Source organism: Selenomonas sp. GACV-9 (assembly GCA_900116485.1).
Taxonomy (GTDB): domain Bacteria; phylum Bacillota; class Negativicutes; order Selenomonadales; family Selenomonadaceae; genus Selenomonas_A; species Selenomonas_A ruminantium_G.
This window is the reverse complement of sequence record FPAX01000001.1, coordinates 1-57,671: the sequence shown is the minus strand read 5'-3', so window position 1 is coordinate 57,671 and position 57,671 is coordinate 1. Positions and strand designations below refer to the sequence as shown.

At 54.3% G+C, this 57,671-nt stretch carries 51 protein-coding genes, 3 tRNA genes and 1 riboswitch (1 of these 55 running past the window's edge); of the genes, 9 read left to right on the top strand and 45 right to left on the bottom strand.

What is annotated here, in order from left to right:
• The 12 genes from BM322_RS00265 to BM322_RS00210 form a co-directional block, all read right to left on the bottom strand.
• Positions 1–556, bottom strand: partial view of a DUF512 domain-containing protein gene (locus BM322_RS00265; RefSeq protein ID WP_075427917.1) — the 5' end (the start) only. It extends 839 nt beyond the left edge of the window; only the first 556 of its 1,395 coding nucleotides appear in the window; it begins with the start codon at positions 554–556; its stop codon lies beyond the left edge, outside the window.
• 132 nt (positions 557–688) lie between these two features.
• On the bottom strand, positions 689–1,738 hold the full coding sequence (rpsA, locus tag BM322_RS00260; RefSeq protein WP_318254508.1) for a 30S ribosomal protein S1: 1,050 nt from the start codon (positions 1,736–1,738) through the stop codon (positions 689–691).
• A 2-nt stretch (positions 1,739–1,740) separates the two neighbouring features.
• Positions 1,741–2,568 carry a 4-hydroxy-3-methylbut-2-enyl diphosphate reductase gene (gene ispH / locus BM322_RS00255; protein ID WP_075427915.1) on the bottom strand — a complete coding sequence of 276 codons (828 nt, stop codon included), beginning with the start codon at positions 2,566–2,568 and terminating at the stop codon, positions 1,741–1,743.
• A 115-nt stretch (positions 2,569–2,683) separates the two neighbouring features.
• Positions 2,684–3,280: a 1-acyl-sn-glycerol-3-phosphate acyltransferase gene (locus BM322_RS00250; RefSeq protein ID WP_075427914.1), complete on the bottom strand. Its 597-nt coding sequence runs from the start codon at positions 3,278–3,280 to the stop codon at positions 2,684–2,686.
• A gap of 9 nt (positions 3,281–3,289) precedes the next feature.
• Positions 3,290–3,946 (bottom strand): (d)CMP kinase, encoded by a 657-nt coding sequence (gene cmk / locus BM322_RS00245; protein WP_177220787.1) that lies wholly within the window; start codon positions 3,944–3,946, stop codon positions 3,290–3,292.
• Positions 3,947–3,987: 41 nt separating this feature from the next.
• Positions 3,988–5,286 carry a 3-phosphoshikimate 1-carboxyvinyltransferase gene (gene aroA, locus BM322_RS00240; RefSeq protein WP_075427912.1) on the bottom strand — a complete coding sequence of 433 codons (1,299 nt, stop codon included), beginning with the start codon at positions 5,284–5,286 and terminating at the stop codon, positions 3,988–3,990.
• A gap of 42 nt (positions 5,287–5,328) precedes the next feature.
• Positions 5,329–6,573, bottom strand: coding sequence for an NAD(P)/FAD-dependent oxidoreductase (locus BM322_RS00235; RefSeq protein ID WP_075427911.1), 1,245 nt, complete (start codon positions 6,571–6,573; stop codon positions 5,329–5,331).
• Positions 6,570–7,298, bottom strand: a complete 729-nt coding sequence (locus BM322_RS00230) for a pseudouridine synthase (protein ID WP_075427910.1) — start codon at positions 7,296–7,298, stop codon at positions 6,570–6,572. The genes BM322_RS00235 and BM322_RS00230 overlap by 4 nt, the downstream gene beginning before the upstream one ends.
• Entirely contained in the window at positions 7,298–8,527 is a 1,230-nt protein-coding gene (locus tag BM322_RS00225) for a D-alanyl-D-alanine carboxypeptidase family protein (protein ID WP_082334255.1), read from the bottom strand. Before BM322_RS00225 ends, BM322_RS00230 begins: the two co-directional genes overlap by 1 nt.
• Before the next feature lie 76 nt (positions 8,528–8,603).
• Positions 8,604–12,002: a DNA polymerase III subunit alpha gene (locus BM322_RS00220; protein WP_318254480.1), complete on the bottom strand. Its 3,399-nt coding sequence runs from the start codon at positions 12,000–12,002 to the stop codon at positions 8,604–8,606.
• Between the two features lie 147 nt (positions 12,003–12,149).
• Positions 12,150–13,658: a methyl-accepting chemotaxis protein gene (locus tag BM322_RS00215; protein ID WP_075427909.1), complete on the bottom strand. Its 1,509-nt coding sequence runs from the start codon at positions 13,656–13,658 to the stop codon at positions 12,150–12,152.
• A gap of 124 nt (positions 13,659–13,782) precedes the next feature.
• Positions 13,783–15,195 (bottom strand): PLP-dependent aminotransferase family protein, encoded by a 1,413-nt coding sequence (locus BM322_RS00210; RefSeq protein WP_318254479.1) that lies wholly within the window; start codon positions 15,193–15,195, stop codon positions 13,783–13,785.
• Between the two features lie 104 nt (positions 15,196–15,299).
• Between BM322_RS00210 and BM322_RS00205 the strand changes: the two genes are divergently transcribed.
• Positions 15,300–15,830, top strand: coding sequence for an ECF transporter S component (locus tag BM322_RS00205; protein ID WP_318254478.1), 531 nt, complete (start codon positions 15,300–15,302; stop codon positions 15,828–15,830).
• A gap of 85 nt (positions 15,831–15,915) precedes the next feature.
• Here the strand turns inward: BM322_RS00205 and BM322_RS00200 are convergent, their stop codons facing one another.
• Positions 15,916–17,514, bottom strand: a complete 1,599-nt coding sequence (locus BM322_RS00200; protein WP_318254477.1) for a ribonuclease J — start codon at positions 17,512–17,514, stop codon at positions 15,916–15,918.
• Positions 17,515–17,877: 363 nt separating this feature from the next.
• On the opposite strand from BM322_RS00200, the gene dcuC reads away from it, so the two are divergent.
• Positions 17,878–19,152 carry a C4-dicarboxylate transporter DcuC gene (gene dcuC / locus BM322_RS00195; protein ID WP_075427906.1) on the top strand — a complete coding sequence of 425 codons (1,275 nt, stop codon included), beginning with the start codon at positions 17,878–17,880 and terminating at the stop codon, positions 19,150–19,152.
• Positions 19,153–19,180: 28 nt separating this feature from the next.
• Positions 19,181–20,323, top strand: a complete 1,143-nt coding sequence (locus BM322_RS00190) for a M20/M25/M40 family metallo-hydrolase (protein ID WP_075427905.1) — start codon at positions 19,181–19,183, stop codon at positions 20,321–20,323.
• Positions 20,324–20,366: 43 nt separating this feature from the next.
• On the opposite strand, the gene BM322_RS00185 is transcribed toward BM322_RS00190, so the two are convergent.
• On the bottom strand, positions 20,367–21,737 hold the full coding sequence (locus BM322_RS00185) for a cache domain-containing protein (RefSeq protein WP_075427904.1): 1,371 nt from the start codon (positions 21,735–21,737) through the stop codon (positions 20,367–20,369).
• Positions 21,738–21,906: 169 nt separating this feature from the next.
• On the opposite strand from BM322_RS00185, the gene BM322_RS00180 reads away from it, so the two are divergent.
• Positions 21,907–22,656, top strand: a complete 750-nt coding sequence (locus BM322_RS00180; RefSeq protein ID WP_075427903.1) for a sulfite exporter TauE/SafE family protein — start codon at positions 21,907–21,909, stop codon at positions 22,654–22,656.
• 53 nt (positions 22,657–22,709) lie between these two features.
• On the opposite strand, the gene BM322_RS00175 is transcribed toward BM322_RS00180, so the two are convergent.
• The 13 genes from BM322_RS00175 to BM322_RS00115 all read right to left on the bottom strand — a co-directional run bounded on the left by BM322_RS00175 (position 22,710) and on the right by BM322_RS00115 (position 34,742).
• Positions 22,710–23,513, bottom strand: coding sequence for a class I SAM-dependent methyltransferase (locus BM322_RS00175; RefSeq protein WP_075427902.1), 804 nt, complete (start codon positions 23,511–23,513; stop codon positions 22,710–22,712).
• A 14-nt stretch (positions 23,514–23,527) separates the two neighbouring features.
• Positions 23,528–25,522, bottom strand: a complete 1,995-nt coding sequence (gene mutL / locus BM322_RS00170; protein ID WP_075427901.1) for a DNA mismatch repair endonuclease MutL — start codon at positions 25,520–25,522, stop codon at positions 23,528–23,530.
• The gene (gene mutS / locus BM322_RS00165) at positions 25,519–28,116 is read right to left on the bottom strand and encodes a DNA mismatch repair protein MutS (protein WP_075427900.1); all 2,598 of its coding nucleotides are present in this window, start codon (positions 28,114–28,116) and stop codon (positions 25,519–25,521) included. The genes mutL and mutS overlap by 4 nt, the downstream gene beginning before the upstream one ends.
• Positions 28,117–28,134: 18 nt before the next feature.
• Positions 28,135–29,442, bottom strand: a complete 1,308-nt coding sequence (miaB, locus tag BM322_RS00160; RefSeq protein WP_075427899.1) for a tRNA (N6-isopentenyl adenosine(37)-C2)-methylthiotransferase MiaB — start codon at positions 29,440–29,442, stop codon at positions 28,135–28,137.
• Between the two features lie 16 nt (positions 29,443–29,458).
• Positions 29,459–30,385, bottom strand: coding sequence for a hypothetical protein (locus BM322_RS00155; RefSeq protein ID WP_075427898.1), 927 nt, complete (start codon positions 30,383–30,385; stop codon positions 29,459–29,461).
• A 131-nt stretch (positions 30,386–30,516) separates the two neighbouring features.
• Entirely contained in the window at positions 30,517–31,374 is an 858-nt protein-coding gene (locus tag BM322_RS00150) for a DUF3298 and DUF4163 domain-containing protein (RefSeq protein WP_075427897.1), read from the bottom strand.
• A gap of 133 nt (positions 31,375–31,507) precedes the next feature.
• Positions 31,508–31,581 (bottom strand) — tRNA-Cys (locus tag BM322_RS00145).
• 7 nt (positions 31,582–31,588) lie between these two features.
• Positions 31,589–31,663: transfer RNA gene (locus tag BM322_RS00140), tRNA-Gly, on the bottom strand.
• A 4-nt stretch (positions 31,664–31,667) separates the two neighbouring features.
• A tRNA-Asp gene (locus BM322_RS00135) sits at positions 31,668–31,744 on the bottom strand.
• A gap of 101 nt (positions 31,745–31,845) precedes the next feature.
• Positions 31,846–32,310 (bottom strand): hypothetical protein, encoded by a 465-nt coding sequence (locus BM322_RS00130; protein WP_075427896.1) that lies wholly within the window; start codon positions 32,308–32,310, stop codon positions 31,846–31,848.
• 78 nt (positions 32,311–32,388) lie between these two features.
• The gene (locus BM322_RS00125) at positions 32,389–33,210 is read right to left on the bottom strand and encodes a deoxyribonuclease IV (protein WP_075427895.1); all 822 of its coding nucleotides are present in this window, start codon (positions 33,208–33,210) and stop codon (positions 32,389–32,391) included.
• Between the two features lie 33 nt (positions 33,211–33,243).
• Positions 33,244–34,242, bottom strand: a complete 999-nt coding sequence (locus BM322_RS00120) for a Gfo/Idh/MocA family protein (protein ID WP_075427894.1) — start codon at positions 34,240–34,242, stop codon at positions 33,244–33,246.
• 146 nt (positions 34,243–34,388) lie between these two features.
• Positions 34,389–34,742, bottom strand: a complete 354-nt coding sequence (locus tag BM322_RS00115; protein WP_075427893.1) for an ASCH domain-containing protein — start codon at positions 34,740–34,742, stop codon at positions 34,389–34,391.
• 235 nt (positions 34,743–34,977) lie between these two features.
• Here BM322_RS00115 and BM322_RS00110 point away from each other — a divergent pair, with 235 nt between their 5' ends.
• From BM322_RS00110 to BM322_RS00100, 3 genes are all read left to right on the top strand, one after another.
• Positions 34,978–35,694, top strand: a complete 717-nt coding sequence (locus BM322_RS00110) for an SIMPL domain-containing protein (protein WP_075427892.1) — start codon at positions 34,978–34,980, stop codon at positions 35,692–35,694.
• A 33-nt stretch (positions 35,695–35,727) separates the two neighbouring features.
• Positions 35,728–36,894, top strand: coding sequence for an acyltransferase (locus BM322_RS00105; protein ID WP_075427891.1), 1,167 nt, complete (start codon positions 35,728–35,730; stop codon positions 36,892–36,894).
• Positions 36,895–36,993: 99 nt separating this feature from the next.
• Complete coding sequence (locus tag BM322_RS00100; protein ID WP_082334254.1) at positions 36,994–37,875, top strand: DMT family transporter; 882 nt, start codon at positions 36,994–36,996, stop codon at positions 37,873–37,875.
• Positions 37,876–37,906: 31 nt separating this feature from the next.
• Here the strand turns inward: BM322_RS00100 and BM322_RS00095 are convergent, their stop codons facing one another.
• The 5 genes from BM322_RS00095 to metK form a co-directional block, all read right to left on the bottom strand.
• Positions 37,907–38,857, bottom strand: a complete 951-nt coding sequence (locus BM322_RS00095) for a metallophosphoesterase (RefSeq protein WP_075427889.1) — start codon at positions 38,855–38,857, stop codon at positions 37,907–37,909.
• Positions 38,858–39,038: 181 nt separating this feature from the next.
• A complete protein-coding gene (pepD, locus tag BM322_RS00090) occupies positions 39,039–40,487 on the bottom strand; it encodes a beta-Ala-His dipeptidase (RefSeq protein WP_075427888.1) in 1,449 nt (482 codons plus the stop codon).
• Positions 40,488–40,582: 95 nt separating this feature from the next.
• Positions 40,583–41,128 carry a cell division protein SepF gene (locus BM322_RS00085; RefSeq protein WP_075427887.1) on the bottom strand — a complete coding sequence of 182 codons (546 nt, stop codon included), beginning with the start codon at positions 41,126–41,128 and terminating at the stop codon, positions 40,583–40,585.
• A 200-nt stretch (positions 41,129–41,328) separates the two neighbouring features.
• Complete coding sequence (gene typA, locus BM322_RS00080) at positions 41,329–43,149, bottom strand: translational GTPase TypA (protein ID WP_075428425.1); 1,821 nt, start codon at positions 43,147–43,149, stop codon at positions 41,329–41,331.
• 229 nt (positions 43,150–43,378) lie between these two features.
• Positions 43,379–44,554 (bottom strand): methionine adenosyltransferase, encoded by a 1,176-nt coding sequence (gene metK, locus BM322_RS00075; protein WP_075427886.1) that lies wholly within the window; start codon positions 44,552–44,554, stop codon positions 43,379–43,381.
• 119 nt (positions 44,555–44,673) lie between these two features.
• Positions 44,674–44,778: riboswitch (SAM riboswitch) on the bottom strand.
• 237 nt (positions 44,779–45,015) lie between these two features.
• Here metK and BM322_RS00070 point away from each other — a divergent pair.
• The gene (locus BM322_RS00070) at positions 45,016–45,414 is read left to right on the top strand and encodes a hypothetical protein (RefSeq protein WP_075427885.1); all 399 of its coding nucleotides are present in this window, start codon (positions 45,016–45,018) and stop codon (positions 45,412–45,414) included.
• A 60-nt stretch (positions 45,415–45,474) separates the two neighbouring features.
• On the opposite strand, the gene BM322_RS00065 is transcribed toward BM322_RS00070, so the two are convergent.
• The 13 genes from BM322_RS00065 to dapF all read right to left on the bottom strand — a co-directional run bounded on the left by BM322_RS00065 (position 45,475) and on the right by dapF (position 55,560).
• Positions 45,475–46,269: an ABC transporter ATP-binding protein gene (locus BM322_RS00065; protein ID WP_075427884.1), complete on the bottom strand. Its 795-nt coding sequence runs from the start codon at positions 46,267–46,269 to the stop codon at positions 45,475–45,477.
• A complete protein-coding gene (locus tag BM322_RS00060) occupies positions 46,269–47,150 on the bottom strand; it encodes an ABC transporter permease (protein ID WP_075427883.1) in 882 nt (293 codons plus the stop codon). The genes BM322_RS00065 and BM322_RS00060 overlap by 1 nt, the downstream gene beginning before the upstream one ends.
• Before the next feature lie 98 nt (positions 47,151–47,248).
• Positions 47,249–48,253 (bottom strand): ABC transporter substrate-binding protein, encoded by a 1,005-nt coding sequence (locus BM322_RS00055; RefSeq protein WP_075427882.1) that lies wholly within the window; start codon positions 48,251–48,253, stop codon positions 47,249–47,251.
• Positions 48,254–48,397: 144 nt separating this feature from the next.
• Positions 48,398–48,532 carry a hypothetical protein gene (locus BM322_RS13730; protein ID WP_318254476.1) on the bottom strand — a complete coding sequence of 45 codons (135 nt, stop codon included), beginning with the start codon at positions 48,530–48,532 and terminating at the stop codon, positions 48,398–48,400.
• Between the two features lie 10 nt (positions 48,533–48,542).
• Positions 48,543–48,827 (bottom strand): hypothetical protein, encoded by a 285-nt coding sequence (locus BM322_RS00050; protein ID WP_075427881.1) that lies wholly within the window; start codon positions 48,825–48,827, stop codon positions 48,543–48,545.
• Positions 48,828–48,843: 16 nt separating this feature from the next.
• A complete protein-coding gene (locus BM322_RS00045; protein WP_143102134.1) occupies positions 48,844–49,662 on the bottom strand; it encodes a Cof-type HAD-IIB family hydrolase in 819 nt (272 codons plus the stop codon).
• Positions 49,646–51,385 carry a phosphoethanolamine transferase gene (locus BM322_RS00040; protein ID WP_075427879.1) on the bottom strand — a complete coding sequence of 580 codons (1,740 nt, stop codon included), beginning with the start codon at positions 51,383–51,385 and terminating at the stop codon, positions 49,646–49,648. The genes BM322_RS00045 and BM322_RS00040 overlap by 17 nt, the downstream gene beginning before the upstream one ends.
• A 60-nt stretch (positions 51,386–51,445) precedes the next feature.
• The gene (coaBC, locus tag BM322_RS00035; protein WP_075427878.1) at positions 51,446–52,678 is read right to left on the bottom strand and encodes a bifunctional phosphopantothenoylcysteine decarboxylase/phosphopantothenate--cysteine ligase CoaBC; all 1,233 of its coding nucleotides are present in this window, start codon (positions 52,676–52,678) and stop codon (positions 51,446–51,448) included.
• A gap of 3 nt (positions 52,679–52,681) precedes the next feature.
• Positions 52,682–52,918 carry a DNA-directed RNA polymerase subunit omega gene (gene rpoZ, locus BM322_RS00030; RefSeq protein ID WP_318254475.1) on the bottom strand — a complete coding sequence of 79 codons (237 nt, stop codon included), beginning with the start codon at positions 52,916–52,918 and terminating at the stop codon, positions 52,682–52,684.
• Positions 52,905–53,519, bottom strand: a complete 615-nt coding sequence (gene gmk / locus BM322_RS00025) for a guanylate kinase (RefSeq protein ID WP_075427877.1) — start codon at positions 53,517–53,519, stop codon at positions 52,905–52,907. The genes rpoZ and gmk overlap by 14 nt, the downstream gene beginning before the upstream one ends.
• Positions 53,516–53,812, bottom strand: coding sequence for an extracellular matrix/biofilm regulator RemA (gene remA, locus BM322_RS00020; RefSeq protein ID WP_075427876.1), 297 nt, complete (start codon positions 53,810–53,812; stop codon positions 53,516–53,518). The genes gmk and remA overlap by 4 nt, the downstream gene beginning before the upstream one ends.
• Positions 53,813–53,826: 14 nt before the next feature.
• Positions 53,827–54,705 (bottom strand): YicC/YloC family endoribonuclease, encoded by an 879-nt coding sequence (locus tag BM322_RS00015; RefSeq protein WP_075427875.1) that lies wholly within the window; start codon positions 54,703–54,705, stop codon positions 53,827–53,829.
• Positions 54,706–54,726: 21 nt separating this feature from the next.
• Positions 54,727–55,560, bottom strand: a complete 834-nt coding sequence (dapF, locus tag BM322_RS00010) for a diaminopimelate epimerase (protein WP_075427874.1) — start codon at positions 55,558–55,560, stop codon at positions 54,727–54,729.
• A gap of 163 nt (positions 55,561–55,723) precedes the next feature.
• On the opposite strand from dapF, the gene BM322_RS00005 reads away from it, so the two are divergent.
• A complete protein-coding gene (locus BM322_RS00005) occupies positions 55,724–57,478 on the top strand; it encodes an NFACT family protein (RefSeq protein ID WP_075427873.1) in 1,755 nt (584 codons plus the stop codon).
• Positions 57,479–57,671: the final 193 nt, after the last annotated feature.

Below are 57,671 nucleotides of genomic sequence, written 5' to 3'. Positions count from 1 at the left end.
CGGCGCCAGCACGCTCAAGATTGTCGAGCTGCTCAGCAATCCTGGCCGCACCTTTGCAGCGGAGCATCTGGGCACGCAGCTCCGGATTCATGCATTGCACCGAAACATAGAGCGGTGACAGATGGAACTGCTCGATACGCTTGAAATCCGCTGGGCCCATATTCGTCATCGTGACGAAATTCCCATAGAGAAACGAAAGGCGATAGTCGTCATCCTTGATGGACAGGCTGCCACGCATATTCGGTGCAATCATATCGACAAAGCAGAAATAGCAATGATTGGCACAGTTACGGATGCCATCGAAAACAGCTGACTCAAACTCGACACCGAGTTCCTCGTCAAACTCCTTGTCAAAGGAAATCATTTCCTGCTCTCCATCCGCATGTTCAATCAGCAGGTCGATTTCCTCGTCAGCCATGGCAAAGCTCAGGTCGATGATATCTCGAAGCTCCTGCCCGTTGATGGACACGATCTTGTCCCCCGGTACTAGCTCAAGCTCCTCCGCCAGGCTGCCCGGATATATGCGCAGGATTACGCCTGCATGTTGCTTGCTCATACGTCGTCTCTTTCTTTCGGTTCAGTCCCGATATCCTATATCCTTTATCTTTTCTTCCATCAAAAACAAAGGAGTGATGCTATATCATCACTCCTCTGAGTTATTCTATCCAGTTGATATACTGACTAGTGATCAGTCTTTAGCTTTCGTGATGGACAGGGAGATGCGTTTACGCTTCGTGTCGATGCGCAGAACTTTGACCTTGACCTCATCGCCAACATGAACAGCCTCATCAGCGCGCTCAATGCGTTTCTCAGCGAGCTCGCCCATCGGGATCAGGCCATCAAAGCCCGGCTCGATTTCCATGAATGCACCGAAATCCGTCAGTTTGATGACTTTACCTTCGATGATGTCGCCCTCAGCGTATTTCTCAGCATTGTCGAGCCACGGATCACGCATCGTGTCTTTTACAGACAGGGAGATACGTTTTGCTTCCGTATCAACGGACTTAACATAAACGTCGAGTTCCTGACCAACTTCGAGAACATCCGACGGATGTTTTACACGGTGCCAAGCGAGATCGGAGATATGAGCCAGACCATCTACGCCACCAATATCGATGAATGCACCGTAATCAACGATACGTTTAACCGTACCATGAACCGTCGTTCCAGCTTCGAGCGTGGAGAAAATCTCATCTTCCTTAGCAGCACGCTCAACTTCAAGCAGAGCACGGCGGGAAAGGACGAGACGCTGTTTATGAACATCAATCTCGATAATCTCGCACTCAACCGTCTGACCAACATAGACAGACAGATCTTTTACGAAATGGAGCTCCATCTGGGAAGCCGGGATGAAGCCGCGCAGGCCATTGACGGATGCAACGAGGCCGCCCTTGACAACCTGGTTGATCTGAGCCTGTACATGCTCGCCGCTCTCTTTGACAGCTTCCATTTCTTTCCAAGCAACCATGCGGTCAGCTTTTACCTTGGAAAGGATGCCGCCGTTGTCGCCACCGAGGGAAACAACATAAACATCGATTTTATCGCCAACTTTGACAACGTCCTCAGCGGACTCCGGAGCCGGATAAGCAAGCTCGCGCTTCGGAATAGCGATCTCCTGCTTGTATCCGATATCAACATAGGCCTCATCGCGGGAAACCTGGATAACGGTACCTTCAACAACCGTACGCTCCTGGATATCCGGCATCGAGCTCTCTGCCTGTGCTAATAATTCTTCCATATTCATCTGTTCTGACACTTTATATATACCTCCTTGATAATCCAGTCAGGTGTAGAAGCACCCGCTGTAATACCAATTTTTTCAATTTTATCAAACCACTCGTCCTGCAGTTCTGCCGCAGTTTCGATGTGATAAGTTCTGCATTTGTCTGCACAAAGCTGTGCAAGCCGCGTCGTATTGGCGCTGTTCTTGCCACCAATAACCAGCATCATGTCTACCTTCGCAGCCAATTCCATAGCTGCTGCCTGCCGCTGATCCGTCGCTGTACATATCGTGCGCAGTATCCGTATATCGCGGGATTTCTCCAGCAGATGAGATACGATTTCCCGGAACTTTGCGCCCGAGAACGTCGTCTGGCAAACGATTCCCAGCTTCGCACAACTTGGCAGCGCAACAGCCTCTTCCACGGTTTCGATAACCGACGCCTTGGCGGCCGACCACTCAAATATGCTGCGAACCTCCGGATGCTCCTTCTCGCCGACGATGACGACCGAATAGCCCTCATCAACGAGAGATTTGGCAGACAACTGCGCTTTCTTGACATGCGGGCAGGTTGCATCGACCACTTCCAGGCCACGAGCCTCAGCCGCATCATATACCTGCGGGCCGACACCGTGGGAACGGATGATGACAGTACCCTTCTCCATCTCATCCAACGCATTCACTGAGCCTACGCCCTCTTGTTTCAGACGCTCGACCATCTGTGGATTATGGATGATTGGTCCCAATGTACAGGCAGTTCCATCAGCGGAAGCATTTTCCTTGGCAATCGTTATTGCGCGCTTGACGCCATAACAGAATCCAAGATAGTCTGCTAAAATGACTTCCATATATCAACCACCAACATTCATTCATGCGAATTTGATATATTAGCTATCATTTTTCGCAATCTAATGCTTAGTTTATCATATAATGTCTAGACAAGCAAACTATTTTTTTTACAATTTAAAGATTTTTTTCCTTGAGCTCAGCAATCCTGTCCATGATGGATTGGGAAAAGGCTTCAAGCTGGTCCTTGTCCTTGCGATTCCCCGTGAAATGCATCGGCTCGCCATAGATGACCTTGAGTTTCGGGAAATGACCGCCATTGGCAAAGATGCGGTCTGTACCGATGATGGCTGCCGGCACCACCGGTGCCTCCGTCATCGAGGCAATAAGTCCGACACCAGCCTCAGCTTTTTTCATCTTGCCCGTACGACTGCGCGTCCCTTCAGGGAAAAGCCCCAGGCAGCGGCCCTGTTTGAGCACCTGCATGGCAGCCTTGATAGCCCCGCGGTCAGCAGCACCCCGCTTTACGGGAAAGGCATGGCAGGAGCGGATGGCCGCACCAAAGATTGGATTTTCGAACAGCTCGATCTTGGCCATATAGCTGACCGGACGCTTAAGGAAGGTTGCCACAAAGGGCGGATCCCAGTTGCTCATATGATTGGCCGCCAGGATAACGGCGCCATCTTTCGGCATATTCTCACGGCCGATGATCTCAGCGCGAAAGAGGATCTTGAAGAAGGCACCAAAGACAATCTGAAGGATTCCGTATAACATCGGCTCACCTCACTGGCACATTGCAAGGATCCGCGCAACGACCTCATCAATTGAAAGTCCCGTCGTATCCAGCAGTGTTGCATCGTCAGCCTGGACAAGGGGCGAAATCTCCCGCTCACTGTCAGCCTTATCACGGGCAGCGATGTCCTGCTGCAGTTTTTCCAGCGTGATATCATAGCCCTTTTCCTTGAGTTCCTTCCAGCGGCGCTGGGCACGTTCCTCAATCGACGCCGTTAGGAAGATCTTGACATCGGCGTTCGGCAGCACGTTCGTCGCAATATCACGGCCATCCATGAGCACACCGCCGCGGGCTGCCATCTTGCGTTGCAAGTCAACCATCTTGACGCGGACAGGTCCCAGTGCTGCCACCTTGGAAACAATGGCGCTGACTTCCGGCGTGCGGATAGCTGTGCTGACATCGGTGCCATCAACCGTGACCTTCGTCTTGCCATCTGCATACTGCAGATTGACATCGATATCCTTGACGACCGTAAGGATCAGCTCATCCGTGACCTCCTTGTCCTGCTGCAGTGTCTTCCACGCCACTGCACGGTACATCGCACCGGTGTCGATATACGTATAGCCGAGCTGCTTGGCTGCCAGCTGAGCAACCGTGCTCTTGCCCGCACCTGCGGGTCCATCAATGGCAACAACTAAATTCTTCAAAATCAATTCCTCCTATATTTCGGTCAACTGCTGACCGCAAATTACCGCAATTCCTCCAGCGTCTGATAGAACGTCGGATATGAGATGTTGACACATCCGGGCTTTTCGATGGTCACGCCCTGGCCAGCAGCGCCAAGGATTGCCAGCGACATGGCGATGCGATGATCATCATAGGAAAACGCCGTGGCAGACTCGATTTTCTGGCTACCATGGATGATAAGGCCATCCTCCTGCCCTTCAACAGCTCCAGGTGCCAGCTTGTTGAACTGATCCGTGATGGCCTGCAGGCGGTCCGTCTCCTTGACGCGCAGCTCGCCAGCGCCCGTGATGATCGTATCGCCCTCAGCAAACAGCGCCGCCACAGCGATGACAGGAATCTCATCGATAAGACGTGGCATGATCTCAGCACCAAACTCGGTGCCATGCAGTTTGCTGTAACGCACGCGAATGTCGGCTGCCGCCTCACCACCGCTCGTGCGTTCATTTACCAGCTCAATATCTGCGCCCATATCCTTGAGCACATCGAGGATACCCGTGCGCGTCGGATTGACACCGACATTGCGCAGCATGAGATCACTGCCCGGAATGATGACGCCAGCCACCAGCCAGTAAGCCGCCGAGCTGATATCGCCCGGAACTTCGATTTCCTTAGGCGCGCAGAACTCTTTTACCGGATGAATCGTCACCGCCGTTCCATTCTTTTCCGTGTGGACGCCAAAGCCCTCCAGCATGCGCTCCGTATGGTCGCGCGACGTGAAGGGCTCAACGACCGTCGTATCCCCCTCGGCATACATGCCTGCCAGCAGGATAGCTGACTTGACCTGCGCACTTGCCACCGGACTGTTATATGTCATGCCTTTGAGCTTGCCTTCGACCGGCACGATCGTAATCGGCAGTTTCTGGTTCTGCTGGCGGCCAAAGATCTCAGCCCCCATCTGGGACAAGGGCTTTATGACACGTCCCATCGGCCGTTTGTGCAGCGAAGCATCGCCCGTGAACGTCGTGAGGAAAGGCTGTGGAGCAAGAATGCCCATCATCAGACGCAGGGTCGTCCCCGAATTGCCGGCATCGATGATCGTGTCCGGCTCCTTGAGACCATGCAGGCCATTGCCAGTTACGATAAGTTCCGTATCGCTCAGGAATTCCACCTTCGCCCCCAGTGCCTGCATGCAGGCAGCCGTCGACATGCAGTCCTGGGCATGCAGGAAATTCGTGATATGAACTGGTGTGCTGCCTAGTGCTGAGAACATCACACTGCGATGCGATATGGATTTATCGCCTGGGATCTGAATCTCGCCTTTGAGTCCACCTACTGCTTTTGCTATCGTTTTCGTATTCATTGCTCCACAACTCCTCTATTATCTGCTGTAACAATCGCGGCGTCAGTCGTTCCAGACGCTCCAGTTGCCGGCAGCGGCGCCCATCGAGAAAGCCGCCTGCAAATTGTAGCCGCCCGTATATGCGTCAACGTCAGTGACCTCGCCAGCAAAATAAAGCCCCGGCACTAGCTTCGACTCCATCGTCTTCGGGTTGATCTCCTTGACCGATACACCGCCAACGGTGACTATCGCCTCAGCCAGCGGCCGCGTGCCCACGATGACAAGCGTCAGATCCTGCAAGGTCTCCACCAGACGATGGCGCTCCTCAAGGGTAACCTGATGCACAGGTTTATCGGCAGCCAGGAAAGCACTATCAAGCACTGGCGCAATAAGCTTATGCGGCAGCAGGTCCACCAGCGCATTGCCGAGCTGCTTGCGCTGATATTTCTCGAAGTCACGCTGGACGCGCGCGTCGAGTTTCTCCTGGGAAAGTGCCGGCTTAAGGTTCAGCGACAGCTCAACAAAGTGACCAGCATCAGCCAGATATTCTGAGGCCATACGGCTCATGGAAAGGATGATGGGCCCGGTCACGCCGTAATGGGTGAACATCATCTCGCCGAACATCTCCTGCACCTTCTCGCCATCGACACGCAGTGTGCCCCGCACATTGCGCAGTGACAGGCCTTGGACATCCTTGACCCATTCATCCTCAGTCACCAGCGGCACCAGCGACGGCCGGACAGGCACGATCGTATGTCCGACAGCCGCCGCCATCCCGTAGCCATCGCCTGTCGAGCCCGTTCCCGGGTACGAAGCGCCGCCGACACAGAGGATAACCGCATCAGCCTTATAGATGGCCCCGGTCTGTGTACGCACACCGGCAATGTGGCCATCCTGAGTCAGCAGGTCCTTGACCGCCACTTCCGTCTCAATAGTCACACCGAGCTCATGCAGCCGCTGCACCATGGCATCGACGACATCCTGGGCCTTATCGCTGACAGGGAACACGCGATTGCCACGTTCGACTTTCGTCGGCACGCCCTGGCCTTCAAAGAAATAGATGACATCCTGATTGTCGAAGGCGCGCATGGAGCTGTTGAGGAATCGCCCATTACCATGGATATTGCGGATGATTTCCGGCACATCAGCTGCATTGGTGATATTGCAACGGCCTTTGCCCGTAATCATCATCTTGCGGCCGGGCTTCTTCATTTTCTCGAGCACGGTTACCTCGGCACCATTTTCTGCCGCCTTGATGGCAGCCATCATGCCAGCCGGTCCCGCGCCCACCACTAAGATATGTTTCATCGTTCTATCCCCGCCAATCTAAACAGCGCCAAGAGCTCTTCTTTTGTCAACGCACGGTACTTGCCACGTTTGACGCCCTGCAGCGTAAGCCCAGCAAAGCGCACGCGCTTGAGAGCCCGAACGTCACAGCCGATGGCTGCAAACATGCGGCGTACCTGCCGGTTGCGTCCCTCATGGATTGAGATTTCCACACGGCTCTGCCCGCCAGCCTGCTCCAAAAGCTTTACCTTAGCCGGTGCCGTCATGCCATCTTCCAGGCGGATACCCTGCCGCAAACGGTCAAGTGCCAGCTCATCGGGCTCCCCGGCAATGCGGGCAATATAGGTCTTTTCGACCTCGTATTTCGGATGCAGCAAACCATTCATCAATGTACCGTCATTCGTTATCAGCAGCAGCCCCTCGGTATTGTTATCAAGACGGCCCACCGGATAGACGCGCTCATTCACCTCAGGCAGAAGATTGAGCACCGTGCGGCGGCCGCGTTCATCATGGGCGGTCGACAGATACCCCTTGGGCTTATTGAGCAGGAAATAGACATGCTGCTCTGCCGCCTTGATACGCTTGCCATCCACACGGATATCGGCCCTTGACGGGTCAACCTTGCGGCCGAGCTCCGTCACAACCTTGCCGTCGACCTTGACACGGCCGTCGGCAATCATTTTTTCTGCTGCCCGCCGGGAGGCAATTCCCGCCTGGCTGATGATTTTCTGCAACCGTTCCTGCATCAGAACAATCCTTTCGTAAGCCTTGCCCACCATTCCTTGATGGTCATCCACCAGGAATGATACGCCACATCCTCCGTTGCCAGCAAATCCACGCGGTCAACGACCTTGCCATCGGCATAGCAGATCAGCTTGCCGACTACATCGCCCTTCTTGATTGGCGCATCGATACTTCGCGGCATATCGGTTTTCTTCTCGATTTTCGGCTTGGCGCCAGCCTCATAGCCAATTACTGAGTCCCTGGCCGCAACGACCTTGATCTCACCCTTGGCGCCAGCATCAACATCGACGGTACCAGCGGATTCGCCCCGCTTGATGATTGGCAGAGGCTCGACCTTTGAAAAACCATAGTCAAGCATCGAGTAGGCATCGGTCCACATGAAGTCACTGTCCAGCACCACGGCCACCAGCTGGATGCCATCGCGCTTGGCCGTCGACACGACACAGCGGCCAGCCTTCTGCGTATAGCCTGTCTTGCCGCCATTGCCGCCTTCATACTGCCAGAGCAGCTTGTTCTCGCTGACTACTTCCTTAGACGCATCGTTATACCAGTTGAACACGGCCCGATCGGTACTGACAATTTCCTCATAGCCCGGAATCATGAAGCCATAGGCCGTGATGAGAGCCAGATCATGGGCCGTCGTATAATGATTGTCATCAGGCAGGCCATGGGAATTGACAAAATGCGTATCGACAGCGCCAATTTCCTGCGCCTTGTCGTTCATCAGCTTCGCAAAGGCTGTCATCGAACCAGCCACATGCTCGGCCACAGCAATCGTTGCATCGTTGCCGGACCGCATCATCATGCCCATCAAAAGTTCCTTCATCGGGATCTTATCTCCCTCAGCTAGATTCAGCGATGAACCTTCCACGCCGACAGCCCGCGGCCCTACGGTCACAATGTCGTCAAGCTTGCTATGCTCGAGGGCAACAATCAGCGTCATGATCTTCGTCGTGCTGGCAGGGTAACGTCTTACCCCCATATCCCGCTCATAGAGGACTTTGCCGGTCTTGGCCTCAATCAGCACCGCCGAATGCGCCATGAGTTTTGGCAGTGCATCGCCAGCCTTGACCTTAATCCCCACCGTCGATGGGTCTGGCAGTTTCGCCAGGTCTGCCGCCGTAATCGCCGGCTTTGCCGTTCCCGCCGCAGTCACTATGCCCGGTGCACTCATAAACACGCCTGTTCCCAGCAGGCAGATTGCCACACTCTTCTGGATCGATTTCCTCAAAAAACAAACACTCCAATTCCGATAAGATATACTTTACTATTTTATCATTCGCCCTATGGCTTGGCAACACCGGCAATCAACGCTTCTTAACGGATTTCGGGCCTAAAAGTTCCGTAAGCTCGGCAAATACCTCATCACTGTCATCGAGCCAAAAGGCCTCGCCGAGTTTCTGCCAGCGGCCGCCACTCTGCAGGAACACCGCCTGCTGCCCAGGATGGGCCGCCATGATATCCTTCAGTTTTGCCCGGAGTCCGGCCATATCCTCCCCCTCGGGCAGGCGCAGATAGTATTCCGGTAGGTACTCCCGCAGCGACCAGACCTTGTCCGCCAGGATCTTCACCCCGTCGTCGCCGATATCGGTCTTGCCCTGGATGACCACGGCCATATCGGGCACCAACAGGTTCGCATTCTCATAGAACGTCCGCGGGAACACCGTGACTTCCATGCGCTCGGTATAATCCTCAAGGGTCGCAAAACACATCGTATCGCCTTTTTTCGTCGTGATGCGCTTGGTCTCCGTCAACATGCCGCCGATGCGGACGAGCTGCTTGTCCTTGACCGCCCCTTTCTCAAGGGTCGCGATGCCCGGCAGGTTCTCCAGCTTGCGCCGGAACTGGTCCAGCGGATGGCCCGTGATATAGAATCCCGTTGTTTCCTTCTCCCATTCGAGACGCTCAGCCTCAGACACCTCCGCGATATCGGGCAGCTTGAGCTCACCGGCCTCGCCCATGGTCTCATCAGTGAACAGTCCCAGCTGACCATTCTGGGCGTCTTTCTGCTGGCGCTGGGCCTCACCGACCGCCGCCTCGAGCACAGCCAACAGCTGGCTGCGCTTAGCCCCGGACGAGTCGAAGGCACCGCACTTGATGAGGCTTTCAATGACGCGCTTATTGACCTTGCCCATATCGACACGGCTGCAGAAATCCACCAGCGACTTGAAAGCGCCATCCTGGCTGCGCGCCGACGTGATATCCTGGATGGCCGCATCGCCGACATTGCGCACAGCGGCCAGGCCAAAGCGGATGGCCTCGCCATCGACGCTGAAGTTGGCCGAGCTGGCATTGATGTCCGGCGGCAATATCTTTATGCCCATGCGCTTGCAAAGCTCAATATAGGTCGGCACCTTCTGCGTATCCATGATGCTCGTGAGCATTGCGGCCATGAACTCAGCCGGATAATGGGCCTTGAGATAGGCCGTCTGCCAGGCGACCAGTGCATAGGCGGCACTGTGGGACTTGTTGAAACCATAGTCGGCAAAATGCGTGAGCAAATCGAAGATCGTATTCGCAAGGCCCGGCTCGATATGATTCTTCGCACAGCCCGACAGGAAGTTCGTCTTCTGCGCCATCAGGATTTCATGCTTTTTCTTGCCCATAGCGCGGCGCAGAAGGTCTGCCTGCCCCAGCGAGAAACCTGCCAGTACCTGCACGATCTGCATGACCTGCTCCTGATAGAGCACGACGCCGAAGGTCTCCTTGAGGATGGGCTCGAGCAAAGGATGCATATAGGTGACTTCCTTGCGTCCATGACGGCCGCTGATGAAGTCTTCAACCATGCCGCTGCCGAGCGGCCCCGGACGGTAAAGTGCCACCGTCGGGATGAGGTCGGCAAAATTCTGCGGCGCCAGATCCTTGACGAGCTGGGTCATGCCCGAAGACTCCATCTGGAACACGGCCCCTGTGCGCCCCTCACAAAGCATCTTGGCCGTGAGCTCATCTTCGAGCGGAATCTTGTTGATATCGACCTTCTCCCCCCGTGTCTTTTCGATATTCTGCAGCGTATCGCTGATGACCGTCAGTGTGCGCAGGCCCAAAAAGTCCATCTTCAAAAGGCCCAGTTCCTCAACATGGTCCTTATCAAACTCCGTCACCAGCGTGCCATCAGACACAGTGACCGGCAGATAGTCGGTCAGCGGATGGCGCGCAATAACGACGCCAGCCGCATGGGTCGACGAATGACGCGGCAGCCCCTCAACCTTGCGGGCCAGGTCAATCAAGCGCTTGACTTCCGGATTGGCCTCATAGAGCACATGCAGGTCTTTTGACTCTTTAAGGGCCTTATCAAGGGTCATCTTGAGCTCATTGGGGATGAGCTTCGCGATATCGGCCACCTGGGCATAGGGCATATTGAGCACGCGGCCCACATCCCGCACTGCGCCCTTGGCCGCCATGGTACCAAAGGTGACGATCTGCGCCACATGGTCATAGCCGTAACGCTCCTTGACGTAGTCGATGACCTCCTCGCGACGGATATAGCAGAAGTCGATATCGATATCCGGCATCGTCACGCGATCCGGATTCAGGAAACGCTCAAACAGCAGATCATACTTGAGCGGATCAAGATTCGTGATGCCGAGCAGATAGGCAACGATACTGCCTGCTGCCGAGCCACGCCCTGGCCCCACCGAGATGCCGACCTCCCGAGAATGGTTGATGAAATCCCAGACAATCAAGAAGTAGCTGTCATAGCCCATGCGATGGATGATGTCGAGCTCATAGTCAAGACGCTCGCGTACTACCGTCGTGACCTCTGGATAACGCGACGGCAAAGCCTCTTCGCAAAGAGCGCGCAAGTAGGCCTCATCGTCAGCATAGGGCGCCGGGATCGGATAATATGGCAGCTGGATATTGCCAAACTCGAAATCAACCTGACAGCGCGCCGCAATCTTAGCCGTATTGGCAAGCGCCTCCGGATATTCGGGAAACAGTGCCGCCATCTCCGTCGGCGACTTCAGGTAATAGTCATCGCTGTTAAAGCGCATGCGATCCGGGTCGTCAATGGTCTTGCCCATCTGGATGCAAAGCAGCACATCATGGAACTCGCTGTCCTCGCGTTTCACATAATGGCAGTCGTTGGTGGCCACCAGCCCGATATCGTATTTTTCGGCCAACTCGACAAGCCCTGCATTAGCCTTGCGCTCCTCGGGAAGTCCATGGTTCTGGATCTCAAGGAAGAAATTATCCTTGCCGAAAATCTCCAGATACTCCTGCACCAGCGCCTCAGCCTTATCCTTGTTGTCCTGTATCAAGGCCCGCGGAATCTCGCCGGCGATACATGCCGACAGGCAGATAATGCCTTCATGGTACTTGCGCAAGAGCTCCTTATCGATACGCGGTTTGTAGTACATGCCCTCGATATTTGCAAGCGACACGAGCTGCACGAGATTCTTGTAACCCGTCTGATTCTCAGCCAGCAGGATCAGATGGTAATATTTGACACCATTTATCTCCTGCCTATCCTTGCGGTCCCCCGGTGCCAGATACACCTCGCAGCCGATGATTGGCTTTATCTCCTGTTTCTTGCACTCTTTATAAAAATCAATGACACCAAACATGACGCCATGATCGGTGATGGCAAGCGAATCCATCCCGAGTTCTTTGGTCGCCGACACCAGCTCCTTGATGCGGCTCGCGCCATCGAGCAGGCTGAATTCCGTATGGGTATGCAGATGACAAAAAGGTATCTTGCTGACCATCTAGCAATCACTTCCTCACTATATTAAATCTTTCATTAAATCTTCGTTCTCATATCAGTGACTACTAGTATAACACAAAATGAGCATAGCCGTATCGGTCTATGCTCATTTTAGACTGGATTAAAATGTTATGTCCTTTATTCCTTCTCAAATCTTGAACTTCCGCACTTCATCGCTTAAGAGCTCCGCCTGACGGCTTAATTCTTCACTAGCCGAGGCGCTTTCTTCACTGGTAGCGGAATTGGCCTGTACCACTTGGGAAACCTGCAATACCCCCTGATTAATCTGCTCAATGGCTAAGCTCTGTTCCTTCGAGGCCTTTGCAATGGATTCCACCAAATCTGCCACCTCGGATACATTGGCCACGATGGTCTTTAATTTCTCAGCCGCTTGGTGGGCGGATACCTGTCCATTATCCACCTTGGCAATGGAATTTTCAATCATCGCCGTCGTCTCTTTGGCGGCCTTGGCACTACGTGCAGCCAGATTGCGAACCTCTTCGGCCACCACTGCAAAGCCCTTGCCATGCTGCCCTGCCCGGGCAGCTTCCACCGCGGCATTGAGTGCCAAGATATTTGTCTGGAATGCGATTTCGTCAATGACTTTGATTATCTTCGAAATATCATCGGAGGAAGTATTAATCTCCTCCATGGCCTGCAGCATGCGCAGCATATCCTCATTGCCGGCTTCCGCATTGGCACGGGTAACGACCGTAATCGTATTGGCCCGCTCAGCATTATTGGCATTGCTTTTCGTCTGGGAAGAAATCTCCGCAATGGAGGCCGACAGCTCTTCAACAGAAGACGCCTGCTGGGCGGCGCCTTGGGAAAGGACCATACTCGAATCAGAAATATTCTTGGCACCACCGGCCACCTGCTCCGCAGAAGAAGCAATGTTTTCCATGATAGCCCTCATGGCCTTCTTCATCCGGTTGGTATCCTGACCAAGCTTTGAAATCTCATCATTCCCGTTCAGTTCAATATCCCGGCCGCTCAAATCGCCGCCAGCAATCGCTGCTAAGGTCTTTTGCACTTCGAGGATGCGCATCATTTGCTTGGTGATAATCCCAGTTGCCAGGACTCCCATAATCATCACCAGCACGAGAATCGTAAGAATCATATTGCGGACAAAACGATGCTGGACTTCGATTACCGGCGCACTGGGTGCACCGACAAAGAACATGCCAATCCTTTCTCCACTCTCGGAAACGATGGGCAAATAGCAAGTAAAGCAGGGCACCCCGAGCACATCCGTCTCAACAGCCAGGGTCTCTCCCCGGCCGATTACCGCCTCGACCACCTTGTCTCCCGCCTGTGTTCCCACAGCGCGGCTGCCCTCTTGTTTGATGGTTGTCGAAACCCGCATATTGCCACGGAAAATGGTTATCGCATCATCACCAGCAATGCCGTCAATACCGTCTGTCAAGTCTTCCATGAGCCTATCGCCCTTGTACAGCCTGCCATCTTTGATCTGCCATTTTCCCGGAAATTGTTTGTCCAGCAGCATACTAAGATGCTTCGCATCATCAGATACCTTACCAATATACACAGCGGAAAAGGCATCATCGGCATTCTTATAGGCCAGGATACCAACGCAGAGGCATGCGAACGCAATACATACGTTCAGGAATAATACTGTTTTCTTTTTCAGATCCATCTTATACCTCCCTGTCTCAACCCGTCGGGCAGCATTAATCTGATATTTGCCGAGCAACTATATCCTGTTGCAATATTCGCCATCTCGCTATCAGTTTCCTGCGTAGGAATAAATATGGTACCTGTTATTTCACGCACTGTAACAGACGCTGCACCGCGTCTTCGAGTACATCATCGGTCACCCCCGAGTAGTTGAGGACGAAGAGGTGCTGGCAATGCTCAGGGCTGCCCTCGTAGTAGGCAGCCAGCGGACGCAGGCGGAGGCCTTGGGCCGCAAGCTTTGCCCCAAAGGCCGCATCGCTTTCGCTCAGCGCGAGCCGCAGCAGGAAATGCAGGCCCGAGCCATGCTCGATGATTGTCAGCTTGCCGGCTGCCGCTGGCCCTTTCAGCAGTGCCAGCAACCGCTCGCGTTTGCGGCGGTAGAAATTGCGCATGCGGTTGATGTGCTTCTCAAAGTAACCATCCTGTATAAAGCGCGCCAGCGTATACTGCTCGAAATTCGACACGGTGCAGCTGTAGAATCCGAGCTTTTCCCTGAATGGCGCCACGAGCTCCTTGGGCAGCACCATATAGCTGATGCGGATGGTCGGCGTCAGGCTCTTCGAGAACGTGTTGATGTAAATGACGCGGTCGCTGACATCGATTCCCATCATCGTCGGTATCGGCCTGCCAGTCAGACGGAATTCGCTATCGTAGTCATCCTCGATGATATAACGGTCAGGTGCGGCAGCCGCCCAGCCCAGAAGTTCATAGCGGCGGCTCACCGGCATGATGATTCCGGTCGGGAAGTGATGCGACGGACTGATATGCAGGATCTGCGCCTGTTGACGGGTCAAATCCTCCGGCCGCACCCCCTGTTCATCCATATTGGCCAGCACACAGTCCGCACCACTGGCCATATAGACCTTGCGGATGCGGTCATAGCCAGGATTTTCCACACAGAACCGCCGGTCACGGCCAAAGAACTGCACCAGCAGATGGTATAGATACTCCGTGCCAGCACCGATGACAATCTGCTCCGGCTGTACGGACAGGCCGCGGAAACTGCGCAGATGATCAGCTATCGCCTGCCGCAAGGGCATGACGCCAAAGGATTCGGAGCGGGCCAGCAAGGAATCCGCATCTTCGCTGATAACCTTGCGCAGCAGCCGCGTCCAAAGGTCAAAAGGAAAGAGCTTGGCCGGAACGCTGTTGGCCGTAAAATCCGCCAGCCATTGCTTTTTTTCCGCTGACCGGTCAACGGTCTGTTTTTCTGGCAAGACCTGCGGCTCAGCCTTTGCCCGCGGCACGACATTGGACACGAAAAAACCACGGCGCGGTGCCGACTGGCAATAGCCTTCGGCCGTCAACTGGCCATATGCCCCCTCGATCGTAATCGTACTGACACCTAAATTGCGTGCCAACGCGCGTTTCGAGGGCAGCTTTTCTCCTGCCTGCAAGCGCCCTGACAGGATATCGTCACGGATGCATTCATAGAGATATTCATAAAGCGGCTTATCGCCCGCCTGTTCAAAGGAATAGGTCAACAATCTTCTCATCCTCTTCATCTGACATAAAAAAATGATTTATTTTGATTCTTTTTCTATAGCCAGATTCAGTATACAATAAGCTCATACCATTTACAAGAAAGAGGTTGAAGTTTATGTCAATGAACACCATATCCGCACAAACAGTACACGTTGAAAAGACACATTGGGATGCTCGCGAGCTCTGCCTCGCCGCTGTGATGACTGCCGTCGTCTTCCTCGCGACCTTCGTGCCACGCATCCCGATTCCTCTCGGCTATGCCCATCTCGGCGATGCTGCCATCTTCCTGATGGTCCTGCTGCTGCCGAGCCGCCCGGCACTTTTGGCCGCCTGTCTGGGCTCGGCACTTTCCGACCTGCTCGGCGGCTTTGCCCTTTGGATCCTGCCGACCCTGCTGATCAAATTCGTCATGGCCTATATTGTCCTGAAACTCGCACAGAAAGATAGCAGCGTCCAGCGCACAGCCATAGCGTTCCTGATTGCCAGCCTCTGGATGACTGCCGGCTACACCCTCTTCGGTGCCCTGCTCTATGACAGCCTCAGCGCAGGTATCGCCTCGGCCCCAGGTCTTTTCCTCGAAGGACTTATCAACTCGGCCGCAGCGCTGCTCTTGCTGCCGGTCCTGCGCCGCAATATCCATCTTTAATCTGCAATACAAAAAAGACTGCGAGAAGATGAAGCAATCTTCTCGCAGTCTTTTCTTATGCAATAGCTGCCTTGCGGCAGATACTTTAGATTTCCATGATGATCGGCAGGATCATCGGACGGCGGCGCGTCTTCTCAAAGAGATAACGACCCAAGGCATCGCGGACATTGGACTTGATGGCAGCCCATTCCTTGACACCTTCGTCCTCGCAGCGGTCAAGAGCCTGCTCGACGCGGGCTTTGGCCTCATCCATCAACGCCTCCGACTCGCGGACATAGACGAAACCGCGGGAGACGATATCCGGACCAGCGACAACAGTGTTGCTGGCCTTGTCCATGGTAACAACGACAATCAAGATGCCATCCTGGGACAGCTGACGGCGGTCACGCAGGACGATGTTGCCGACGTCACCGACGCCCAGGCCATCGACCATGACCATGCCAGCTGTTACCTTGCCAGCTACCGTACCCTTATCGCGGGTGAACTCGAAGACCACGCCATTCTCGCCCATGAAGATATGATCCTTCGGCATGCCCAGCTCCTGTGCGAGTTTCGCATGCTGGACGAGATGATGGTATTCGCCATGAACCGGGATGAAGAACTTCGGACGCACGAGGTTGTGCATGAGCTTGAGCTCTTCCTGGCTCGCATGACCCGAGACATGAACGCCCTTGTCACGGCCATAAACCACATTGGCACCGAGACGCAGCAGGTTGTCAATCGTCTTGGAAACGAGTTTCTCATTGCCCGGAATCGGCGTTGCCGAAATGATGACCGTATCATTCGGAGCAATCGTGACCTTGCGATGGTCAGACATCGCCATGCGCGTCAGCGCCGACATCGGTTCGCCCTGGCTGCCCGTCGTTACGATGACGAGCTGCTCAGCGCGGAAGTTGTTGATTTCATCGATATCGATGAGCGTGCCCTCTGGGCAGGTAATGTAGCCAAGCTCCAGCGAGATGTTCACGACGTTGACCATGCTGCGGCCCAGCACAGCCACACGGCGCTTGTAGCGCACAGCCGTATCGATGACCTGCTGGATGCGATGGACATTCGAGGAGAAGGTCGCGACGATGATGCGGCCACGGGCGTTGTGGAAGGCCTTGTCAAAGGATGCCCCCACCGTGCTCTCGCTCGGCGTATGACCAGCGCGCTCAGCATTCGTGGAATCTGCCATCATGACGAGGACGCCCTTGTTGCCGAGATCCGAGAAACGACGGAAGTCCGTCATCTTGCCATCGATTGGCGTGTAGTCGAGCTTGAAATCACCGGTATGGACAATCATGCCCACCGGCGTCTTGATAGAAAGACCGACTGCATCTGGAATTGAATGATTGACACGAATGAAACCGACGCTGAAACAGCCGACATTGATGATATCGCCCTGCATGACCGAATGCAGGTTGCTCGAATCGACGCCATTTTCCTTGAGGCGGCCCTCCAGGATGCCCAGCGTCAAGCGCGTACCATAGACCGGTACATTGATCTGTTTGAGAACATACGGCAGTGCTCCGATATGGTCCTCATGACCATGCGTGAGCACGATTGCCTTGATCTTATCACGGTTCTCGATCAGATAGCTGATATCCGGGATAACGAGGTCAATGCCCAGCATATCCTCCTCAGGGAACATCAGGCCTGAATCAATCACGAGGATTTCGTCATCCACGCGAACAACCGTCATGTTCTTACCAATTTCCCCTAGTCCACCCAGGGGAATAATCTGTAGTTTTTGTGCTCCTTTAGCCAAAAAATACACCTCCAACTATTGAATTTATATGCTATTGCGTTTGAAGCAATCATTGTCCGTACAAAAGATAAAAAAAGTTTATAACACTTATCCGATCAAATCATTCCCTATTATTTTAGCATTACGACTAGGATAATGCAACTGGAAAAGCATAGACACCATTACATAGTTACATTACACCCGTCAGGCATGTCCGTGAAACGAGTTCATTGGTATTGTTGTATAGTATTGTAAGATAAATATTATTAATGTATAATTGATTTGTCAAATTTCATTCATTGTTTGGAGGGTTTTATTATGTTGATTGCTGGAGGTATTCTGGTAATTCTCACCTTCGTGCTCATCGTCAAGAAGTACGAAGCCCGCCTGGTGCTGTTTTGCGCCGGTCTCATCATGTGTCTGATTGGCGGTCTGCCAGGAGACGTCATGAAGGCCTTCACGAAGGCCATGGTCAACAACTCGCTGGTACCGACAATCTGTACGGTCATGGGTTTCTCCTATGTCATGAAACTCACCCAATGTGACCAGCACCTCGTCCAGTCCATCTCGGGTATCCTCAATCGCGGCCGTGCCTTGCTCGTGCCGCTGTCGTTCCTTTTGACCTGGTGGATCAGTCTTGCGATCCCCTCGGCCTCGGGTTGCTCGGCTGCTGTCGGCAGTATCCTGATTCCGACGCTGATCGCTGCTGGTGTCCATCCGGCCATGGCTGCCGCCACGGTACTTGCCGGCACCTGGGGCAGTGCCATCAGCCCGGGCAACGCCCACAACCCATTCGTCGCTGATCTGGCGGGCACCGATATGATGACCGTCATCATCAACGAAACACCGGCATCGATCATCGCATCGATTGCCTGCGTTGCCGTCATGACGGCCTATGCCTACTTCTTCCACGAAGGCGCATCTATTGAGCGCAGCCAGGCGTACCAGGAGAAAATCGCGGAAGAAGAGCACCTGCAGCTTAGTAACTTCAAGGTCAATCCGCTGCGCGCCCTCGTTCCGATCGTCCCGCTGTTCCTGCTGATCCTCGGCTCGAAACAGGTCGCTGTACTGCCAGAAATCAGCGTACCGCTATCCATGCTTATCGGTGTAGCGCTCGGCCTTATCGTCACCTGGTCGGATGCCCAGGAAGTCTGCCGCAATTTCTTCACGGGCATGGGCAATGCCTATAGCGATGTCATCGGCCTTATCGTCTGCGCCAGCGTATTCACGACAGGCATGACGGCCGTGGGGCTTACAGGGGCCCTCACGGATCTCATGAAGGGCTCCCAGTCGATTGCCGCTGCTGCCGGCACCTTCGGCCCCTTCTTCATCGCTGTGATTTCGGGCTCGGGCGATGCTGCTGCTTTCGCCTTCAATGGCGCCGTCACACCATATGCGGAACAGTTCGGCATGAGCATCATGGACCTTGGCTCCCTGGCACAGATTGCCGGTGCTATGGGCCGCTCGTTGTCGCCAGTTGCCGGTGCTGCCATCATCTGTGCCGGCCTTGCCAAGGTCAACCCCATTGAAGTATCCAAACGCAATGCGCTGCCCTGTCTGGCTGCCGCCATTGTACTAATGATCCTGCTCTAAAGCAGTTTTTCAGAAAGGAAGTCTTTTGATGTCTGATACCATTAATGAGCAGCGTGTGCTCGACGAATTCCTGGAACTCGTGCAAGTCCGCTGCTCCACCCGCGCCGAACGCGAAATTGGCGATATCCTGACGAAGCGCCTGACTGACCTTGGCGGCACCGTCCACGAAGATAACGCTGGCGAAAAGCTCGGCGGCAACTGCGGCAACCTCATAGCGGATTTTCCCGCCTCGGATGACGTCCATAGCGATTTGCCGACCATAATGCTGACCGCTCATATGGATTGCGTGGAACCCTGCGGTGACGTGCATCCCATCCGCGAGAACGGCATTATCCGTTCCGACGGCACGACGATTCTCGGCGGTGATGACAAGGCCGGTGTCACGGCTATCCTTGAGACCTTGCGGCAGCTGCGGGAGCAAAAGCTCTCCCATGGCCCGTTGCAGGTCGTCTTCACCATTGCTGAGGAAAACGGCGTCCACGGTTCCCAGAATCTTGACACGAGCCTTTTGCACGCGGATTTTGGCTACACCCTCGACACCCATAACCACCCGGGCTGCATGACCTTCATGGCCCCGGGCAAGAACCAGCTCCATATCCATATCCAAGGCAAGGCCGCTCATGCCGGTGTGGCGCCCGAAGCTGGCAACAATGCCATCATCGCAGCTGGCAAACTGCTCGCCACTGCCCCACAGGGCCGCATTGACGAAGAGACCACCTGCAATGTGGGCAAGATTGTCGGCGGCAGTGCCACCAATGTCGTTGCCGATACCTGCGACATCTACTACGAGAGCCGCAGCCGCAACAAGGCAAAGCTCGACAAGATTACGCAGGCTATCATCGACCACTTCACAGAAGGCGCCAAAGCCACCGGCTGCCAGATAACAGCCGAGGTAAGTCCCGATTACGGCCCTTATGAGCTCGCAAAAGACTGCCCAGCCATAAAACTTGCCAGCCAGGCCGCCCAAAAGCTCGGCTTCCCGGTAAAATTGGAAGAATCCGGTGGTGGCTCGGACGCCAACCACTTCAACACCTACGGCGTCCCCACGGTAGTTCTTTCTGTCGGCATGGAAAACTGCCACACGAAGGAAGAATACATCGCAGAAAAAGACCTCTACGATGCCGCCCGCTGGGCCCTGCAGATCGTCATTGAAGGCGCTACCAAAAAATAAACTGCCAATACAACGAAAACGAGGCGTTATGCCTCGTTTTTTGTTACTCTTGATAAACGCGATAGCAGGAACGCCCGCATGCTTTTGCTTTGTAGAGGGCCTCGTCACTGCGATTCATCAGCACATCAATGGGAACCGGCTGCTCGGCGGCATAGGCAATGCCTGCACTGATGGTCAGGCAGTCAAGTCCCGGGTCGCGCCGATAGACGGCAATCAACTGGCGCATGAAAGCCTGCAGCCGCTCCTCGAGTTGCGCATGGTCTACCTTCCCCGTAAGCACCACGAGGAATTCATCGCCGCCCATGCGGACATTCAAGGCATCGGCAAACTGGATTTTCAGGACTTCAGCCAGGATCAGCAGGGCCGCATCCCCCGTCTGATGGCCAAAATTATCATTGACCTCCTTGAAATGGTCAAGATCCAGCGATATCAGCGTGAACATGGTATCTGGCGAGCACTTCCGGATAAACTCGGTGAAATGACGGCGATTGGCAAGGCCTGTAAGCGCATCCCGCTGCGCCATGCGCAGGATGAGCTGCTGATTGTCATAGAGCTTCCGGTTCATCTCGTTCATAGCCCGGCTCATGGCCCCGAGCTCATCATCGCGCTCTGAAAGCTCCTGCATCTCCGTTTCGGTTTGTGCATCCATCTTGAGTTTGCCATTGCCAAGCTCGCGCATCCTCTTGGTCGCCACCTTGATGGGATAGGCCAGACGCCGTCCGATAATGACTGCCATCATGACGAACAGGATTTCCAGCAGGACAAGCCCCGTAAGGGTGCGGATGACCTGCTCCTTCATATTCTGGACAAAGGCCTTTTCCCGCATAGCCACCCGACGGTCAATCTGATCGAGCCAAATTCCCGTGCCAATCACCCAATGATAGGGCGCAAATTCCATTGTATAATAACGCTTGGGCAGCGGCTCCCGAAGACCAGGCTTGGGAAACATAAAGTCCGAAAACCCACCGCCCTGCTTAGCCTGCTCAATCATCTCGCGGATGTAATAGTTCCCCTCGGGATCCTTGGCATCAATCCGCAATTTGCCCTCCGCATCACTGCCAAGCAAAACAACATTAACTCCCTGATCGGTGTCAATGGTAAAATACCCTTGCCCGTTATCATAACGCATATTGCGGACGAGATCTGCGGCCCGCTGCATGGCCTCTTCCTGGGTCAGCTCGCCCCGTAGCTGGGCCTGGTAACAGTTTTCCACAACGCTTAGGGCCGAATGGGTCTGCCACTCGAGCTGTAGCTTGGCATTTTCCTCCATATCCTTGCGGAACTCTTCAATCAGGCGGTTGTTTTCCTGCACGGCACCATAAATGCCACAGCCGCCTAAAAACAGCATCGTCAAAAAAGATATGCCGATAAATATTGTTGTCAAACGAGATTGCATGGACTTGAACTGCATCATCGAAATCCTCCTGGCCAAATAGGATCACACAGAAAGACACGAAATAATCGAAAATAATATCTTTAATAACTTTAAATTTATTATACTCTTATTGAATCCTTGAAGTCAAAAGATTCCGTATCCTGTAGTATAATAGGAGTATGACTCATGTTAAGGCAGGTGTACTTTTATGGACACATATCTTATAAACCTCTCGCTGCATATGGCGCCACTAGCCTGCGTTTTCTTAGCAGCCTTCCTGCAGTCCATCACAGGCTTCGGCCTCGTCATCGTCGCAGCGCCGCTTTTAATGTTCTTCTACGATCCCAAGCTCGTCATCCCCATCATGATTCTATTGGCCACCTGCGGCAACATCGCCCAGACCCTCCTGCTGCATCGCGAAGCCAAATGGAAGCTCATCGGCTATCTGCTGCTGGGCGCCATCCTCGGCCAGCCCCTTGGCTATCAGATCTACGCCGCCATCCCTGCCCACTATCTGAAAATCCTCATCAGCATCGTGATACTCTTCTCCCTTACCATCATGCAGCTGCGCAAGCAGCAGATTGCCATCAGCCCCCGCAATACACTGTTCACCGGCATTGCCGCTGGCACCATGGCCATGACCACGGGCATGGCGGGGCCGCCCATCATCATGTACCTTACCAGCACCGCCATAACCGCTCGGGAACTGCGAGCCACCTCCATCGGTTTCTTTTTCTTCTCCAACCTGGTATCGCTAACGACCTTTACCCTTGGCGGTGTGGACCTTTTGCCAGCATTAAACGAATTCACCTACCTATTGCCTGGCTTAGCCGGCGGCATCCTGCTAGGACAGCTGACCTTCCGCTTCTTTCCTGTCCCCATCATCAAGCGCATCATCTTCACGCTATTATACTTCACTTGTTTCTATACCATATACCGCGTTATCATCACCATGTAAAAACGGCTGCCCACCAGTAAGTCCTGTGGGCAGCCGTTTTATGCTATGCGATTTTATTCTTCATCCAGCACCATGACACCGTAATGCACCTTGCTGTATTTGCCGCCTTCGATGCGCGTAAAGCCCAGCCGTGCAAATTCGCCGCTGCGGGCGTTTTCCTTGAACACGACGCGGTGGCGGGCCACGCGGCGCGCCTCCTCGATATGTTCGGGCGTAAGCGCCGCGTGATTGGCCACCGTACGAAGCGGCGTGAGGCTCACACTGTCCATCAAAGGATGGCGGAACATCGGGTCAAAGTAGACCACATCCACTGATTTATCGGGCTGGCCTTTCAAATAGTCCAGCGAATCCATACAGACCGTTTTGACGCGGCGCATAGCCTCGATGATGCGCCAGGTATCGCCAGAAAAATGCGAAAGCCCACGGCTCACGACGGCCTCGATAAGAGGCTGCGATTCCAGTCCTGTGACACTGCCCTCAGGACCGACGACGAAGCTGGCGACAATCGAGTCGGCGCCAAAGCCTAACGTGCCGTCAAGCACAGACATACCAGGCTTTAAATCCATAGCCTCGGCCATGCGGTCGCCATCGCCCTTGCGGATATTCTTGAGGCGCAGATGCGCCATATTCGGATGGAAGAACAGCTCGCCCTGCGGCGTGTCGAGCACCAATAAATCCTGCTTCGCCACGAGGACAAACTCCACGTGATAGCGTTCGCGCACTTCATCGACCGATAGACGCAAACGCGGCACATAGGCAATGCCGAGTTTTTCGGCCGTCGCCTTGGCCAGCGCAATCGACTCGTCATTCCATTTGCGCGCCGTCGTAACTGCCGCCGAAAGCTTAGTATCTGTCATAGTCTCTCCCTTTATCAAAAGCCAAAGCCTGTCCGTTTGAACATCTTGGCCAAATCCTCACTGGAAAATTTCAAAATCGTCGGCCGTCCATGCGGGCAGGTATACGGGAACGGCGTATGCGAAAGCTCCTCCAAGAGGATTTGCATCTGCCGCAGATTGAGTTCCTCGCCAGCCTTGATGGCAGCGCGGCAAGCCGTCGTCGCCAGGCAGTGCTGGCGAATTTCCTTGGCCGTCGTCTCATGCATCTCATTAAGTCCCGTAAGGATTTCGCGGATGATGTCCTCCGCCTCGCTGACCGGCACATCAGCCGGCACCTCCATAAGACGGTAATCCAAATCTCCTGCCGACTCCATGTGAAAGCCTAGCTTGGCAAATAATTCTTTATTCTCCTCGACGAGCGCGGCTTCCTTGCGGTCAAAAGTCAGCAGCTGATGTACCAAAAGCTGCTGGGACGGGATGCCATCGGCCATCGCCGATAGCTTGTCAAACAAGATGCGCTCGTGTGCCGCATGCTGGTCGATAAGATAGAGTCCCTTGGCGTCTTGTGCGATGATATACGTAAGGTCGACCTGACCAATCGGGATAATCGTGCCATCAGCATCGAGCAGGGCCTGCCCATCGCCATCTGCCTGCGGTGCATTTTCGCCATTCTGATCCGCTGCTGACAAGTCAATTTGACCGGTCAACTCTGACTTGTCAGCTTGACTTGTCAACATTGACTGGTCAGATGTTCCAAAGCTCTTGGTGCTTTCTGCGACCGTTTCCTGTGATTCCACGGCGGGGTAATGCGTCTGCCGTGCCTGCTGAAGCTCAGCCTGAGCAGTGGCAAAAGAAATCGACGGCTGGCTTGCGGACCGATGCACGGCCTCGTAAATCGTGCGCGGAGCACTGTCACGGCTATAAGCTGCCGTGGAAACCGGTCGTGCCGGTTCCGTTGCCGGCACGAAATGCATGGGCTCCATCGTATAGTTGGGCCGCGGCTTTTCCACGACGGCTGCGACTTCGCCGAGCCGGCGGTCCGACGCGGGACGGATGGCGTCGAGCACCGCTTTGTAGACGGCCTTGAAGATAAGCCCCTCGTCTTCGAATTTCATCTCGCTCTTCTGCGGATGAACGTTGACATCAATCGTGCGCTGTGGCACCTCAATCTTGAGCACGGCCAGCGGAAACCCACTCTTGGGAATCAACGACTTATAGGCGTTGTCGATGGCTTTGGCTATCGCACGGTTCTGGATAATGCGGCCGTTGACGATGCAGGTCTGCCAGCCGCGGCTGCTCTTGAGCAGCGACGGTTTCGTGATATAGCCGCTGATTTTGACTTCTTCACTTTCCAGGCTCAATGCCAATAGCGAATCGGCGACATTTGCGCCATAGATGGCCTGTATCGTATCAAACAGATTGTCATTGCCTGGCGTCACAACCGACACCTTGTTGTTGTTGATGAAATGGAACTCGATATCGGGCCGCGACAAAGCGAGTTTTACGATAAAGTCGTTGATTTTCGAACCCTCGGTGTGGTTCGTCTTGAGGAATTTCTTGCGCGCCGGTGTGTTGAAAAATAAATCCTCTACCTTGATGGTCGTGCCGAGACCACAGCCGGTCTCGATGATATCGGGCGTCTTGCCGCCGCTGATATCGACGCGCGTGCCGAGGTCATCGCCCTTTTGACGCGTGAGCATCGTAAAGCGCGAGACCGAGGCAATCGTCGGCAGGGCCTCGCCGCGAAAGCCCAGCGTGCCGATGGTATTGAGGTCGCCGACTTCGCGAATCTTACTCGTCGCATGGCGAAGGATGGCAAGTTTTGCATCCTCCATACTCATGCCCTTGCCGTTATCGGTAACGCGCATGAAGCTGGTGCCGCCGGCCATGATCTCGACTTCGATACGGTTTGCGCCAGCATCCATCGCATTTTCTATCAGCTCTTTGATGACCGACGCCGGCCGTTCTACCACCTCACCGGCAGCAATCTTGTTGATGGTATTATCGTCCAAAACATGGATAAGACTCATGCCTGTCCAGCCTCCCTCTTTGCCTGCTCCTGCAGTTTGTAAAGTTCATTCATCGCCTCAAGGGGCGTCATGGTCATAACATCGAGTGACAACAAAGTGTCGCTCAAGCTGCTCGCAAACAGCGAGCCCATCATCGCGTCCGCCTCAGCGGCCTTTTCCGCGGGTCTTGCGACCTGCGCAGTCGCCGCGGCTACCTCTGCCCCCTGCTCGGATTCCAGGGCGGCCAGGATATCCTCGGCCCGCTTCGTCACGGCCTTCGGCAGGCCCGCCAGCCGTGCCACATGGATGCCGTACGACTTATCGGCCGAGCCAGCCACGATGCGGCGCAGGAAGGCAACCTGCGTACCGCGTTCCTTGACTGCCACGCAGAAGTTCTTGACCTTATCGTCCTCGAGGTCCGTAAGCTCATGGTAATGGGTGGCAAACAGCGTCTTGGCATGGACCTTGCTTTCGATATGCTCGATGACGGCGCGGGCGATACTCATGCCATCAAACGTGCTCGTGCCGCGCCCAATCTCATCGAGAATCACGAGGCTGTCCTTGGTCGCATATTTCAGGATCTGCGCCACCTCATTCATCTCGACCATGAACGTACTCTGGCCGCTGACGAGGTCATCGCTGGCCCCGATGCGCGTAAAGATGCGGTCAACGGGCGAAATCGCTGCCTCACGCGCGGGGATAAAGCTGCCGATCTGTGCCATCAATGTCAGCAGCGCCACCTGCCGCATGTAAGTAGACTTACCGGCCATGTTCGGGCCCGTAATCAGCATGATTTCGCAGTCGTTATGGTTGAGCCGCGTATCGTTCGGCACGAAGAGATCCCGCGTCAAGATGCGCTCCACCAGCGGATGGCGGCCGTCCTTTATGTCGATGGCGCCATCATTTGTCATGCGCGGGCGCACATAGTTATAGGTACTTGCCGCCTCCGCAAGGCTCGTGAGCACATCGACAATCGCAATCTCGTGAGCCGTAGCCTGGATTTCCGTCAGCTGGCCCTTGATGGTCTCGCGGACTTCGGTGAACAGATTGTACTCAATCTGCACGATTTTTTCCTGTGCACCGAGGATTTTCGTCTCAAATTCCTTGAGCTCCTCGGTGATATAGCGCTCGGCATTGGCCAGAGTCTGCTTGCGGATATAGCGGTCGGGCACGAGGTCGGTGCCGCTGTGGCGCACCTCAATATAGTAGCCGAAGACCTTGTTGTAGCCAATCTTCAGCGACTTGATGCCCGTCGCTTCCTTCTCCCGCTCCTCGATTTCCTGCAGCATGGCCTTGCTGTCATGGGCAATGCGGCGGTATTCGTCAAGCTCGGCGTTGTAGCCGGATTTGATGATGCCGCCCTCCCGCAGGGAGATGCCAGGCTCCTCGACGATCGAGCGCTGCAAAAGGTCCACGAGGGCATCAAATGACTGGATGCCCGCCTTGCACTCCGTAAGCACCTGGGACTTGACCCCAGCCATATGCTGCTGGATGCCCGGCAGGCACATGAGCGAAATCTTCAGGGCGATAAGGTCGCGGGCATTGGCCGTGCCAACCTCGATGCGCGTGAGCAACCGCTCGAAATCGTGGATTTCCTTGCAGTCTGCCCGCAGGCCGCCGCGCAGGGCAAAATCCTGCGTGAGTTCCTCGACCGCATCGAGACGGCGGTTTATCGGCAGCACGTTGAGCAGTGGATACTCGAGCCACTTCTTCAAAAGGCGGCTGCCCATGGCCGTCTCGGTAAAATCAAGTACGTCAAGGAGCGTATCCTTCTTGCCGCCATCACGCAGGTTGCGCGTGATTTCGAGATTGCGCAGCGTATACGTATCGATAACGAGATTCTCTGACGCATCAAGATAGGTGATCTTGTTCAGATGGGTAAGATCCGTCATGACCGTTTCATGGAGGTAGTCCAGAAGCGTTGCGACAGCCTCCCGGGCCTCCTGATTATCGGGCCGCGTCGCCGCATCGAAATGTTGGATGATGCGGTCGTCAACGGCGCGCGAAATCTCCTCGCGCAGCGTATACGAGCAATTCGGCAGACGCAAATCGGTAAACTCCTTGAGCGCGTCCATAAAGGACGGCTTGCCGACGACCAAGAGCTCCGGCATCGCAAGGCGGTAGAGCTCATCCAAGAGCATCTGCAGGCGGTTGCCCCCCGTGTAGATGCCATAAAAACACTCGCCCGTGGAGATATCCGCGCCAGCGAGCACAATATCTTCATTCTTTTCATAGACCAGCGCGATGTAGTTATTCTGCGCATCTTTGAGGGCCGACTCGGAAAGCACCGTGCCCGGCGTGATGATCTTGATGATTTCGCGTTTCGTGAGCCCCTTGGCCTTCGGGTCGCCAATCTGCTCAGCAATCGCCACCTTATAGCCACGGCCCACGAGCTTATTGATATAGGTCTCCGCCGCATGATACGGTACGCCGCACATCGGCGCTTTATCTTTATTGCCGCTGCGGCTTGTAAGGGTCAGCCCCAGCTCCTTGGAGACAATCCGGGCGTCGTCAAAAAACATTTCGTAAAAATCGCCCAAGCGGAAGAACAAGATACTTCCGGGATTCTGCTCCTTCGTAGCCAGATACTGCTGCATCATCGGCGTAAGTTCCATGGATATACCTCCGGTCTATTAAACCCGCTCGCCCTTCAATACCCAGGTTTGCGGCTGTGTAATCTTGACATTGATGAAATCGCCCTCCTGCTCATCACCATGAGCAAACAGTACGATCTTATTCGTGCGCGTGCGGCCCGTCCAAGTGTCCGCATCGTTCTTGCTCGGCCCCTCGACCATGACTTCCAGCACCTTGTCCTGGAGCCCCTGATTGATTTCGAGGCTGATTTCATTCTGCAGGGCCATCAGCTGTTCGAGGCGCTGATGCTTGACCTTGTCGTCCACCTGATTTTCCATCGTCGCAGCCGGCGTCCCCGAACGCTTCGAGTAGATGAACGTATAAGCCGAATCATAGCGGATTTCCTTGAGGAACGCGAGCATCTCGGCAAAATCTTCCTCAGTCTCACCTGGGAAGCCAACGATAAGGTCTGTAGTCAACGAAGCATTCGGAATCTCCTGACGGATGCGTCGCACCAAATCCTTATAGCTTTCCACCGTATACACGCGGTTCATCGCTTTGAGCAGCTTGTTGCTGCCATACTGTACCGGCAGATGGATGTGCTCGCAGATATGCTCGCCGTCGCGAATTACCGCAATGACCTTATCGCTCAAATCCTTCGGATGCGACGTCATAAAGCGCACGCGCTCGATCCCCGGCACCTCGTCGACCATTTTCAAGAGATCGGCAAAGTCGGCCTGCTTATGGTCCTTACCATAGGAATTGACATTCTGGCCCAAGAGCGTGACTTCCTTATAGCCCTGAGCCACGGCCTCACGGACTTCCTGCACGACATCTTCGGGCAGACGGCTGCGCTCACGGCCGCGCACATAGGGAACGATGCAGTAGGTGCAGAAATTGTTGCAGCCGTACATGATAGGTACCCAGGCCGAGAACTTGCCCCCGCGGGCCACCGGCACATCGTCGGGAAGTTCTGTCTCGCCCAGCTGCGTATCGACGATATGACCGCGCTCCCGCTCGATTTCCTGTACAACATGTGTCAGTTCATGGACCTTATTGGTACCAAGCACAAAGTCGATGTGAGGGGCGCGCTTGATGAGCCCGTCACTCTCCTTCTGGGCCATGCAGCCCGTGATACCAAAGATGAGCTCCGGATTGGCACGCTTCAGATGCTTGATTTCGCCAATCTTGCCATAGACCTTATCCTCGGCCGTCTCGCGCACGCAGCAGGTATTCAGGAGAATGAGGTCGGCGCCCTCCATCTCCTCCACGCGCTCGTAGCCGATGGTCTTTAATTGGCCTTCCATGCGCTCGGCATCACTGATATTCATTTGGCATCCGTAGACGCCAATAAAAGCCTTTTTCATTCTTCTCTGTAACTCCTTATTCCTTTTCCTGTTCTGACCCGAACTGCTGCAGCCGCGCATTGACAAGATCGATCCACTCACCATGGAAACCGACCTCCTGCAAGAGCTCCTCCAGCGACTCAACCCGAGGCTGTTCGAGGAACATCAGCACGCGTTTCTTCTCGATTGAACGGTTGATATAGTAGTCCTGTGGCAACTGGCCAGCTGCCGGGAAGGCCACCGTATATTCATGGTACAATTTGTCATGCATCGACTCAAAAACAGCCGTCGAACGCGCCGCATAGGCCTTCCACTGCTCGGGAAGCTGCGCCAGCAGCGCGCGCAGGCGCGTCTCGACCTCGCCCACCGTCGCCAGATACTCCGTCAGTACCGCCTGAACCCCTGTGGTATCCTCCAGCATAACCGCACAGATGAAATCACGCAAGGCATTGAAATCGGTAAGATTGTACTGCAGGAATGTCTCGGGCGTCTCAACGCCAGCCAGCCAATCGGTCAGCGCCTTCTCCATCGCCGCCCGCGCCTTGGCTACAACGAGCTCATCGGCGCGATGCAGCTCTTCCGAAAGGTTTACCACCTGCTGCTCCGGCGTTTCTGCCGTCAGCACTTCTTTTGCGGCACATTCACGGCAAAGGCCAACGGCCTCATTGGTAAACGGTTCGCCAGCTGCGATTTCGCCCATGAACGGGAACGACTTGCCAATCGTATCGTAAATCCGGCGCTGCTGGGCAAGCTTTCCCTTCGAATAATATGTCAGCGGCCGCGGATTGTATTTGACTTTCGTCACTTTGCCGCAAGCCTCGCAATGATACTCCTTATCCACGAGTTTCACCGGAATATCCCGTTCCGGATTGGGTTTGAAGAACGCGTACGGGACGGTCTCCACAAAGCAGTAATTATAGACATTCAGCAAGTTATCAGTAATCCGGGACGGTTCATTAGCCATTGGCGAACAACTCCTCATATCATTAATAAAACAATATTTAATTATAGCAGTTCTCATTGAGAATGAAAAGGGTACAAAAAAGACCGGAACGTATCAATGTCACCGTTCCGGTCTGTCATATCGATTTAGTTTTATCCCTTCGCCCGAATTCCCTCAAAGATGTATTTGGGGCGGAAGTAATCGCCATGGGCTCCATAGGGAACATTGACGACCATCGTTCCCATCGCATAAGTGCCCAGCGCATAATTGCCGAAGTAGACCTTCATGCCATCGTCATCGAGACCGAACACCAAACTATCGTCACCAATCATCTGCTCAATGAGTCTGATAGCTTCGTCACGCTCTGGCAGCTGCCCCCGGTATTCCTGCTGCGCAATAGCCTCGTCAGCAATCACAGCCGCAAAGCCATCCGTATGCTGAAGGACATCGGCAAGTTTCAGAATGGTGCCTGTTCGCGTATCAATCGTCACAGCCTTATAATAAAGCACCGGATGGGCACCGCCCAGATAGCTGTACTCGCTGCATGCAAAGCTGAATACATGGGAGTCAGCCCGCAAGCCGCTATAGCTTTCCTCATAGGTAAATGGAACCTCATCTTTGTGGAGCGCATAATCGTGCCGGCGCAGCTCATAGGTCTCATCCAGGTCCTGCCGCCACGACCGCAGCACCTTGCTTAGATGCCGGCGGTTTTCCTTCGAGATGCGCTTTAAGGTCTGCTGCAGCTGTGGATAGTATCCCATGTATTTTCCCGACAGCGTCACGGAAAACGTCTTGGCCTCGATAAGCAGCCTGCCATCCTGCTCATGATAGAGTTGTTTCGTTACGACATCCGAGGAATAGGCCAGTGGCATGCTGAACGGGATGCGTTCCTCAGCTGCCCCCTCCTCACAGGCACTGGCCGTCGCTTGCCATGGAGTATCCACACTCCCCGGCCCCAGCACAGTCAGCAGCCCTGCCGCTATTCCCGCCACCATCAATTTCTTGCGCATTGTCTAAACCTCCTCACTTTTTGTTTCGGATCCAACGTCCACTCTTATTATATGATAATTTATAATAGTTTGAAAATCTTTTTTGTAACAAAAAAAGCCTGGAAACATCTTTTCCAGACCAAATTGCTTATTTTGGAGGCGACACTCAGAATCGAACTGAGGATAGAGGATTTGCAGTCCTCGGCCTTACCACTTGGCTATGTCGCCGAAATAATGGAGCGGAAAACGAGGCTCGAACTCGCGACCCCCACCTTGGCAAGGTGGTGCTCTACCACTGAGCTATTTCCGCATAATGGCGACCCGAAGGGGACTTGAACCCCTGACCTCCGCCGTGACAGGGCGGCATTCTAACCAACTAAACTACCGGGCCGTTTTTTTGTTTCGCCGCTGTATCTCTCAGCGACAAATATTATTATACGGATAAGGGTATGACTTGTCAACACCTAAAATGAAACTTTTTTGATTTTTTTCCTATTTTGCTACAATTTCCTGGATCTTGTTGAAAATCGAGCGGTCCATCTCGTCGACCGGACGCCAAGGGCCATCATCGTTGCGCGTCATAAGTTTCTGCCCTTCCTGCTTGAACTCGACCTTTGACAGCTTGCCAGCATTGCCATTGCGAAGCGTCGCTGCCCACTGGGAGCCATTCTTCGTGCCCGTCACCGAACCTGCGACAATATAGGTATTCGTACCCTCAAAGGTCATTGCCACGACGTCCTCTGCCGGAAGGTTCTGTTTCTGTGCAGCCGGAGCCTCTGTCTTAGCCGGCTCTGTGACGGCCTGAGGCTCCTTGGCCTGCTCCACTGACGTTACGGCACCACTATCCACCTGCGCGTTCTGGGACGACTGCATCCCATTCCACAGAAAACCACCAGCAGCGACGGCCACAACTACTACCACGCCAGCCAGTGTATAAAGACGTTTCTTTTCCTTCATTATAGGTTACACCTCATCACTTCAAGATTGCTATCCCTATTATAAGGAAACTCTCTGAAAAGCGCAAGAATCATCGCGCTAGCTGCGCATCATTTTGATTTCCTGGGCATAGCCGGCAAGATCATTGGGCGTCTCCAGGATAAAGGGCAGCTCGCAAAGCGCTGGATGATTGACCACCCGTTTCAGTGCCGCAAGACCAATCCTGCCCTCCCCGATGCGCGCATGGCGGTCCTTGTGAGAACCACAATCATTCAGGCTGTCGTTTAGATGTATGGCTTTTAATCTATCCAGCCCGATCACCCGATCAAATTCAGTGAGCACTCCATCGAGATCCGCTGCGATATCATAGCCAGCATCCCAAACGTGACAGGTATCAAGGCAGACCCCCATCTTATCGCGAAGTTTCACCGCATCAAGGATTGCCCGCAGCTCAGCAAAGTCACGTCCGACCTCCGTGCCCTTGCCAGCCATCGTCTCTAGCAGCACCACGGTCGTCTGCTCTGGACATAGTACCTCATTGAGCTGGCTGGCGATAAGCGCAATACCTGCCTCGGCCCCCTGCTTGACATGGCTGCCCGGATGGAAATTGTAATAATTCCCAGGCGTATACTCCATGCGCCGCAGGTCATCAGCCATCATGTCCCGGGCAAACGTGCGCAGCTCCTCCTTGGCCGCGCAGGGATTCATCGTATAGGGCGCATGGGCAACGATCTTGACAAAATCATGCACTGCGGCAAACGCACGAAACGCTGCGGCATCATCGGCATCGATCTCCTTGGCCCGCCCCCCGCGTGGATTGCGCGTAAAAAAAGCAAAGGTATCCGCCTGCAAAGCCACCGCCTCTTTGCCCATCGCTAAATACCCCCGCGACGACGATAAATGACAACCTATATGAAGCATCGCATCTTCTCCATCAATACTTACTGATCATAACTATTCCGCATCGCCAGGGAAGACGATTCCCACTTGCCTGCGGGCTGTTTCTGCTGTTTCGAGTACAGCGACGGAAACCTCCAGCCCTCTCTTCATGGTCTCATAATCGCCAGCGGCATAGATTCGCGCAAATTCCTGGAATTCGTGGACCATGCGATGACTATAGCGATTGAGCTCATAATGCGTGGTAACACCACTGCCGCGAAGACTTATCTCGAAGGAGCGGAGTTCATTGGGTTTATCGATTACCTTGATATAGCCCTTCTCCCCCTGGATGGTGATATAGCCTGGGCTTTCCGTGTCCTTGGCACCAATGGCCAGCGCAAAGAAATCCGGGTACTTCATATTGACCATGCCACTGGTGTCGATGCCATTGAAGCCAAGATTTGCCGTATAGGTCAGCGATTCCGGTTTTCCAAACAGGCCAATGATGAAATTCAAGTTATAGATATTGATATCATACAAGGCACCGCCGCTGCGCTTAGGATCAAAGGCTGGCAAAACTTCCCCCTGCAGATATTTATCATAACGGCTCGAATACTGGGAGTAATTGGCCACTACAGCCTTGATCTTGCCAAGTCGGGGCAGATTCTCCCTGATGGCTGCAAAATTCGGCAGGTAATGGATGGTCACAGCCTCAAATACATATAACGTTCTGGAAACAGCCAGATTCTTCAGTTCCTGCACTTCTCTGGCAGCCGAGGCAAAAGGCTTTTCAACGATGACATTCTTGCCTGCCAGCAGGGCCTTCTTCGTATACTCATAGTGGACGCTATTGATCAGAGCTACATAGACAAAGTCAATCTCCGCGTCGGCCAGCAGTTCCTCATAATCCGTGTAAACCTTCGGAATATCATACGCCACGCTCAGCTCTTCTGCTTTCCCCCTGCTGGCAGGACGGGCAAAGATTGCCACGACATCCACGTCGGGCACTTCTTTAAGTGCTGGAAGAGCCCCTTCCTTTACAATAAAGCCCGTTCCTAAGATTGCCAGTTTCATACAGTCACTCTCCCTTTCCCCTTAAAATCCATTCTCTGCAATAACCTTATTTTACTACAGAAAACAGCAAGTTCCAAATCATCTACCATCCAACAAAAATGCCGCAGATCTATCGGCATGATCTGCGGCACTGCAGCGGCTAATCATCAAAGGTCATCGTGGACCTCAGTGAAATAAATAACGGTAACCGTGTCTTCCATAAGGATGCGGCGCTTGTAGATTTTCTCGAAGTCTTCGACGAGCTCTTCTTTCGAGTTGATCTCTGGATTCTGATGACCCAAATCATCAGAGGTCAGCGTGCCCATCGTCTTGACGCGGACTTTGTCAAGATAGGCCGAGTAGAGCTTATGTTTCGGCTCCCCCTTCTTGCCTGTCGTAATCCACACGACAGAGCCCTCAGGATAGAGCTTGGATACATCACCGAGACGTACCGTACAGTTTTTCGTGCGTTCCATGAGCATCTTCTTATGTTTTGCTGCCTGGAAGTTCAATGCCATCATAATAAAGCACTCCAATCTACAATTGCACCTAGGTGTAACATAATACATATAACTATGAATACTATTATATGTTCGTCTAATTATAGCAAATTTCCTGCCATATTGAAAACTTTTTCTGTAACTTTGTAAACCACTACCATCTTCCACGTAAGTGGAACACGTGACATGTCATTTGCCCGCAAAATATGGTAGAATATAATGAGCAAATTTTCCTGCATATATATGAGGAGGTTTTATGATGAATATCAAACGCATGGCTTTTGTCTTGCTGGCGCTGCTGCTCTTGCTGACCAGTGTTGCCGCCGCTGCCCCAGCAGCCAAGAATCCGCCGACCTTGTCCGTGGATGGAGAAGGCACCGGCATCGCTGCCCCTGACCGCGCGACGGTCACGATTGTTGTCACCACCCAGGCCACCGATGCCGGCAAGGCACAGAACGACAACGCCTGGACGACCGAGCAGGTCAACAAGGCCATCAAGGCCCTTGGCATCGAGGCCAAGGATATCCAGACCAACAACTATTCGTTCCGCCCCAACTACCGCACGGCTGAGAACCACCGCAACGAGATCAGCGGCTACACGGTAAACAACTCCATCATCGTCATCGTTCGCGATATCAACAAGACCGGCAAGGTTATCGACGCAGCCCTCGGCGCTGGTGCCAACCAAATCCATTCGCTCGATTTTACGGCCAGCAATACGCAAGCCGTCCGCAAAGAGGCGCTGATGAAAGCCGTACAGGATGCCCGCGACAAGGCGGATGTCCTGGCCAAGGGGCTTGGCAAGCGCATCGTCGGCATCCAGAACGTCTCGGAAAGCACGGGCTACCTCGAGTCCCGCCGCTATGACAATGCGATGCTCGTGGCAGCAAAATCCGCTGCCGCCACTACGATTGAGCCGGGCAGCCTGTCGCTTACGGCCCGCGTCCATATCGACTATATCCTGGAAAACTAATCCCATAACAATCAGTAAGGAGTCTTTACTTTCATGCAAGTGCAAGAACAAGCAGCAACAGCAGCCCGCCCGCGCAAGCCGCGCTTGGCTGCCATCGAATATATCCGCGGAATCTCTATGATGGGTGTCATCGGTATCCATGTTGGTTCCCAATACCTTGGCAACACCGCTGCCAACATCGACCTCGTCGCCCTCTTTGAAGTCGCCACGCGATTCAGCGTACCGATTTTCTTCTTCATTTCCGCCTTCGGCCTGTTCTACAATCTCGACCTTAACGCCCCTTTTGACTTCCGCTTTTTTATGAAACGGCGTTTCAAGACGGTGCTAATCCCATATCTCGTCTGGTCCTTCCTCTACCTTTTGCACGATGGCTGGCTCTACGGTGTGGGCTTTCCCGATCCGCTGCATCTCATCGTCCTCTTGTTCTTCGGCAATGCAAAGTACCAGCTCTATTTCCTTGTCATCCTGCTCTGGTTCTACCTCCTGATGCCACTTTGGATTTGGATGGTACGCCGCGCAGGAATCGCAAGCCTTGCGCTTTTGCTGCTCGCCCAGATTGGCTTTGACTACTGGTCCAGCTTCTCTACGAGTTTCAATCTCTTTGTCTACGGACTGCCTGACGGATCAATCCTCAAACCATTCCTGATGTACCGCTTGAACTACTGGGTCATGCACTACGTGTTCATCTTCGTGCTCGGCGGCTATCTGGCCGTCCATATCGATGCCTTCATGAACTTCATGAAAAAGCACGCCCTTGGCATCACGACCTTCTTCTGGGTAAGCTTTACCGCCCTCATGGGCTACTACTACAAGCTGATCGATAAGACCGGCTACACGCCGCTTGAGGCCATCAACACGGCGCATCAGCTCTGCCCAGCGGGCATCTTCTACACCATCGCAGCATCGCTGTTCTTCTTTATGGTTTTCACCTACCAAAGCTATCCGGGCTTCCTCAATCCGCTGCTGCACCAGCTCGGCAAGCATTCCTATTTTGCCTATCTGGCCCATCCACTGGCCATCACCTATCTTGGCATGATGCTGCAACACAGCGGCCGCATCATGACCGCACCGATTGCCATTGGCTTCTACTTTGCAACTCTTATCCTCGCCATGCTCGGCGCAATCCTCTGCCGCAAGCTTGGCGAAAAGCTGCCGCTTATCAATGAACTGACCATCGGCGTATATCCAAAGAAAAAATAAACGAAATGCCACTTCTTTCGCAATGACGCGTAATCGCCTTTTGCGAAAGAAGTGGCACTTTTTAACCACAAGGTATCTGCCTGCTAAGGGGATGAAGATTTGACAAAACGAAAACAAGGCCTGCTCATGGTCTGCCTCGGCGCCTCGATGTGGGGCGGCAGCGGTGTGGCGGGACAATACCTGCTGCAAGATTGCGGCTTTTCTACGGCCTGGCTCGTGGTATCCCGCATGCTGCTTGCTGGCTGTCTGTTCCTGCTCATCGATTACAGCTGCTACCGGCAAAATATCCTGTCCATCTGGAAAGACAAGGCGGACAGGCACGACGTGCTGCTATTTGCCATCTTCGGCATGCTGGCCGTACAATATACGTATTTTGCCTGCATCCAGCAGGGCAATGCCGCCGCAGCTACCATCCTGCAATACTTGATGCCCGTGATAATCATCGGCTATACAGCCCTCTCCACCCGCAAGATACCGCCCCGCCGCGAATTCCTCTGCGTGGCGATGGCCGTAGGCGGTACATTCCTGCTGGTCACCCATGGGCAGCTCGATACACTGTCGATTCCGCTTGCCGCACTGCTCTGGGGGCTTGGCTCCGCTTTTGCCGCTGCCTTCTACACCACCCAGCCCAAACGCCTTATCCGCAAATGGCGGGCCACGCTGATTACCGGCTTGGGCATGCTGCTGGGCGGCCTTGCCCTGATGCCCATCTGTCCTCCCTGGCAGTTTTCTGGCAGCTGGAGCACTCTAGCAGCCATCAACTACGCCTACATCATCCTCTTTGGCACGGTCATAGCCTTCGGCTGCTACCTGGGCAGCATCAAATACATTTCCCCCACCGAAACCAGTCTCCTCGGCTCCATCGAGCCGCTGTCTGCCATCATCCTCTCGATGCTCTTCCTGCATGCCAGCTTTGCCCCAATGGATTACCTCGGCACAGCCCTCATCCTGGGCACCGTCTTCGTGCTGGCGAAAAAATAAGAACATGCCCTGGCTAACAGGATCTGACAAGTCAAAATGACCGGTCAAATTCTGTTAGCCATTTTTTATGCTTATGGTCGAAGGTACGGACTTCGATGTGGTCTTCATATAAGTAGATGGAATTGGTCGTTATCTTTTTCTTGTCCATGCAATCGTTATGGATGTTATAGGTATGCGCATTGTAGTGATTGACCTCCATATCGGCGTAGCTCGGATTGCGGCAGGGCGTATGCGTATGCCCCGATACCCATAGCTTTACCTGCGGATTTTCGGCCAGGATAGCATCGATTGCAGCGGCAGGCATAGCTATCGTCTTTTCGGTATTGATGGATTTCTTATACGTCCGCAGCGTATGATTAAGCGGCCCGTGGAAAAAGACCAGCGTGATCTTATCGCGGTGCCTAGAAAGCTCCCGACGGAACCAGTCAAGCTGCTCCTCGCCAATCTGCGTGGGCAGCGGTCCCTCCGTCGACAGGAAAATCAGATGATACCGGCCAAGGTCTTTGGCATACCAGCGCCGCGGCAGCTGCCAGAACGCAGCAAAATAAGCAAGTTTCCTGCGCCAAGTCGCAAGGCTGGCTACTTTCAGCTTGCCATTGGGCTGCAGATCATCTTCGTAGAGGAACTCATGATTGCCGTTGACGACCCAGAGTTTTTTCTTTAGTTTGCCAAAGAACGAGTGGATATACTCATATTCAGACTGCACAGCCCGTCGCGCGACAATATCGCCCACCACAGCGACGGCTGACACATCCTCCCAGCCATTGATATCGGCAATCACATCGTCCTTGGCCGCCATGATTTTCTGCTGTTCCTTGACATCCGTATGCTCAGCCACGCGCACTGGCAGATGCGGGTCGCCAAGCACGACAATCCGGTAATACCCCCGCCCCTCGGCACTGACCAGCCTTTGCCAACCGCCAAAGGTCAGCGCCCCAAGACCGACCACTAAATTGCGAATAAAAGAACGCCTGCTTAACATTTTCATCACTCCTCATCAAGTACAGATACCCTTACCTATAGTTCTCCCTGCTACGGGAAATCTCCTTGGAATCAAAAATCACAAATCGTAAATCATACATACACGAACAAATCGAAAAAGCCCACTGACGCTCCTTGCATCAGTGGGCTCCATGCTCCATCAATATTCTGCGAAAACACGCTTAGAGTTTTGCAATCTTATGCAGGGTCTCGACAATGAGGTCAACCTGCGGTTTTACCGTCTCAAGCAGCAAGCGCTCGTTCGGGCTGTGGATGTCGATGGTCGTGACGCCAATCGATACCATGTCAAGCTGCGGGTTCTTGAGGAAGTGCCAGCCGCACTCGAGGCCAGCATGGATGGTCTCGACCTTCATGTCCTTGCCGTTCTGTGCCTTGAACGTCTCAGCCATGATCTTGGCGAGCTTGCTGTCCTTGTTTTCCTTCCAGCCCGGGGATTTCGTGCCGATATGTGCCGTAAAGCCCGTCAGTGCCGCATATTCCTGTGCCATCAGCGCGAACTCATCGTTCTTGCCGTCAATGGCCGAACGCGGGAAGAACTGGACATTGACACTATTCTCGTCCATCGCTACAACGCCGAGGTTCGCCGACGTCTCCACCAGTCCCGGAATGACCGTCGACATCGCATAGACACCCGTATGCAGGATGGTCAGCAGGCGGAGCAGTCGCTGGGCATCGCCAGCCTTGAGTACAGCCACTGGTTTGTTGGCTGCCGTCAGAACGAAGTCCATATCCGGGTCAACTGTGCCGTAGTTCTGCATAAAGCGTGCCTTCTCTGCCGCCAGCACCTCAGCCACAGCCTGGTGATCAAGATCTGTTACGATGACCGCAGCTGCAGCATCAGGGATGGCATTGCGTGCCTTGCCGCCCCGGAAGTCTGCCAGTTCCACAGTGCCTTTAGCCTGCAAAGCGAGCAGTGCCAGCGCTAACGTGCGGATGGCATTGCCACGACCATCGCCGATGCGCTCGCCCGAATGGCCGCCCAAGAGGCCTTTGACCTCGATTTTCCAGCTATTTGCCTGCGCAGCCTCCTCACGTGCAATCTCGCGGGAGAAATCCAGATTGATGCTACCTGCGCTGCCGACGGTCAGCTCATCGTAGTTCTCCGAGTCGCAGTTGATGAGGAAGCTGGCATCCTGCAGATGCTCGGCACCAAGGTGGATGGCACCGGTCATGCCCTGCTCCTCATCGACCGTCACGATCATGCGCAGCGGTCCATGATCCTTGGCATTCTTCATGATATACACGGCCTCAGCCACGCCGATACCGTCATCGGCGCCGAGGCTCGTGCCCTCAGCCTCGAGGAACTTCTCGCCGCGCACGAGCTTGATGGGATCCTTGAGTGGATCGTAGGCATAGCCCTCCTCGGCGACGCAGACCATATCCATATGGCCCTGCAGGATTGTCAGCGGTGCCTTCTCAAAACCTTTGCAGGCCGGCTTGTCGGCGATGATGTTGTTCTTCTCGTCCTGCACGACACGGAAACCAGCATCGGTCAGATATTTCTTCAGGAAGTCACTGACTGCCTGCTCATGGCCAGATTTACGTGGGATAGCTGCAAGTTTTGCAAACTCGTCCAATACGCCGTCTAAAATCTCATTGTTCTGTTCCATTGAAACCCCTCACTAACTTAAAAAATAAAAACCAGACAGTCTCCATAGACTGCCTGGTCTCATTAACAAATAAAATCACAAACTGCGGGCAGTAATCACTCCGGCATTGCTACCGTCATAGCCTCGGCAACATCAACGCCAGCCGGAACATACAGCACGATCTGCCCCGTGACGCGCTTCGCGCAGCCATCGAGCACATAGCAGACACCATTGACGAAATCGCAGATACGGCGCTGCTCCGTTGCCTCGATCTTCTCATAGTTGACGACGCAGGCCTTGCCCTCTTTGAGGTCGTCGGCGATACCAGTTACCTGGTCGAAATTAGTCGGCGCATAAATCTGCACCTTGAGCGCCATCTTCTTGGTCGTATGGACCGTCAGCTGCGGGCGGCTCTTCTCTTGCTGGCTCTGGTAGGAACCTGTCGTATACTTCGGACGGCTCACATGGTACGAACCGCCATTGGAAACCTTGATTTCCTCATCGTAGCTCGCTACGCGCTCCTGCGTTGCCGATGCAGCCTTCTTCTGCGAAGACTTCTGTTCCTCGACGAAATCCTCCTCGAAATCGTCAACGTACTCTATCGGCATCAGCAGATCCTGCAACTGCTTGATCTTGTCCTTAATTACTGCCCCTGCTCCCATGATTATCGTCCTTCCAAATCAATCTTAACTGTTATAAATCCAATCCAACGAAATTCTCTATTGAATCATATTCATTTGATAGTTTAACTATCCACATGATATCATAATTCTTGGTAAAATGCAAAAGTCCTGCTGGAAAAAAATATATTTTTCCAGCAGGACTTCCTAATTGTAATGTTATTATAATCTTTTAGCTAAGATTAACCTTTGCGAGCGTTCTTGGCGTTACGGCCACGAATCGTGCGGTCAAGGATGGACTTGCGCAGACGGACGTGCTCCGGCGTAACCTCAACCAGCTCATCGCTGTTGATGTACTCGATAGCCTGCTCCAGGGAAAGGATTCGCGGCGGCGTGATGCGGATAGCTTCATCCGAAGAGGACGTACGCATGTTGGATACGTTCTTCTTCTTGCACGGGTTGATGTCGATATCGTTCTCGCGGGAGTTCTCACCGACGATCATGCCCTCGTAGACAGCCTCGCCCGGGCCGACGAACATCGTGCCGCGATCCTGCAGCGTGAAGATACCATAGCCCGTCGTCTCGCCCTGCTCGAAAGCAACCAGGGAACCGCGGGTACGGCCCGGGATGTCGCCTTTGTACGGAGCATAGCCGTGGAAGACATGGTTCATGATACCGTTGCCCTTCGTGCTCGTGAGGAGCTCGGAACGGAAACCGATCAGGCCGCGGGCCGGGATCGTGAACTCAAGGCGCATGTAACCAGCCGTCTCCGTCATGTTGACGAGCTCAGCCTTACGGGTGCCGAGGCCTTCCATGACAGCGCCCATGAACTCCTGCGGTACCTCGACCGTCAGGTTCTCAATTGGCTCGCAGAGCTGACCGTTGATGGTCTTGTAAACAACTTCCGGTTTACCGACCTGCAGCTCATAGCCCTCACGGCGCATCGTCTCGATGAGGATGGACAGATGCAGCTCACCACGACCGGAAACTTTGAATACATCGGCAGAATCCGTCTCTTCGACCTTCATGGCAACGTTCGTCTCAATCTCTTTGAACAGACGATCGCGCAGATGGCGGGACGTAACGAACTCACCCTCACGGCCTGCGAACGGGCTCGTGTTGACACCAAAGGTCATGGAAAGCGTCGGCTCGTCGATGTTGATCGTCGGCAGAGCCTCCGGATTCTCGGCATCGGCAACCGTGTAGCCGATGGAAACATCGCCGAGGCCCGTCAGTGCAACGATGTCGCCCATGCTGGCCGACTCGGTCTCAACGCGTTTGAGGCCCTGGTAAACGAAAACTTTACCGATTTTGGCTTTGATCGTCTGATCGCCATTGATGAGAACGACATTCTGGTTCGTTTTCGCCGTACCGCGGATGATGCGGCCGATAGCCACGCGGCCAACGAAGGAATCAGACTCGAGCGTCGTGACCATCATCTGCAGCGGAGCCTCCGGATCGCCTTTCGGTGCCGGAATCTCTTTGACAATCGTCTCCATCAGCGGCGTAAGATCTGCATTGTCGTCTTCCATCTTGTACTTAGCGACACCATCGCGGGCCGTAGCATAGATGACCGGGAAGTCGAGCTGATCGTCATCGGCATCGAGCTCCATGAAGAGCTCGAGGACTTCATCGTAAACGTCGTCTACGCGCTGGTTCGGTTTATCGATCTTGTTGATGACAACGATTGGCTTGAGGCCCTGCTCGAGTGCCTTGCGCAGAACGTATTTCGTCTGCGGCATCGGGCCCTCGAATGCATCGACGAGCAGAACGACACCATCAACCATGTTCAGGACACGCTCAACCTCGCCACCGAAATCCGCATGGCCCGGCGTATCAACGATGTTGATCTTGATGTCGTTGTACATGATTGCCGTGTTCTTGGACAGGATCGTGATACCGCGCTCACGCTCGATATCGCCGGAGTCCATGACACGCTCTGCAACCTGCTCATTGGAACGGAAAACGTGACTCTGCTTGAGCATTGCATCGACCAGCGTCGTCTTACCATGGTCGACGTGGGCGATAATTGCAATATTTCTCAGCTTGTCATTGGTCATCATACTCATTCTGTGTAATCTGCCTCCTATAAATAAAAAGGGATACGCTTTGGTATCCATCCTCTCTTACATATTACATTACTCGTATCGTAAAGCAACAATCTAATTTTAATATTGACCGTCTGAGTTGTCAATAACTTTTTACCGCATTGTACAGGTATTTTCCTTGACACCCTGACAGACAGATAAAAATAGCAAAAGGCTCCCTTTATGAGGGAGCCCTGCTGTATCCTTAGAGTCCTGCTTCTTTCTTCAGCACGTCAGCCTTATCCGTGTGCTCCCACGGCAGGTCAACATCCGTGCGGCCAAAGTGGCCGTAAGCAGCCGTCTGCTTGTAGATTGGACGGCGCAGGTCGAGCATCTTGATGATGCCAGCCGGACGCAGATCGAAGTTGCGGCTTACGATCTCTTCGATCTTCTCCTCCGCAATCTTGTGCGTACCGAAGGTGTCGATCATGATCGATACCGGATAAGCTACGCCGATGGCGTAAGCCAGCTGAACCTCGCACTTGTCCGCAAGACCTGCAGCAACAACGTTCTTGGCCACATAACGGGCAGCATAGGCGGCACTGCGATCAACCTTCGTGGGGTCTTTACCCGAGAAAGCACCGCCGCCATGACGGGCCCAGCCGCCATAGGTGTCGACGATGATCTTGCGGCCCGTGAGGCCCGAGTCGCCCTGCGGGCCGCCGATGACGAACTTGCCCGTCGGGTTGATGAAGATTTTCGTATCCTCTTTGAGGAGCTCAGCCGGAACGACTGCTTTGATGACATGCTCGATGAGGTCCTTGCGAATCTGCTCGAGGGTTACCTCCTCGTCGTGCTGGGTCGAGATAACGATGGTCTCAACAGCTACTGCCTTGCCATCCTCATAGGCAATCGTGACCTGAGTCTTGCCATCCGGACGGAGATACGGCAGCGTGCCGTTCTTGCGGACTTCCGTCAGGCGACGGGCCAGACGATGAGCCAGCGCAATCGGCAGCGGCATGAATTCCGGCGTCTCGTTGGTGGCATAACCGAACATCATGCCCTGGTCGCCAGCACCGATGGCCTCAGCTGCGTCCATCTCGCCTTCACGGGATTCGATGGCCTCGTTGACACCCTGGGCAATATCCGGCGACTGCTCGTCAAGGGATACGAGAATGCCGCAGGTATCCGCATCAAAGCCGTATTTGGCACGCGTATAGCCGATTTCCTTAACCGTGTCGCGGATGATTTTCGGAATATCCACATAGCACTTCGTCGAAATCTCGCCGACCACATGAACCTGTCCCGTCGTCACCATGGTCTCGCAGGCAACGCGTCCCATCGGATCCTCAGCCAGGATGGCATCGAGGATGCTGTCTGAGATCTGGTCAGCCATCTTATCCGGATGACCTTCGGTTACCGACTCCGACGTAAAAAGCATACGTTTCTTACTCAATTTAATCTACCTCCCTAGTAGTTCCTTTATCTTTGCTGAATAGCCTCAAACGTTCCGATTCATAAGAAAAAGCCCTCGTTAAAACGAGAGCTTTGATTTCCTAACTCTCATCTTATAGGTAAAACCTAAAGGAATTGGCACCGTTTTGACTTGCATCAATGGTTGCCGCAGTTTCATCGGGCCATTCCCTCCACTGCTCTGGATGAGTTCATATTCAGCTTTGTTACATTCATCATACGCTACTGCCGGTATAAAGTCAAGATATTTTTCTGAATCGTATTCATAAATCAAGCCAGCGCCGCCCATCTTTCTAATTAAAAAATAATGTTGACGAGCTCGTGCACAGCAATCTGCGCCTATATACAAGCTGCTATCCTTATGATACTATCTTGCTAATGGAAAGGGATTGAAATACATGCGAAGGATTCAGAAGAACAGGGAACCTTATGACAACGATTCAGGGAAATTATCGCGTAGCCGAGGTGCTGTCTGCCTACCAAGCACCAGGCAACCAACCACCAATCCACGCAGGCGGCGATCTGCAGCAGAAACTTGCCGCCGAGAAGAACAGCTATGAAAACCAAATCAACCAGCTAACCGCTGCGGATAGCGAGTCGAATGCTGCGGAGATTGCAAACCTGCAGGCAAAAGTCGAGTCGATTGATACGAAACTCAGCTCCTTGCTGGCCGAAGACTCGGCAAGGCCAAGTGCCCAGCTTGCACCACCTTCCGATGCTGAAATGAACCGGCGCTTTGGCCAGGCAGCTGTCCTGGACCTCAGCCCCTCCGCGCAGGATATCATGCGGCAGACAGAACTCGAAACAGAAAAAAAGACTACATTATAAATGAAACGGCGCCTGACCAGTCATTTGATTGGTCAGGCGCCGTTTCCTATACCAGATAACTCAGCTGAGCAGCAGGCTGTCACTACTGAGCTCACTGCCCGCTGCCTGCTCGAACATCTCGAGCAGGTCTTTGATGCCCAGGGTCTTTTTCTTCTCACTGTCGACATCGAACAGGATATGGCCCTCATACATCATGATGAGGCGGTTGCCGTATTTCAAAGCATCGCGCATGTTATGGGTAATCATGAGAGTCGTGAGGTGCTGCTGGGCCACAATCTTTTCCGTCAGCGCCAGCACCTTCTCGGCGGTCTTCGGATCCAGCGCTGCCGTATGCTCGTCGAGCAGCAGAAGTTTCGGCTGCGCCATCGTCGCCATCAGCAGCGTCAGCGCCTGACGCTGGCCGCCCGAGAGCAGGCCGACTTTTGATTCGAGCCGATCCTCAAGGCCAAGGTCGAGCCCCTTCAGGAGCTTGCGGAAATGTTCGCGGCCATCAGCCGAGGAGCTCCAGCGCAGCGTCGGCGTCAGACCGCGCCGCTCAGCAATCGCAAGATTTTCCTCTATCATCATGCCCGCTGCCGTGCCCATCATCGGGTCCTGGAACACGCGGCCGATATACTTGGCGCGCTTATGCTCGGGCCATTTGGTGATGTCGGTGCCATCGATCATGATGCTGCCCTCGTCCACCGGATATGTGCCGGCAATCGAGTTCATCAGCGTCGATTTGCCCGCGCCGTTGCCGCCGATGACCGTGACAAAATCTCCCGGTGCCAGATGCAGGCTCACGTTATGCAGGGCCAATTTCTCCGTGATGGTCCCCGGATTGAAGGTCTTGGAAATATTTTCGATATGCAGCATCAGTGTGCCCCCTTCCGGAACTTGTTCCAGCGCGCCTGCAAGAGCGGCAGCGACAGCGCCAGAGCGACGAGGATTGCCGTGAACAGCTTGAGATCATTGGGCGGCATGCCCATCTGCAAGACGATAGCAATGACGGCACGGTAGACGATCGAGCCGAGGATGACGGAAATCAGGCAGTTCTTGAAGCTGCGCGTGCCAAAAAGCACCTCGCCGATGATGACCGAGGCCAAGCCGATGACGATGGTGCCAACGCCCATACCCACATCGGCAAAGCCATTGCTCTGGGCGACCAGTGCCCCCGAAATGGCCACAAGACCATTGGACAGCAAGAGCCCCAAGACAATCATGTTATCCGTATTGATGCCGTTGGCGCGGATCATATGTGGATTGAATCCCGTCGCCCGCACCGCCGTGCCAAGCTCCGTGCCGAAAAACCAGTAATTGAGCAGTGCCACCACCAGCACGATGACCGTGCCGATGACCAGCGTCGTCATTGATTTGTCAAGTCCGCCGACATTCCAGAGAGTAAAGACCGTATCCTGCTGCAACAACGGCAGATTGGCCTTGCCCATGATGCGCAGATTGACCGAATAAAGGGCAATCATCGTAAGGATACCTGCGAGCAGTGCCGGAATCTTGAGTTTCGTGCAGAGAAAGCCTGTGACCACACCGGCGAGCATCCCCGCCAGGCAGGCAGCCACGATGGCCATCAGCGGATGGGCTCCGGCGACAATCATCGACGCTGCCGTGGCTGCACCAAGGGGAAAACTGCCCTCCACCGTGAGGTCAGCAATGTCGAGCACGCGGAAGGTCAGATAGACGCCGATAGCCAGCAGCGCCCATAGCATTCCCTGCGAGACCGTAGCGATTACTAAATCCATAATTGCATCTCCTATTACCTAGACGTTGTAGCAAAAAGAGCGCGGCTGATGCAGCAGAACTGCACTGGCCTGCGCTCCTTCCTATATCCATGAATTACTTACTCGATGACTTCCGCCCCTTTGAGGACATCCTCCGGCAGCGTGATGCCAAGTGCTGCAGCATTCTTCTTGTTGATTACGACCTTGAGATCCTTAGCCGTCTGGATTGGCATATCAGCCGGTTTCGCTTTGCCTTCGAGGACATCGGCTGCCATGTGGCCCGTCTGGACACCAAGCTTGTAGTAGTCGATGCCATAGGTAGCCAGGCCGCCGGCCTTGACCATGTTCGGCTCACCGCAGATGACCGGCTTCTTGGCCGCATCCGTGATGGCTACAAGAGTCGGCATAGCCGAGGCGATGACGTTATCCGTCGGAACATAGAAGGCATCCACAGCGCCAACAAGGCTCTGCGCCGCCTGCTGGATATCGTTGACCGTCGAGATTGTCGCCGTCTTGACCGTCAGCCCCTTGGAGGCTGCATACTCCGTCATTGCCTTGACCTGCACCTCGGAGTTGACCTCGCTCGAGCAGTAGATGACGCCGATAGTCTTGGCGTTCGGGCAAAGCTTCATCAGGAGATCAACCTGCTCCTTGATGGGGTTCATATCGCTGGTGCCCGAGACATTAGCACCAGGCTTGTCGTTGCTGGCTGCGAGCTTTGCACCCACATAGTCCGTGATGGCCGTGCCGAGGATGGGGATATCCTTCGTCGCGTTGGCAATCGACTGGGCAGCCGGCGTAGCGATCGCGCAGATCAGATCCATCTTGCCGCTGACGAAACGCTGCGCGATGTTCTGCAGGTTTGACTGGTCAGCCTGTGCATTCTGCTGGTCAAAGGTAACGTTTTTTCCTTCCTCAAAGCCACGTTCCTTGAGACCATCAACAAAGCCCTTGTTGGCAGCATCAAGGGCACTGTGCTCGACGAGCTGCACCACACCGATCTTATAGGTCTTGCCGCCACTGCTGGACGCCTGCTCCGAGCCGCCACAGCCCGCCATGATTCCCGTTGCCAGCATCGTCGTAACGCCGAGTGCCAGCAGTTTTACCTTGCGTGATAATTTCATGATTCTCCCACCCTTTTAAATAATTTATATACCATGTAACATTATACAATGTTACAACGATAAAATCCAGTAGAGTTTTTAGCAGGCGGACATTCGTAACGATTCTTTTCCCAAAACAAAACACTTTCAGACATACTTACCAGATTATTCCATGCAGGAAACAATCCCGTCCATGCAGCCCGTTGCTTCCGCCACCAGCACATCGATATGGCTGACGCCTCGGCGGCGGTCTTCCTTCTGCGCATGAAAAAACGAGCCAACGCCAGGCTGACTCGTCAATCTTCAATCTTTATTCGCCTTTCTTCATGTTCGCTTCCAGCGCTTTTGCCGTCTGCTCGGCCAGCTTTTCGTCAAGCTTGGTCTTGGGCAGGTCCTCTGCCTTCGTATTCATGAGGTAGTTGACCTGCTTGCCGCAGAACCATACGCCCCAACCGCCGGCGATGACCATGAGCACGCCAGCCACGGGATGGCCGGACATGAATGCATAGATGCCGCCGACCAGCAGCATCGCAAAGAAAATCGTGTTCCAAGCCTGAACCAAGGAATTGTAGAATTTCGGCATAGATTTTGGCATAGTAATCATCCTTTCGTTAGAAGAACTTATTGATGGCCTCCAGCACACCGAGATGGTCGTTGTCGGCCACTACGACGTCGCTGATGGCTTTGATTTCCTCACTGGCATTGCCCATGGCAACGCCAAGCCCTGCAAGTTTCAGTACCTCTTCATCATTGGGCGCGTCGCCGATGGCCACGACCTCGTCAGTGCTGATGCCGAGGTGGTCGCAGATGACCTTGAGCCCGTGCGCCTTGGAGATCCCTTTTGCAGACAGCTCCAAAGATGTCTGCTCGGCAAACGTGATCGAAAGCCCAAGCTTTTCGAGCCGCTCATAGTTGCGCAGCCGGGAGTTTTCATCGCGATGATAGATGTTCATCTTGCAAATCTCTCCGGCCTGTGCCGCGATAAAGCCCGCGAGGTCTTCCTCCTGACGGCAGACCCGCTCGTACATCTCACGGTAGATTTCCATATGGAAGTCCTCCATGCGCGCGATATGGCTGCCACGGGTCACGGACTCGTCAACAGTCAGGAGCTGAGTCATCGCCTGTTCCTGTTCTGCCGCAGCAAAAGCCGCAAGGATTGCCGCCTGCGGGATGGGCTGACGGAAAATGGCCTGGTGCCTGCAAAAATCATAGACGAGGCCGCCGCTGATCATGACGCCATAGTCAAAGTCTACCAGTTCCTGCTCATAGTCCTTGAGCTCGGCCTTGCCGCGGCCGCTCGAGACGATTACCTCGATGCCGCGTGCCTTGAGTTCATGGACAGCCGCGCTGATTTCCGCCGGAAATCGTTTGGCCGAATCAAGCGTCGTACCGTCAAAGTCCAACGCCAGCATTTTATAGTCTTTCTTCACGTTCTCTGTCCTCTCCCCTGTATCTATAGGGCTTTTTCCCCTTGAGCAGCCGCTTCTGCCCAAGATATCCTGCCTGCAGGATGCTTTTGTCGCGCCGGTAGGCCGGCACTTCCGTCTGCAGGAGGTCCAGCAATGTATGGATCATGTCGTCAGTCATATAGGGCCGCGTGCTGGCCATTGCCAGCCGCTCAACCAGTGCCGGACGCTTGGCGCAGAACTTCTCCGAGGTCCAGCAGACCATCGGGATATCCCGCTGCCAGCTGCTGCTCTCGTCGCCATGGCCAACCACCGCGCGCGTGTCGTTGATTTCCTCGCCATGGTCCGAGATGAAGATAACGATGGCATCCTGCGCTTCAAATCGGCGGATGATCTGATCGACGATGTAGTCATCGTAGAGCACCGCATTGTCATACTCAGCGCGCACGGCGCGGCCCTCCCCGCTCTCATCATCGGCAGTGAAATGGGCAAATGACGCGGGATAGCGGCGGTTGAAGTCCTCATGGGCCCCCATCAGGTGCACCACCGTGAAATTCTGGCCTGCACTGCGCGTCAAGCTGTCGTCAAGCAACGGCAGCACCTCTTCGTCATAACGCTCGACAAGATCGATCGTATGAGAAGTCGAGCTGGTAAAGCGATGCTCATCACAGCGCCCCGCCAGCGTGCGGCCAATGCTGCCATAAAAGCCCGCCGACTCCTGATTCGATACCCAGGCTGTGCGAATGCCGGCTCGGCGCAGGATGTCAAAGAGATTGAGCTGCTCATACCAGACGCCCCCTGCCTGCTCCTGGGAAAGATCATAAAAGCAGAACAGCGTCTTCATGACGGCCATCGTTGCCGCATGCGGGCTGATGACATCGGTAAACACCGTAAGCTCGCCCTTTGCCGCTCGTGCCGCAAGCTGTGGCGTCGTCGGCAGCTCGTAGCCATAGAGCTGCATATGATGGCGGCTCGTCGACTCGCCGAGGATGAACACGACCTGCGGGATATCATTTTCCTGCCGGGTAAGCTCCACCGGCTGTGCAGCCAGCGTAGCGTCCACGTACTCAGCTGAGCCGATTTCCTCAAAGGCCTTGGGGATGATATAGGCCACCCGCCCCAGTGAATACTGCTGAGGATAATTCTTGCCTAGGTATACCGCCGCATCCATGCCATCCTGCATTGCTTCCGAGCCGGCATAGGCTGCGGTACCAGCAAACAGGAAGACGCCAACGGCCAGCACCACCGCAAGTCTTGGCTGTGCCCTGTGCCAGACCTTGCGAAACCATCCCCGTCCCCAACGCAGCAGACAACAGGCAACTGCCACCGCTGCAAGCAAAACGACCAGATGCCCCGACTGGGCCAGCACGTATTCACGCGCCTCTTGCGGATTCGTCTCAAAGATGACCTGCATCATGCCCTCATCAAGATAATTATGATAGCTATAGAGGGCAAACCCATCGACAAGTGCCAGCAGGAAACTTGCCAGCACAGCCAGTCGCTGCACCACCTTGGGCAGCCAGCCCAGCGCCAAGGTCAGCAGGAAGACCATGCCCAACGTGCGGACGATGCCCGCCAAGGTCAGCGCCATACGGCCAGCAAAGGGCACTGCCTCCTCCTGGAACATGCCGATCTGCACCATGGTCGGGATATTGCAGGCCGCAAGCAGCAAAAACAATCTACCATAATGATACACAAACCAGCGCATCAGATGCTTTAGGCGCAGCCAATAGTAGTGAAGGTACACCGATTCATCTCCTCACAAAGAAACGGAAGAAGTCGTAAAAGACCTCTTCCGCCTCATTTCTCATCTGTCGATTTTTCCCAGCGCCGCAGACACATGGTCGAGAATGATGCCCGCCAATTCCTTCTTGCTCATGAGCGGATAGGGCGTCATCTTGCCTGACCGGTCAATAAGCTTGATGCGGTTGGTCTCGACACCAAAGCCCGCATCGGCTTCGGAGACATCATTGGCTACGATGAAGTCAAGATTCTTTTTCGCCAGTTTCTTGCGCGCGTACTCCTCCACCTGGCAGGTCTCAGCCGCAAAGCCGACGAGCACTTGATGCTCCTTCATCTGGCCAAGCTCCAACAAGATATCGGGATTGCGCACAAGCTGCAGCGTCAAATCATCATCACTCTTTTTGATTTTCTGCTCGGAAACGGCTGCCGGACGATAGTCTGCAACGGCCGCTGACTTGATGACAGCCGACGCCGTCGGAAACTCCTGCAAGACCGCCTCGCGCATCTGCCGCGCCGTCTCGATACGGATGACGCGGACACCATCGGGATCTTTCAGCGACGTTGGCCCCGATACGAGCACCACGTCAGCCCCGCGGCGCGCAGCCTCCTCAGCCACCGCATAGCCCATACGTCCCGTCGACCGGTTGCCGATATAGCGCACAGGGTCAAGCGGCTCAATCGTGCCGCCAGCCGTGACAAGGATTTTTTGACCGGTCAATTGACAAGTCAAATCTTGACCAGTCAACTCCTGACTTGTCAAAGCCTCACTTACGATGCGCACGATGTCCACAGGCTCTGGCAAACGCCCCTTGCCGCTGGTACCGCAGGCAAGATGGCCCTCCGCCGGCTCTATGATATGAAAACCGCGTGACTTCAGCTCAGCAATATTGCGCTGCGTGATGGGATTTTCATACATGTTCGTATTCATCGCCGGCGCCATAAAGATAGGCGCCTTTGTCGCCAGCAACGTCGTCGCGAGCATGTCATCGGCGATGCCGACAGCTGCCTTGGCAATGATGTTGGCCGTAGCCGGCGCAATCAGCATGAGGTCTGCCAGCTGCGCCAGCGCGATGTGCTCCACATTGAAATGCGTGACCTTTTCCCACATATCGACGGCCACAGGCTGGCCGCTGATTTCGCGGAAGGTCAGCTCCGTGACGAACTCCGTCGCCTCTTTCGTCATGATGACGTGAACCTCAGCGCCTGCCTTGCGCAGACGGCTGACAATCTCGACTGCCTTGTAGGCAGCGATGCCGCCGGTCACGCCAACGACGATTTTCTTGCCCTGAAGTTCCATGGCTTAGAGGTCCGCTTTGGAAATCTTGTAGTTGATCTTGCCCTCAGCAATCTCCTCGAGCGCATTCGTGACATTCTTCGTGGACTTCGACTTGAGCTCCTTGAGCTCCTCGCCGCTCAGCAGCTGGCGGGCACGCTTGGAGGCACAGACCACGAGACCGTAACGACTGTCCACCTGTTTCATCAGCGTATCCGTGGACGGATTGACCATGCTCATCTCTGGATTGTTATTTGCTTTCATTATGTTCCAACTCCTCAAATTTATCTAGGTTCATATTTACACGGCAATGCTCCGCTGTCATGATGCACTTGATGCGCTTGACAGCCTGCCGTACCGTGTCATTGACTACGGCATAGCCATACTGGCGGCCGATGGCAATCTCTTCCCTGGCGGCACCCAGGCGCTTCTTGAGCGACTCTGCTGACTCCGAGCCGCGGCCGCGGATACGGCGTTCAAGCTCGCCAATCGACGGGGGCAGCAGGAAGATGAAGAGCCCATCCGGGCATTTCTTCATGACATTGAGTGCCCCCTGCGTATCGATCTCGAGCAGGATATCCTCACCAGCGGCGAGGCGCTCCTCAATCTTGCCCAGCGGCGTGCCATAGTAGTTGCCATAGACATTGGCATACTCGAGGAAACCACCCTCCTCGATCATTTTCTCGAACTGTGCCTTATCCATGAAATAATAATTCTTGCCTTCAACCTCGCCCTCACGCGGCTGACGTGTCGTGGCCGAAATGGAATAGGCAAGTTCCGGCGTCTGCGCGAGCAGTTCTCCGCAGACCGTTCCCTTTCCGGTACCCGACGGGCCGGAAACAACAATCAATAATCCCTTGCTCATTCTTGCGTCTCGTCTTCTTTCTCTTTGATTTCAGCTTTAACCTCGGCATCGTCATCATCTTCGACGCGATGTGCCACCGTCTCAGGCTGCACAGCCGACAGGATGACATGATCGCTGTCCATGATGATGACAGCTCGTGTGCGGCGGCCATAGGTCGCATCGATCAGGCGCTCGCCATCACGGGCCTCCTGGATGATGCGCTTTATCGGTGCCGACTCGGGACTCACGATGGCCACGATACGGTTAGCCGATACGATATTACCAAAGCCGATATTGATGAGTTTGATATCCATGGGGGTACCTCCTCTTATTCGATGTTTTGAACCTGCTCGCGCAGTTTCTCGATTTCGCTCTTCATGTCCACCACCAGCTGCGCGGCCTCCATACTGTTGGCCTTCGAACCGATGGTGTTCGTCTCGCGGTTGATTTCCTGGATCAGGAAATCCAGCTTGCGCCCCACAGGCTCTGCCGCTCTATCGATAATCTGGCGAAACTGCTGGAAATGGCTGCCAAGGCGCACGATTTCTTCGGTGATATCCACCTTGTCGGCATAGATAGCCGTTTCCTGTATGAGCCTTGTCTCGTCGAAAGTCTGGCTCTGCAGGGCATCAGCGATAGTCTTGTGCAGATGCTCGCGATAGCTTGCCACCACGCCCGGTGCCAGCTCACGCACCTTGTCGCGCATCGCCGCAAGGTTTTCGAGACGCAGGCAAAAATCCTTGTGGATGTTGCTGCCCTCTGTAATACGCATCGCATCAAAATTCGCCAAAGCCTGCTGCATTACCTGGAAGAGCTGGGGCTTTAAATCCGAAATATCGCTGTCACTCTCGATTTGCAGGACATCGGGAAACGCGGCAAAGGTCTGCACATCGTCAGGGCGCGCCAGATGGAGCACATCACTCATCTCATGGAGTGCCTGCTGATAGGCAAGCGCCAGCCCCTTGTTTACCCGGATGCTGGCCTTGCTTTCGCGCTTATCGGTAAAGTTGATGTAAACATCCATCTTGCCGCGCGCAGCCACCTTCTTGATGCACTTGCGCAGCTCATCTTCCCACTGGCTCAGCTGCCGTCCCATATGAAAGTTGATTTCGAGGAACCGCTGGTTGACAGACTTTATCTCGACCGAAACCTTGTAGTCCTCGGTCTCGACAACAGCCGCCCCAAATCCCGTCATGCTCTTAAGCATCCAACCGCCTCTTTCTGCTCATCAACCGTTCCACTGCCCCGTGAACACGAGTTCAGCCGGACCAGTCATGAATACGTGATTATTCTCGGCCCACTCGACAATCAACTTGCCGCCATCGAGCTGAACCTCAGCCTTGCGGTCAATCTTATCGTTGAGCACGCCAGCCACGACAGTTGCGCAGGACCCTGTGCCGCAGGCCAGCGTGATTGCGGCCCCGCGCTCCCAGACGCGCATGCGCACATGGCTGCGGTCCTTGACCTCGACGAACTCCGTATTCGTCTTGCGCGGGAACATCGCATGATGCTCAAACTGCGAGCCAAGCTTCTCAATGGGGAATCTTTCCGCATCGTCCACAAAGACGACGCAATGAGGATTGCCCATCGATACCCCCGTCATCGCATAGGTCGTGCCAGCCACCGTAATGGGCTCGGCGATGACCTTCTTGCCGTCAAAGCCAGCGACGGGAATCTCCTGCCCCAAAAGATGCGGCTCGCCCATATCCACCTGGACGCCAGTTACTTTATCTCCCGCGAGGATGATCTTCGGCACGAGGATGCCGGCACCAGTCTCCACCGTGAATTCGGTCTTGCTGGTCAATCTATAGTCGTAGAGATAGCGGGCAAAGCAGCGGATACCATTGCCGCACATCTCCGCCTCACTGCCATCCGTATTGAAGATGCGCATGCGGAAATCAGCTTTATCCGATGGCAATACGACAAGAATACCGTCTGCTCCGATGCCATAATGACGGTCGCAAACCTTCTGCGAAAGCTCCGCGTAATCATCAGGCTCCTGCTCGCGGCAGTCAAAAAGCACAAAGTCATTGCCGCAGCCCTGCCATTTCGTAAATTTCATCGAACACAGCCTCCTGTTTCTAGTTACTCATTATAATATTATATTGTTTTTCGTTATCTTATGCAAGAGCACCCGCGTAAATTGACTGCTGCGAATTGCCCCGCCCTGCCAATGATGATATAATTTAGAAGTTATACCCTACGATTTATAAAGGAGCATCATCATGAGTCTTGACGGCTTTTCCATGCATGCCCTCGCCCAGGAGCTCAACACGACCCTTGCTGGCGGGCGCATCGATAAAATCACGCAGCCAAACAAACAGTCCATCATCCTGTCGATCCGTCAACCCGGACAGAACTATCTGCTGCACATCTCCATCAACTCCCAGAATCCTTCGGCCCATCTTCTCGCGCGCAATCTCGAGAACCCGCCCGAGCCGCCGGTGTTCTGCATGGTCCTGCGCAAGCAGCTTGAAACCGGCCGCATCGCCGCCATCCGCCAGCATGGCCTCGACCGACTTCTGCTCATGGATATCGATTCCCTAGCCGCTGGCGGCAAGATTGTCACCAAGACCCTTGTGCTAGAGCTCATGGGCAAATACAGCAACATCATCCTCGTACAGGAAGGCACCATTATCGACGCCCTGCGCAAGATTGGCACCAACAGCAGCCGCGTGCGCACAGTCCTGCCTGGCGATGCCTATGAACTGCCGCCGGGGCAGGATAAACTCGACCTCTTTACCGCAGACCTCGATGCCATCATGGCCAGCATCAAAACCGATGGCGAGCAACGTCTCGATAAAGCCCTGCTCGCTGCCTGCATGGGCTTTGGCCCTGTCTCGGCCAAGGAAACCTGTTTTTCAGCGGGTCTTGCCCCCAGCACCCGCATCGGCACCCTTGAAGATGTGGACTTTGCGGCCATCCGGGATGCCCTTATGGAAATCCGCACCGCCGCCAGCAACGAGGAGGCTTCTCCTGTGCTGGTACTAGGTGAAAACAAAAAAATCCTGGCCATGAGCTCGTTTCCCCTCCACTATCTGCCAGAGGGAACGAGCCTGACCTTCCCCACCATCAGCGCCATGCTGGAAAAGGCCGACCAGCTTGCAGGCAGCTATGTGCACCCCGACAAAGACCGGTTCAAAAAACTCGTCAAGAACGAACTGAACCGTGCCGAGAACAAACTCGTGAAACTCGACGAGGAAATCGCGGCAGCGGAAAACGCCGAAGAATACAGGATTCGTGGCGACAACCTCATGACCTATCAGTACCAGTTCCAGGACCATGCAGACAGCGAAATCACCGTGGCCAACATCTACAGCGAAACTGGCGAGACCATCACGATTCCGCTGGACCAGCGCTATACGATTATCCAGAACATGCAGGCCTGCTACAAGAAATACGACAAATTAAAGCGCGCCCAGGAACTCCTGCGAATCCAGCGCCGCGAATGCGAAGACAACATCACCTATCTTGAAAGCATCGAAGCATCCCTGCTGGCCTCGGAAAGCCTGGGGGAAATCGCCGAGATCCACAACGAACTCGTGGAAAGCGGCTACCTGCGGGAAAAACTCAAGCGCAAGAACAACGACAAGCCATCCCATCCCTTCCACTTCCAGACGCCGGACGGCATCGACATCTTCATCGGCAAGAACAACTACCAGAACGATAAGCTGACCTGCAAGACGGCAAGCTTCAACGACACCTGGTTCCATACCCAGAACATCCCGGGCTCCCACGTCATCTTGCGCAACGGCGGCGAGCCCGTAAGCGAAGACAACATCCTGCTCTGCGCCAGCCTTGCCGCCCACTTCAGCAAAGCCCAGGGCTCCTCCAAAATTCCCGTGGACTACACGGAAATCCGCTACGTCAAAAAGCCCTCGGGCAGCAAACCAGGCTTCGTCATCTTCACGAACCAAAAGACTCTCTACATCACCCCCGACGAAGAAGAACTGCGCCCATTCCTCATGCAGGAAAAATAAAACAAACGGCCCGCTGGCACATAAAAACCAGCGGGCCGTTTGCTGTAAAATTGCAGTTTGTCTGTTAGTTCGAGATTACAATAAGCGTGATACACCTCAGCTTGGGTGAGGGTGGGTGCACTTTTTCTCCGCTCCGCTAAATGACCCGCGCTGGTGTTTAAGTACGTATTTAGTTACATGCGCCGGGCAGGCC

Excerpts from the sequence above, each read along its gene's own strand:
- rpsA (WP_318254508.1), bottom strand. The coding sequence starts at position 1,738 with ATGGAAGAATTATTAGCACAGGCAGAGAGCTCGATGCCGGATATCCAG.
- ispH (WP_075427915.1), bottom strand. The coding sequence starts at position 2,568 with ATGGAAGTCATTTTAGCAGACTATCTTGGATTCTGTTATGGCGTCAAG.
- BM322_RS00250 (WP_075427914.1), bottom strand. The coding sequence starts at position 3,280 with ATGTTATACGGAATCCTTCAGATTGTCTTTGGTGCCTTCTTCAAGATC.
- aroA (WP_075427912.1), bottom strand. The coding sequence starts at position 5,286 with ATGAATACGAAAACGATAGCAAAAGCAGTAGGTGGACTCAAAGGCGAG.
- BM322_RS00235 (WP_075427911.1), bottom strand. The coding sequence starts at position 6,573 with ATGAAACATATCTTAGTGGTGGGCGCGGGACCGGCTGGCATGATGGCT.
- BM322_RS00230 (WP_075427910.1), bottom strand. The coding sequence starts at position 7,298 with ATGCAGGAACGGTTGCAGAAAATCATCAGCCAGGCGGGAATTGCCTCC.
- BM322_RS00220 (WP_318254480.1), bottom strand. The coding sequence starts at position 12,002 with ATGGTCAGCAAGATACCTTTTTGTCATCTGCATACCCATACGGAATTC.
- BM322_RS00215 (WP_075427909.1), bottom strand. The coding sequence starts at position 13,658 with ATGGATCTGAAAAAGAAAACAGTATTATTCCTGAACGTATGTATTGCG.
- BM322_RS00210 (WP_318254479.1), bottom strand. The coding sequence starts at position 15,195 with ATGAGAAGATTGTTGACCTATTCCTTTGAACAGGCGGGCGATAAGCCG.
- BM322_RS00205 (WP_318254478.1), top strand. The coding sequence starts at position 15,300 with ATGTCAATGAACACCATATCCGCACAAACAGTACACGTTGAAAAGACA.
- BM322_RS00200 (WP_318254477.1), bottom strand. The coding sequence starts at position 17,514 with ATGACGGTTGTTCGCGTGGATGACGAAATCCTCGTGATTGATTCAGGC.
- dcuC (WP_075427906.1), top strand. The coding sequence starts at position 17,878 with ATGTTGATTGCTGGAGGTATTCTGGTAATTCTCACCTTCGTGCTCATC.
- BM322_RS00190 (WP_075427905.1), top strand. The coding sequence starts at position 19,181 with ATGTCTGATACCATTAATGAGCAGCGTGTGCTCGACGAATTCCTGGAA.
- BM322_RS00185 (WP_075427904.1), bottom strand. The coding sequence starts at position 21,737 with ATGATGCAGTTCAAGTCCATGCAATCTCGTTTGACAACAATATTTATC.
- BM322_RS00180 (WP_075427903.1), top strand. The coding sequence starts at position 21,907 with ATGGACACATATCTTATAAACCTCTCGCTGCATATGGCGCCACTAGCC.
- BM322_RS00175 (WP_075427902.1), bottom strand. The coding sequence starts at position 23,513 with ATGACAGATACTAAGCTTTCGGCGGCAGTTACGACGGCGCGCAAATGG.
- mutL (WP_075427901.1), bottom strand. The coding sequence starts at position 25,522 with ATGAGTCTTATCCATGTTTTGGACGATAATACCATCAACAAGATTGCT.
- mutS (WP_075427900.1), bottom strand. The coding sequence starts at position 28,116 with ATGGAACTTACGCCGATGATGCAGCAGTATCTGGCTACGAAGGAGCAG.
- miaB (WP_075427899.1), bottom strand. The coding sequence starts at position 29,442 with ATGAAAAAGGCTTTTATTGGCGTCTACGGATGCCAAATGAATATCAGT.
- BM322_RS00155 (WP_075427898.1), bottom strand. The coding sequence starts at position 30,385 with ATGGCTAATGAACCGTCCCGGATTACTGATAACTTGCTGAATGTCTAT.
- BM322_RS00150 (WP_075427897.1), bottom strand. The coding sequence starts at position 31,374 with ATGCGCAAGAAATTGATGGTGGCGGGAATAGCGGCAGGGCTGCTGACT.
- BM322_RS00130 (WP_075427896.1), bottom strand. The coding sequence starts at position 32,310 with ATGAAGGAAAAGAAACGTCTTTATACACTGGCTGGCGTGGTAGTAGTT.
- BM322_RS00125 (WP_075427895.1), bottom strand. The coding sequence starts at position 33,210 with ATGCTTCATATAGGTTGTCATTTATCGTCGTCGCGGGGGTATTTAGCG.
- BM322_RS00120 (WP_075427894.1), bottom strand. The coding sequence starts at position 34,242 with ATGAAACTGGCAATCTTAGGAACGGGCTTTATTGTAAAGGAAGGGGCT.
- BM322_RS00115 (WP_075427893.1), bottom strand. The coding sequence starts at position 34,742 with ATGATGGCATTGAACTTCCAGGCAGCAAAACATAAGAAGATGCTCATG.
- BM322_RS00110 (WP_075427892.1), top strand. The coding sequence starts at position 34,978 with ATGATGAATATCAAACGCATGGCTTTTGTCTTGCTGGCGCTGCTGCTC.
- BM322_RS00105 (WP_075427891.1), top strand. The coding sequence starts at position 35,728 with ATGCAAGTGCAAGAACAAGCAGCAACAGCAGCCCGCCCGCGCAAGCCG.
- BM322_RS00095 (WP_075427889.1), bottom strand. The coding sequence starts at position 38,857 with ATGTTAAGCAGGCGTTCTTTTATTCGCAATTTAGTGGTCGGTCTTGGG.
- pepD (WP_075427888.1), bottom strand. The coding sequence starts at position 40,487 with ATGGAACAGAACAATGAGATTTTAGACGGCGTATTGGACGAGTTTGCA.
- BM322_RS00085 (WP_075427887.1), bottom strand. The coding sequence starts at position 41,128 with ATGGGAGCAGGGGCAGTAATTAAGGACAAGATCAAGCAGTTGCAGGAT.
- typA (WP_075428425.1), bottom strand. The coding sequence starts at position 43,149 with ATGATGACCAATGACAAGCTGAGAAATATTGCAATTATCGCCCACGTC.
- metK (WP_075427886.1), bottom strand. The coding sequence starts at position 44,554 with ATGCTTTTTACGTCGGAGTCGGTAACCGAAGGTCATCCGGATAAGATG.
- BM322_RS00070 (WP_075427885.1), top strand. The coding sequence starts at position 45,016 with ATGACAACGATTCAGGGAAATTATCGCGTAGCCGAGGTGCTGTCTGCC.
- BM322_RS00065 (WP_075427884.1), bottom strand. The coding sequence starts at position 46,269 with ATGCTGCATATCGAAAATATTTCCAAGACCTTCAATCCGGGGACCATC.
- BM322_RS00060 (WP_075427883.1), bottom strand. The coding sequence starts at position 47,150 with ATGGATTTAGTAATCGCTACGGTCTCGCAGGGAATGCTATGGGCGCTG.
- BM322_RS00055 (WP_075427882.1), bottom strand. The coding sequence starts at position 48,253 with ATGAAATTATCACGCAAGGTAAAACTGCTGGCACTCGGCGTTACGACG.
- BM322_RS00050 (WP_075427881.1), bottom strand. The coding sequence starts at position 48,827 with ATGCCAAAATCTATGCCGAAATTCTACAATTCCTTGGTTCAGGCTTGG.
- coaBC (WP_075427878.1), bottom strand. The coding sequence starts at position 52,678 with ATGGAACTTCAGGGCAAGAAAATCGTCGTTGGCGTGACCGGCGGCATC.
- rpoZ (WP_318254475.1), bottom strand. The coding sequence starts at position 52,918 with ATGAAAGCAAATAACAATCCAGAGATGAGCATGGTCAATCCGTCCACG.
- gmk (WP_075427877.1), bottom strand. The coding sequence starts at position 53,519 with ATGAGCAAGGGATTATTGATTGTTGTTTCCGGCCCGTCGGGTACCGGA.
- remA (WP_075427876.1), bottom strand. The coding sequence starts at position 53,812 with ATGGATATCAAACTCATCAATATCGGCTTTGGTAATATCGTATCGGCT.
- BM322_RS00015 (WP_075427875.1), bottom strand. The coding sequence starts at position 54,705 with ATGCTTAAGAGCATGACGGGATTTGGGGCGGCTGTTGTCGAGACCGAG.
- dapF (WP_075427874.1), bottom strand. The coding sequence starts at position 55,560 with ATGAAATTTACGAAATGGCAGGGCTGCGGCAATGACTTTGTGCTTTTT.
- BM322_RS00005 (WP_075427873.1), top strand. The coding sequence starts at position 55,724 with ATGAGTCTTGACGGCTTTTCCATGCATGCCCTCGCCCAGGAGCTCAAC.